General features: G+C 68.9%; 51 protein-coding genes (1 of these 51 only partly in view). 24 read left to right on the top strand and 27 right to left on the bottom strand.

Going from position 1 to position 56,256, the window contains the following annotated elements:
- Nucleotides 1-408: the beginning of a hypothetical protein gene (locus RALTA_RS16035; RefSeq protein WP_012354915.1), read on the bottom strand. 1,230 nt of this gene lie to the left of the window's left edge; only the first 408 of its 1,638 coding nucleotides appear in the window; its start codon is at nt 406-408; its stop codon lies beyond the left edge, outside the window.
- 683 nt (nt 409-1,091) lie between these two features.
- On the opposite strand from RALTA_RS16035, the gene RALTA_RS16030 reads away from it, so the two are divergent.
- The 4 genes from RALTA_RS16030 to RALTA_RS16015 all read left to right on the top strand — a co-directional run bounded on the left by RALTA_RS16030 (nt 1,092) and on the right by RALTA_RS16015 (nt 4,900).
- Entirely contained in the window at nt 1,092-1,877 is a 786-nt protein-coding gene (locus RALTA_RS16030) for a GntR family transcriptional regulator (protein ID WP_012354914.1), read from the top strand.
- A gap of 113 nt (nt 1,878-1,990) precedes the next feature.
- Complete coding sequence (locus RALTA_RS16025; protein ID WP_012354913.1) at nt 1,991-3,040, top strand: tripartite tricarboxylate transporter substrate binding protein; 1,050 nt, start codon at nt 1,991-1,993, stop codon at nt 3,038-3,040.
- Nucleotides 3,037-4,323, top strand: coding sequence for a 3-isopropylmalate dehydratase large subunit (locus RALTA_RS16020; protein WP_012354912.1), 1,287 nt, complete (start codon nt 3,037-3,039; stop codon nt 4,321-4,323). Before RALTA_RS16025 ends, RALTA_RS16020 begins: the two co-directional genes overlap by 4 nt.
- A gap of 52 nt (nt 4,324-4,375) precedes the next feature.
- Entirely contained in the window at nt 4,376-4,900 is a 525-nt protein-coding gene (locus RALTA_RS16015) for a LeuD/DmdB family oxidoreductase small subunit (protein WP_012354911.1), read from the top strand.
- Between the two features lie 17 nt (nt 4,901-4,917).
- On the opposite strand, the gene RALTA_RS16010 is transcribed toward RALTA_RS16015, so the two are convergent.
- Nucleotides 4,918-5,610: a phosphoribosyltransferase gene (locus RALTA_RS16010; RefSeq protein WP_012354910.1), complete on the bottom strand. Its 693-nt coding sequence runs from the start codon at nt 5,608-5,610 to the stop codon at nt 4,918-4,920.
- 296 nt (nt 5,611-5,906) lie between these two features.
- On the opposite strand from RALTA_RS16010, the gene RALTA_RS16005 reads away from it, so the two are divergent.
- Entirely contained in the window at nt 5,907-6,095 is a 189-nt protein-coding gene (locus RALTA_RS16005; RefSeq protein WP_012354909.1) for a hypothetical protein, read from the top strand.
- Here the strand turns inward: RALTA_RS16005 and RALTA_RS16000 are convergent.
- Nucleotides 6,074-6,973, bottom strand: a complete 900-nt coding sequence (locus tag RALTA_RS16000; protein ID WP_012354908.1) for a LysR family transcriptional regulator — start codon at nt 6,971-6,973, stop codon at nt 6,074-6,076. The genes RALTA_RS16005 and RALTA_RS16000 overlap by 22 nt on opposite strands.
- A gap of 194 nt (nt 6,974-7,167) precedes the next feature.
- Between RALTA_RS16000 and RALTA_RS15995 the strand changes: the two genes are divergently transcribed.
- Nucleotides 7,168-7,605 (top strand): nucleoside deaminase, encoded by a 438-nt coding sequence (locus tag RALTA_RS15995; protein ID WP_012354907.1) that lies wholly within the window; start codon nt 7,168-7,170, stop codon nt 7,603-7,605.
- Nucleotides 7,598-8,857: a cyanate transporter gene (locus tag RALTA_RS15990; protein WP_012354906.1), complete on the top strand. Its 1,260-nt coding sequence runs from the start codon at nt 7,598-7,600 to the stop codon at nt 8,855-8,857. Before RALTA_RS15995 ends, RALTA_RS15990 begins: the two co-directional genes overlap by 8 nt.
- Before the next feature lie 80 nt (nt 8,858-8,937).
- Here RALTA_RS15990 and RALTA_RS30650 read toward each other — a convergent pair whose 3' ends face one another.
- Nucleotides 8,938-9,075, bottom strand: a complete 138-nt coding sequence (locus RALTA_RS30650; RefSeq protein ID WP_167330461.1) for a hypothetical protein — start codon at nt 9,073-9,075, stop codon at nt 8,938-8,940.
- A gap of 377 nt (nt 9,076-9,452) precedes the next feature.
- Between RALTA_RS30650 and RALTA_RS30970 the strand changes: the two genes are divergently transcribed.
- The 8 genes from RALTA_RS30970 (at nt 9,453) to RALTA_RS15950 (ending at nt 17,085) form a co-directional block, all read left to right on the top strand.
- Nucleotides 9,453-9,578, top strand: a complete 126-nt coding sequence (locus RALTA_RS30970; RefSeq protein ID WP_012354904.1) for a hypothetical protein — start codon at nt 9,453-9,455, stop codon at nt 9,576-9,578.
- 29 nt (nt 9,579-9,607) lie between these two features.
- Nucleotides 9,608-9,925 (top strand): YXWGXW repeat-containing protein, encoded by a 318-nt coding sequence (locus RALTA_RS15980; RefSeq protein WP_012354903.1) that lies wholly within the window; start codon nt 9,608-9,610, stop codon nt 9,923-9,925.
- Between the two features lie 718 nt (nt 9,926-10,643).
- Entirely contained in the window at nt 10,644-11,624 is a 981-nt protein-coding gene (locus RALTA_RS15975) for a helix-turn-helix transcriptional regulator (RefSeq protein ID WP_012354902.1), read from the top strand.
- Nucleotides 11,625-11,697: 73 nt separating this feature from the next.
- Nucleotides 11,698-12,651 carry a glycosyltransferase family 2 protein gene (locus tag RALTA_RS15970; RefSeq protein ID WP_012354901.1) on the top strand — a complete coding sequence of 318 codons (954 nt, stop codon included), beginning with the start codon at nt 11,698-11,700 and terminating at the stop codon, nt 12,649-12,651.
- A gap of 107 nt (nt 12,652-12,758) precedes the next feature.
- Nucleotides 12,759-13,970, top strand: coding sequence for a GDP-mannose 4,6-dehydratase (gene gmd / locus RALTA_RS15965; protein WP_012354900.1), 1,212 nt, complete (start codon nt 12,759-12,761; stop codon nt 13,968-13,970).
- Between the two features lie 28 nt (nt 13,971-13,998).
- Nucleotides 13,999-14,991, top strand: coding sequence for a GDP-L-fucose synthase family protein (locus RALTA_RS15960; protein WP_012354899.1), 993 nt, complete (start codon nt 13,999-14,001; stop codon nt 14,989-14,991).
- Nucleotides 14,992-15,014: 23 nt separating this feature from the next.
- Nucleotides 15,015-16,265, top strand: a complete 1,251-nt coding sequence (locus RALTA_RS15955) for a glycosyltransferase WbuB (protein ID WP_012354898.1) — start codon at nt 15,015-15,017, stop codon at nt 16,263-16,265.
- Nucleotides 16,266-16,305: 40 nt separating this feature from the next.
- Nucleotides 16,306-17,085 carry a class I SAM-dependent methyltransferase gene (locus RALTA_RS15950; RefSeq protein ID WP_012354897.1) on the top strand — a complete coding sequence of 260 codons (780 nt, stop codon included), beginning with the start codon at nt 16,306-16,308 and terminating at the stop codon, nt 17,083-17,085.
- 61 nt (nt 17,086-17,146) lie between these two features.
- On the opposite strand, the gene RALTA_RS15945 is transcribed toward RALTA_RS15950, so the two are convergent.
- The 5 genes from RALTA_RS15945 to RALTA_RS15925 form a co-directional block, all read right to left on the bottom strand.
- Nucleotides 17,147-18,367, bottom strand: coding sequence for a glycosyltransferase (locus RALTA_RS15945; RefSeq protein WP_012354896.1), 1,221 nt, complete (start codon nt 18,365-18,367; stop codon nt 17,147-17,149).
- A 93-nt stretch (nt 18,368-18,460) separates the two neighbouring features.
- Nucleotides 18,461-19,837: a hypothetical protein gene (locus RALTA_RS15940; protein ID WP_012354895.1), complete on the bottom strand. Its 1,377-nt coding sequence runs from the start codon at nt 19,835-19,837 to the stop codon at nt 18,461-18,463.
- Nucleotides 19,831-21,021 carry a glycosyltransferase gene (locus RALTA_RS15935; RefSeq protein ID WP_012354894.1) on the bottom strand — a complete coding sequence of 397 codons (1,191 nt, stop codon included), beginning with the start codon at nt 21,019-21,021 and terminating at the stop codon, nt 19,831-19,833. The genes RALTA_RS15940 and RALTA_RS15935 overlap by 7 nt, the downstream gene beginning before the upstream one ends.
- Entirely contained in the window at nt 21,018-22,283 is a 1,266-nt protein-coding gene (locus RALTA_RS15930) for a hypothetical protein (RefSeq protein ID WP_012354893.1), read from the bottom strand. The genes RALTA_RS15935 and RALTA_RS15930 overlap by 4 nt, the downstream gene beginning before the upstream one ends.
- Nucleotides 22,280-23,512: a glycosyltransferase gene (locus RALTA_RS15925; protein WP_012354892.1), complete on the bottom strand. Its 1,233-nt coding sequence runs from the start codon at nt 23,510-23,512 to the stop codon at nt 22,280-22,282. The genes RALTA_RS15930 and RALTA_RS15925 overlap by 4 nt, the downstream gene beginning before the upstream one ends.
- A gap of 273 nt (nt 23,513-23,785) precedes the next feature.
- Between RALTA_RS15925 and RALTA_RS15920 the strand changes: the two genes are divergently transcribed.
- On the top strand, nt 23,786-24,511 hold the full coding sequence (locus tag RALTA_RS15920) for a polysaccharide deacetylase family protein (RefSeq protein WP_012354891.1): 726 nt from the start codon (nt 23,786-23,788) through the stop codon (nt 24,509-24,511).
- Here the strand turns inward: RALTA_RS15920 and RALTA_RS15915 are convergent.
- Entirely contained in the window at nt 24,508-25,632 is a 1,125-nt protein-coding gene (locus RALTA_RS15915; protein ID WP_012354890.1) for a glycosyltransferase family 4 protein, read from the bottom strand. The two genes, RALTA_RS15920 and RALTA_RS15915, sit on opposite strands and share 4 nt — an antisense overlap.
- A 245-nt stretch (nt 25,633-25,877) precedes the next feature.
- Between RALTA_RS15915 and RALTA_RS15910 the strand changes: the two genes are divergently transcribed.
- The 5 genes from RALTA_RS15910 (at nt 25,878) to RALTA_RS15890 (ending at nt 32,019) form a co-directional block, all read left to right on the top strand.
- Complete coding sequence (locus RALTA_RS15910) at nt 25,878-26,432, top strand: LbetaH domain-containing protein (protein WP_012354889.1); 555 nt, start codon at nt 25,878-25,880, stop codon at nt 26,430-26,432.
- 242 nt (nt 26,433-26,674) lie between these two features.
- Nucleotides 26,675-27,784 (top strand): polysaccharide biosynthesis/export family protein, encoded by a 1,110-nt coding sequence (locus RALTA_RS15905; protein ID WP_232347912.1) that lies wholly within the window; start codon nt 26,675-26,677, stop codon nt 27,782-27,784.
- A 3-nt stretch (nt 27,785-27,787) separates the two neighbouring features.
- Entirely contained in the window at nt 27,788-28,291 is a 504-nt protein-coding gene (locus RALTA_RS15900) for a low molecular weight protein-tyrosine-phosphatase (RefSeq protein WP_012354887.1), read from the top strand.
- Nucleotides 28,288-30,537 (top strand): polysaccharide biosynthesis tyrosine autokinase, encoded by a 2,250-nt coding sequence (locus RALTA_RS15895; RefSeq protein WP_012354886.1) that lies wholly within the window; start codon nt 28,288-28,290, stop codon nt 30,535-30,537. Before RALTA_RS15900 ends, RALTA_RS15895 begins: the two co-directional genes overlap by 4 nt.
- Before the next feature lie 456 nt (nt 30,538-30,993).
- Entirely contained in the window at nt 30,994-32,019 is a 1,026-nt protein-coding gene (locus RALTA_RS15890; RefSeq protein WP_012356612.1) for an IS110-like element ISRta3 family transposase, read from the top strand.
- Between the two features lie 1,227 nt (nt 32,020-33,246).
- Here RALTA_RS15890 and RALTA_RS15885 read toward each other — a convergent pair.
- The 4 genes from RALTA_RS15885 to RALTA_RS15870 form a co-directional block, all read right to left on the bottom strand.
- Nucleotides 33,247-34,272: an IS110-like element ISRta3 family transposase gene (locus tag RALTA_RS15885; RefSeq protein ID WP_012356612.1), complete on the bottom strand. Its 1,026-nt coding sequence runs from the start codon at nt 34,270-34,272 to the stop codon at nt 33,247-33,249.
- A gap of 261 nt (nt 34,273-34,533) precedes the next feature.
- Nucleotides 34,534-36,348, bottom strand: a complete 1,815-nt coding sequence (locus RALTA_RS15880; RefSeq protein ID WP_012354884.1) for an alpha/beta hydrolase family protein — start codon at nt 36,346-36,348, stop codon at nt 34,534-34,536.
- A 98-nt stretch (nt 36,349-36,446) separates the two neighbouring features.
- The gene (locus RALTA_RS15875; RefSeq protein WP_012354883.1) at nt 36,447-38,783 is read right to left on the bottom strand and encodes a polysaccharide biosynthesis tyrosine autokinase; all 2,337 of its coding nucleotides are present in this window, start codon (nt 38,781-38,783) and stop codon (nt 36,447-36,449) included.
- Nucleotides 38,784-38,893: 110 nt separating this feature from the next.
- The gene (locus RALTA_RS15870; RefSeq protein WP_012354882.1) at nt 38,894-40,468 is read right to left on the bottom strand and encodes a mannose-1-phosphate guanylyltransferase/mannose-6-phosphate isomerase; all 1,575 of its coding nucleotides are present in this window, start codon (nt 40,466-40,468) and stop codon (nt 38,894-38,896) included.
- A gap of 365 nt (nt 40,469-40,833) precedes the next feature.
- Here RALTA_RS15870 and RALTA_RS15865 point away from each other — a divergent pair, with 365 nt between their 5' ends.
- On the top strand, nt 40,834-41,907 hold the full coding sequence (locus RALTA_RS15865; RefSeq protein WP_012354881.1) for a DUF1839 family protein: 1,074 nt from the start codon (nt 40,834-40,836) through the stop codon (nt 41,905-41,907).
- A gap of 58 nt (nt 41,908-41,965) precedes the next feature.
- Here RALTA_RS15865 and RALTA_RS15860 read toward each other — a convergent pair whose 3' ends face one another.
- The 10 genes from RALTA_RS15860 to RALTA_RS15815 all read right to left on the bottom strand — a co-directional run bounded on the left by RALTA_RS15860 (nt 41,966) and on the right by RALTA_RS15815 (nt 50,851).
- Nucleotides 41,966-42,688 carry a Crp/Fnr family transcriptional regulator gene (locus RALTA_RS15860; protein ID WP_012354880.1) on the bottom strand — a complete coding sequence of 241 codons (723 nt, stop codon included), beginning with the start codon at nt 42,686-42,688 and terminating at the stop codon, nt 41,966-41,968.
- A gap of 621 nt (nt 42,689-43,309) precedes the next feature.
- The gene (locus RALTA_RS15855) at nt 43,310-44,290 is read right to left on the bottom strand and encodes a DUF1839 family protein (RefSeq protein WP_012354878.1); all 981 of its coding nucleotides are present in this window, start codon (nt 44,288-44,290) and stop codon (nt 43,310-43,312) included.
- Complete coding sequence (locus tag RALTA_RS15850) at nt 44,291-45,289, bottom strand: amino acid--[acyl-carrier-protein] ligase (RefSeq protein WP_012354877.1); 999 nt, start codon at nt 45,287-45,289, stop codon at nt 44,291-44,293.
- A gap of 75 nt (nt 45,290-45,364) precedes the next feature.
- Nucleotides 45,365-45,616: an acyl carrier protein gene (locus RALTA_RS15845; RefSeq protein WP_012354876.1), complete on the bottom strand. Its 252-nt coding sequence runs from the start codon at nt 45,614-45,616 to the stop codon at nt 45,365-45,367.
- Nucleotides 45,617-45,728: 112 nt separating this feature from the next.
- Nucleotides 45,729-47,132, bottom strand: a complete 1,404-nt coding sequence (locus RALTA_RS15840) for an undecaprenyl-phosphate glucose phosphotransferase (protein ID WP_012354875.1) — start codon at nt 47,130-47,132, stop codon at nt 45,729-45,731.
- 132 nt (nt 47,133-47,264) lie between these two features.
- Nucleotides 47,265-47,930, bottom strand: coding sequence for a phosphatase PAP2 family protein (locus RALTA_RS15835; protein WP_012354874.1), 666 nt, complete (start codon nt 47,928-47,930; stop codon nt 47,265-47,267).
- Nucleotides 47,931-48,413: 483 nt separating this feature from the next.
- Complete coding sequence (locus tag RALTA_RS15830; protein WP_012354872.1) at nt 48,414-48,728, bottom strand: hypothetical protein; 315 nt, start codon at nt 48,726-48,728, stop codon at nt 48,414-48,416.
- A gap of 95 nt (nt 48,729-48,823) precedes the next feature.
- A complete protein-coding gene (locus RALTA_RS15825) occupies nt 48,824-49,366 on the bottom strand; it encodes a response regulator transcription factor (RefSeq protein ID WP_012354871.1) in 543 nt (180 codons plus the stop codon).
- 265 nt (nt 49,367-49,631) lie between these two features.
- Nucleotides 49,632-50,477 carry a response regulator transcription factor gene (locus tag RALTA_RS15820; RefSeq protein ID WP_012354870.1) on the bottom strand — a complete coding sequence of 282 codons (846 nt, stop codon included), beginning with the start codon at nt 50,475-50,477 and terminating at the stop codon, nt 49,632-49,634.
- A gap of 197 nt (nt 50,478-50,674) precedes the next feature.
- Entirely contained in the window at nt 50,675-50,851 is a 177-nt protein-coding gene (locus RALTA_RS15815) for a hypothetical protein (RefSeq protein WP_157877178.1), read from the bottom strand.
- 155 nt (nt 50,852-51,006) lie between these two features.
- Between RALTA_RS15815 and RALTA_RS15810 the strand changes: the two genes are divergently transcribed.
- Complete coding sequence (locus tag RALTA_RS15810; protein ID WP_012354869.1) at nt 51,007-52,599, top strand: phage integrase family protein; 1,593 nt, start codon at nt 51,007-51,009, stop codon at nt 52,597-52,599.
- A gap of 105 nt (nt 52,600-52,704) precedes the next feature.
- Here RALTA_RS15810 and RALTA_RS15805 read toward each other — a convergent pair whose 3' ends face one another.
- Both RALTA_RS15805 and RALTA_RS15800 read right to left on the bottom strand, forming a co-directional pair.
- On the bottom strand, nt 52,705-53,721 hold the full coding sequence (locus RALTA_RS15805) for a ParB/RepB/Spo0J family partition protein (protein ID WP_012354868.1): 1,017 nt from the start codon (nt 53,719-53,721) through the stop codon (nt 52,705-52,707).
- A gap of 2 nt (nt 53,722-53,723) precedes the next feature.
- Nucleotides 53,724-54,383 (bottom strand): AAA family ATPase, encoded by a 660-nt coding sequence (locus RALTA_RS15800; protein WP_012354867.1) that lies wholly within the window; start codon nt 54,381-54,383, stop codon nt 53,724-53,726.
- 375 nt (nt 54,384-54,758) lie between these two features.
- Here RALTA_RS15800 and RALTA_RS15795 point away from each other — a divergent pair, with 375 nt between their 5' ends.
- Nucleotides 54,759-54,962 (top strand): cold-shock protein, encoded by a 204-nt coding sequence (locus RALTA_RS15795; protein ID WP_006159056.1) that lies wholly within the window; start codon nt 54,759-54,761, stop codon nt 54,960-54,962.
- A gap of 111 nt (nt 54,963-55,073) precedes the next feature.
- Here RALTA_RS15795 and RALTA_RS15790 read toward each other — a convergent pair whose 3' ends face one another.
- Nucleotides 55,074-56,168: a replication protein RepA gene (locus RALTA_RS15790; protein WP_012354866.1), complete on the bottom strand. Its 1,095-nt coding sequence runs from the start codon at nt 56,166-56,168 to the stop codon at nt 55,074-55,076.
- Nucleotides 56,169-56,256: the final 88 nt, after the last annotated feature.

The following is a 56,256-nucleotide window of genomic DNA, read 5'->3' as shown; positions in this document are numbered from 1 at the left end:
GATGCTCGAGGAGGCATTGCCAGCGTTGGCGGCGGCATTGCCCAGCCCGGCCTGGTCCAGCGTCAGGCGGGTGCGGTTGTCGGAGTTGGTCTTGGTCTTGTTGTTGGAGTTGGTGCGGTTGTTGGAGTCGTTGGTCGACTTGTCGACCGCGACCGTCGCGGTGCGGTTGTTGGAGTTGGTCTGCGACTTGTCGACGTCGATGTTGGTGGTGCGTGTGCTGGTACTGTGATCGGAGTTGTCCTGATTGGAGGTCGAGTTCTCGTTGGCCAGGGACCCGGCACCTCTTTGGTTGGAGTTGGCGGTGGCGGTCTGATGGTTCCAGCCATCCGTGTTGGTATTGGTCGGGTTACCCCACGCCGAACCAGCAAAGGCGAGGGCAATCGCCGACGCCAGCATTGTCTTGTTCATACGATGCTCCCAGGAGGATTTCACATTCACAGCGGCTCTGCTCCTGGCCTGCACTCGTCGATGAGCGCACGGCCGGAGGTTCCGGTCAGGCGTGCTGCCAAACCAGCCTGCCCTGCGCATAATCGGTGCCAGCTTCGTCACCCGCAGCCGCAAGTCCTTGTATTACAAGGGCCACCTGGCGTGCCGGCAGGGTTTTGGCCGGTGTTTTTCCGGATCGACATGGCCCCGCACGGATGTGCCGCAGAGGACATGTCACATTGCTGTGACAGAGGGGCCCCATGAGGTTGCTGCAGCCTCTCGGGGCCACCTTGGAAAGCCTTGATTTTCAAGGGCTTGCAGCCTGCCCTCGGGAATTGCCCTGATACTCCGGCCGCGTATCGGCGGTGAAACACGCACCCGGCGGTGCCCCCGACGCCGCCCGTGTGGGCCGTCCCACATTGCCGGCTTGACGCGCAGGCTGGCGCCATGGGCAAGCGTGGGCCGCTGCCCTGCCGGCACGGCGCCCGCGCCACGGGGCGGCTCCGGCACAATGGTCACCGCGCCTGCCGCGGCGCGGCGCGGCATGACATCCGCGCCGGCCCTTGTCGCGAAAACCCCTCAGCGGTTATCCTCGCTAGGCTCCATGTCTGATTTAAAGTACATTAGAGGCATTACAGACTTGTCATCTCTCCACAAGGGAAACCATGAGTGAAGCCGTCGTTCCCCTGTATCACCAGATTTACGTGGTGCTGCGCCAGCAGATCGTCGAAGGCCGCTTTGGCCAGGGCCCCTTGCCCGGGGAGATTGACCTCGCCAAGCAGTTCCACGCGTCGCGCGTGACCATGCGGCGCGTGTTCGACCGGCTGGTGCAGGAAGGACTGGTGCGCCGCCACCGCGGGCTCGGCACCTTCGTCAACCCGCATCCGGTACGCCCGGCCGCGGCCGCCGGCGAGGAGCGCGGCACCAGCCTGCTCGACAACATCATCGACATGGGCCAGAAGACCTCGGTCAAGGTCATCTCGATCGATGAAGTCCATGCCACGCCCGATGTCGCCGACTCGCTGGAGATCGAGCCGGGCGACCCGGTGGTGAAGATCGTGCGCGTGCGCCACTACCGCAACCGTCCGCTGTCCCACATCACGGTCTACCTGCCCGCGGCGCTGGGCCGGCCGATCACGCGCCAGGCGCTGGAAGAGACCCCGGTGCTGCGCTTGCTGGAAGCGGGCGGCATCAAGCTCGGACGGGCCAGCCAGGTGCTGTCGGCGCGGCTGGCCGACGTGGTGGTGGCGCCGCTGCTGGACGTGCCGGTCGGCGGCGCGCTGCTGGCGGTGCGCCGCGTGGTCAAGGACCAGTCCGGGCGCCCGGTGCAATTGCTGCTGGGCCAGTACCGGCCGGACCGCTACGAATACCGGATGGAACTGTCGCCGGCCGGCATCGACAGCGCCAACGTGTGGGTGGAAAGCGAGACCCGCCCGGGCCTGCGCGATTGACTCACAACTGACGCGCCACGGGAGTTGCTTGGGCTTGCGTTGGCGGGGGTGCGCCGGACCCCGTTCCGCGCCATACTGCGCATCCCTGATCACATCGAGCGAGGACCGCCGCCATGCCTGAATTCCGTCCGTCCAGCCTGACCCGTCTGCCTTCGATTCCGCGCCGTGCCACGATGCGGCGCCTTGCCACGCTCGGCACGCTGGCCGCGTGCGCGCTGGCCCTGCCGCTGTCGGCGGCCGCGCAGGCCCAAGGCCAGCCCCAGGCGCAGCTCGCCGGTGGCAAGCCCATCCGGATCCTGGTGGGCGCGCCGGCCGGCGGCACCACCGACACGCTGGCGCGCACCATCGCCCAGGAGATGTCGCAGGAGCTCGGCCAGGCCGTGGTGGTCGAGAACCGCCCCGGCGCCGGCGGCAATATCGCCGCGGACCTGGTCGCCAAGAGCGCGCCGGACGGCAGCACGCTGCTGATGAGCTTCACCAGCCATACCATCAACGCCACGCTGTACAAGAAGCTGCCGTTCGACCCGGTGCAGGACTTCACGCCGATCACGCTGGTCGCCACCGTGCCCAGCGTGCTGGTGGCCACGCCCAAGCTGGCGGCCAGCAACGTGCCGGAACTGATCCGCCTGGCGCGCTCCGAGCCGGGCAAGCTGAATTTCGCCATCGGCTCGGTCGGCTCGTCGCTGCACATGGCCGGCGACATGTTCAAGATGATGACCGGCACCTACATCGTCAACATTCCGTACAAGGGCACCTCGCCGGCGCTGACCGACGTGCTGGCGGGCCAGTGCGACCTGATGTTCGCCAGCACCATCAACGTGCTGCCGCACGTGCGCGCGGGCAAGCTCAAGGTGCTGGGCGTCACCAGTCCCGCACCGCTGCCGCAGTTCCCGGGCGCGGCGCCGATCGGCAACACCGTCAAGGGCTTCGAGTCGAGCGCGTGGTTCGGGCTGTTCGGGCCCGCCGGCATGCCGCAGGAGACTACGCAGGCGCTGTACCACGCCGCGCGCAAGGGGCTGGAGTCTCCCGCCGTGCGCAAGCGCCTGGAGAACGACGGCGCGCAGCCGGTGGGCATGCCGCCCGAAGCCTTCGCCGCGTTCGTCAAGCAGGACATCAAGCGCTGGGCGGGCGTGGTCAAGTATTCGGGAGCGTCGCCGGAATGAGCGCCATCCCCGCCACGCTCGCGCAAAAGCTGGTGGCACGCGCCGCCGGCCTGGCGTATGCCGAGCCGGGCTCCGTGGTGATCTGCCAGGTCGACCTGGCGATGTCGCATGACTCCAGCGGCCCGCGCCGCGTGGCGCCGCTGCTGCAGGAGCTTGGCACCGGGGTGTGGGACCCGTCGCGCTATGTGGTGGTGACCGACCATTTCGTGCCTGGCGGCGACGCCCAGGCAGAATCGATCCTGCGCTTCACGCGCGACTGGACGCGCGAAGCCGGTGCGCACTTCATCGACGCCGAAGGCATCTGCCACGTGGTGCTGCCCGAGCACGGCCACGTGCTGCCGGGCCGCCTGATCGTCGGCGGCGACAGCCACAGTCCCACCGGCGGCGCCTTTGGCGCCTATATGTTCGGCGTGGGCGCAACCGAGATGGCCGGCGTGCTCGCCACCGGAGAGATCTGGCTGCGGGTGCCGGACACCATCCGCCTGCAATGGGACGGGCAGCTCGCTTCCGGGGTGTGTGCCAAGGACGTGATGCTGTTCCTGTGCGCCACGCTCGGCATGGGCGGCGGACGCTACCAGGCGCTCGAATTCACCGGCAGCGCGGTTGCCGCGCTGCCGATGCAGGAGCGCATGACGCTGACCAACATGAGCACGGAACTCGGCGCGCAGACCGGGCTGGTGGCGCCGGACGCGGTCACGCTGGACTGGCTGGCGCAGGCCGGCGTGCCGGCGCAGACGCTGGCCGCCATCGACCTCGCGCACTGGCGCACCGATGCGGGCGCCCCGGTGCTGGCCACCCATCGCTTCGACGCCGCGGCGCTGGCGCCGCAGGTCGCCGCGCCGCATTCGCCCGCCAACAGCGCGCCGGTCGACCGCGCCGCCGGCGAACCCGTGCAGATTGCCTACCTGGGCGCCTGCACCGGCGCCAAGCTGGAAGACTTGCGCATGGCCGCACGGGTACTGCGCGGGCGCCGCGTGGCCGCCGGCGTGACGCTGCAGGTGGCGCCGGCCTCGCGCCGCGACCAGCTGCAGGCCGAGCGCGAAGGCACGCTCGGCATCCTGGCCGATGCCGGCGCCGTGCTGCTGCCCAATGCCTGCGGTGCCTGCGCGGGCTATGGCGCGGCGCGCTTCCCGGCAGGCAGCCGCGCCATCGCGTCGACCGCGCGCAATTTCGCGGGCCGCATGGGCGACGCCGGCAGCGCCGTGTGGCTCGGCTCGCCGATGACGGTGGCCGCCAGCGCCGTTACCGGCCGCATCACCGATCCGCGCACGCTGCTGGAGTAACGCCGCGGCCCCCTAACCCGTGCCCGCCGCCCTGGCGGGACAGCTTTCCCGCATGACCTCTGCCTTCGCCCCCGCCCCTGCCGGCCGCCTCTGGCGCTTCGGCGACAACATCGACACCGATGCCATGGCCCCCGCCGTGCTGATGAAAGCGCCGCTGCCGGTGCTGGCGCGGCATTGCCTGGCCGCGGTGCGGCCCGAATTCCCCGGCAGCGTCCGCCCCGGCGACGTGCTGGTGGCGGGCGCCAACTTCGGCATCGGTTCTTCGCGCGAACAGGCGCCGCAGGCGCTGCGCGAGCTGGGCGTGGGCGCGGTGGTGGCCCAGTCGTTCGGCGGGCTGTTCTATCGCAATGCCATCAACCTGGGCCTGCCGGTGCTGGTCTGCGCCGACACCAGCCGGCTGGCCGACGGCTCGCACGCGGTGCTGGACCTGGATACCGCGCAATTGCGGCTGGACGACGGCACCGTGGCGGCGTGCGAACCGATCCCGGCGTTCCTGCGCGCCATTTTGGCCGCGGGCGGGCTGGTGCCGCACCTGAAGGCGCGCCTGGCGCGCGAACGCAGCGCCCGCGGGGGCTGAAGCCGCGGCGCAGCGGCTCAGGCCGCCGGCGTGGACGCGCTGCGCAGCAGCGCCAGCGCCTCCTCGTCGCTGGTCTGGCTGAAATCGAGGTAGAACGCGCCGACCGAGCCGAAGCTGGGCGGCGTGTTCAGGCAGATCACTTCGTCAGCGGCCGCCGCCAGGCTGGCCAGCCCGTCCTGCGACCCGACCGGCGTGGCCGCGACCACGCGCGCCGCACCGGCCATGCGTACGCCTTCGAGCGCGGCACGCATGGTGGCGCCGGTGGCAACGCCATCATCGACCACGATCACGACGCGTCCGGCGCTGGCCGGCACCGGCCTGCCGCCGCGGTAGCGCTGCTGGCGCCGGGCGATCTCGTCGAGCTGGCGGCCGCGCTCGGCATCGAAGGTGCCGCTGTCGACGGCGCGCCGTGCCCAGGGATCGTCATTGACCACCGTGTGCGGTCCGCCGCCGCTGGCATCGCCCTCCACCACCGCGCCCAGCGCCAGCTCCGGGTAGCCCAGCGCGCCGATCTTGCGCACCAGCAGCACGTCCAGCTGCCCGTCCAGGGCGCGCGCCACCTCGAACGCCACCGGCACGCCGCCGCGCGGCAACGCCAGCACCAGCGGCGGCTGGCCCAGCTGCGCGGCGCCAAGGCCCAGCCCGGCCAGGTGGCGGCCGAGGTATTGGCCCGCCTCGCGGCGGTCGGCAAAGCACGGGGGCAAGGACATGGCGGTTTCCATCGGAGGGGGACGGCCGGTGCGCGCCCCCTCCGCCCAATATAGACCCTGGTTAGACCCTGGCTAGACCCTGGTGCTGCCGGCGGCGGCGGCCTACGGGCCACATCCGGCATCAAGCCAGCGCGATCGGGCGCCATTAGGCACGATGGTGCAACAGTGTGTTCAGGCTGGGGTGGCTGACCGCGCCGCAGTGCAGCATTACGATGGCTGCTGGCGCTGACAACGCCGCACTGTCTTTGCCGGGCAGGCCGCTTGCCTGCGCCCGGCCCGATCGCATGAGCCCTGACATGACCACGCCCTCCACCCACCGCGCCGCCACGGCGCAATCCCAGACCGACGCCACGGCAGACGTTTCCCCGCTGGCCGCCCCCGACATTCCGTTCGGTTCGCTCGAAGCCGCCGCGATGGCCGAGCTGCCGTACACCTTCCGCCCGGCCGGCACCTGCACCCGCTACTACAACGAGTTTTTCGGCTGAAGATCAGGCGGCGCCCCGGCCGCCATCACGGTCTCGCACAGCGCGGCCAGCCGCGCCGCCATGTCGCGCGCGGCCGCCGGCAGGTCAGGCTGGGCGTGCAGGCTCAGTTCGACATCCGGCACCGCGGCGGGCCATCCGTGCTCCAGCACGGTGTGATGCGCCGTGGCCAGCCGCCGCGGCAGCAGCGTCACGCCCAGGCCATCGGCCACCGCCGCCAGGATGCTGGCCAGGCTGGCGCTGACAAAGGCCACCCGCCAGCGCCGGCCGCCGGCGTCGAGCGCGTGCGTCATCTCGCCGCGATACAGGCCGCCCACCGGGAACGCCGCCAGCGGCACCGGGTCGCGTGCCACCGCCGGCCGGCTGCGGCTGTCGATCCAGCACAGCGGCTCGGGCCAGCTGGCCAGCCCCTGGACCTGGCCGGTGCGCTGCTTGACCAGCACCAGGTCCAGTTCCCGGTCCTGGAAGCGCTGCCACAGCTCGTGGCTCATGCCGCTGGTCACCTCCAGCCGCATGCCCGGCCAGTCATCGGCAAACCCGGCCAGCACCGGGGTCAGCGGCCGTGCGGCAAAGTCCTCGGGCACGCCCAGCCGGATCTCGCCCTGCCCGGCGCTCTGGCGCAATTGCCCCACCGCCTCGGCCATCAGCTGCTGCAACCGGCGCGCATAGCCCAGCAGGCGCTCGCCTTCCGGCGTGGTGGTGACATAGCGGCCGCCGCGGTCCAGCAGCACGCAGCCCAGCTGCTCCTCCAGCCGGCGCACCTGCTGGCTGACGGTGGACTGCGTCAGGTGCACGCGCTGCGCGGCACGGGTAAAGCTGCCGCTCTCGGCGACGGCGACAAAGCTCTGAAGCAACACGGGGTCCAGGTGGGGGTCCTGCATGGCGGGGCATCCATTGGTTTTTCCACTGCCGGCGATTTCATCATTTAATTTCCCAATTACCAAGGCCCGGCGTACAGTTGGGCACGATGCCCCGGCATGCGTGCGGGTGCCATCGACACTGACTTCAAGCGACATGCCGCGTTGCGCGCGAGCATGTACTCACTCTTCTGCCAACCATGACTCACCAGGAATTCATGCGCGAGGCGGTCCGCCTGGCGGTGGCCAACCGTGACCGCGGCGCACGGCCGTTCGGCGCCGTGCTGGTGCTCGACGGCGAAGTCGTCGCCACCGGCGTCAACGACATCGTCCACAGCCACGACCCCACCACCCATGCCGAGATGGAGGCGGTGCGCGCCGCCGCGCGCAAGCTGGGCCGTCCCGACCTGCGCGGCAGCGTGGTCTATGCCAGCGGCCATCCGTGCCCGATGTGCCTCGCGGCAATGACCATGGCCGGGGTGCAGGCGGTCTACTACGCTTTCGACAATCACGATGCCGCGCCCTACGGCATGTCGAGCGAGGCCGCCTACCAGGCGCTGCGCCTGCCGCTGGACCCGCCGCCGCTGCCGCTCACGCGGGTGCCGGTCGACCTCTCCGCCGCGCAGCTCTACGGCATGCGCGCCCGCCGTGGCTGAGAGCGCGCGCGCGGCGCCCCCGCGCTGGCTGGTGCTGGCTGCCGTGGCCGGCATCGGCCTGAACCTGCGGCCGTTCCTGACCGCGGTCGGGCCGCTGGCGCCAGCCATCCGCGGCGGCACCGGCCTGAGCTACCAGGGCATGGCGTGGCTGACGCTGCTGCCGATGCTGCTGATGGGCGTGGGCGCGTTCTTCGGCCCGGCCATCCGGGCCCGGCTGGGCGCGCGCACCGCGGTGCTGGGCGCGCTGGCCCTGCTTGGCGCCGGCTGCGCGCTGCGGCTTGGCGTGGCCGGCGGGGCCTGGCTGATCGCCTCGGCGGCACTGTGCGGACTGGGCGTGGCGGTGGTGCAGGCGGCGTGCCCGGGACTGGTCAAGCAGGAGTTCCCGGCGCGCGTGGCGCCGGTGATGGGCTTGTATTCGGCCGCCCTGATGGGCGGCGGCGCGCTGGGCGCGCAGCTGTCGCCCTACGTGAACGAGCTGGCCGGCAGCTGGCGCGACGCGCTGGCGCTGTGGGCCGTGCCCGCGCTGGCGGCGCTGGCACTGGCGTGGGTGGCGCTGCCGCGCGGCCCGGTCCGCCAGCCGGCATCGGCGCCGGCCGCGCCGTCCGGCCGCCCGCCCAGCGCCGCCGGCAAGACCCGCGCGCTGCTGCGGCGCCCGCGCACCTGGCTGCTGATGATCAGCTTTGGCGTGATGAACGGCGGCTATGCCTCGCTGGTGGCGTGGCTGGCGCCGTTCTACCAGAGCCATGGCTGGAGCGCGCCCGCCAGCGGCTCGCTGGTGGCGCTGATGGCGGTGGCGCAGGCCGCTGCCGCGCTGCTGCTGCCGGCGCTGGCGGCGCGCCGCCTGGACCGGCGTGCCTGGATGGCGCTGGCACTGGCCATGCAGGTCGCCGGCTTTGCCGGGCTGGCGCTGTGGCCGGACGCGGCCCCGCACGCCTGGGCCGTGATCGGCGGCGCGGGCCTGGGCGGCTGCTTTGCGTTGTACCTCGTCGTGGCGCTGGACCACCTGCCCGATCCCGACAGCGCCGGCGCGCTGAGCGCGGTGATGCAGGGCGGCGGCTTCCTGCTGGCGTCGCTGGCACCGTGGATTACCGCCATGCTGCAGGCCCGCACCGGCAGCTTCGCCGCGGGCTGGTGGTACCACCTGGCGTGCGCGGCCGTGGTCGGCGTGCTAACCATGCGGCTGGACCCGGCGCGCTACGGCGCGTCCTTCGCGTTGCCGGCGCCCGCCGGTTGCGCGCGGCAGCCGGGATGAGACCGGCCCGGCCGAGATGACGGCGAACGGCTGATACCAGTCCGGCCAGCAGCCGGCTCAGGACCGGCGCGCCAGCGCCCTCAGCGGGCCGGCGCGACCTCCACCACGGCGGTGGCATCCGCCGGTGCCGGCGCCTGCGGCAGTGCGAACAATGCCGCGGCGGGTGGCGACAGGCTTTGCAGCCATTGCAAGGCAAGCACGATGAGCATGACCGGCATGGCGCCTCCTTCCCGCATCCGTGGCCACTTCCCACTGGTATAGCGCATCGCGCCCGGATGGCGCCCCATGCCGGGGTCGGCCTTCGCCTTCCTGCGTACCCGTTTCTGCGTGCGCGCCGGGCTTGCCGTCTTGCGAGAACTATTTCGCATGTAACGTCACATTACCTTCCCGGTTGTGCCGGGGCGCGGTCCGCCCGCTCCGCGGCAGTGCCCGCCGGGCCTTGCCTGGCAAGGGTTGCCGGCCGCTCATGCCGGCCGGGCGGGGGCTTTCCCGTTCCGTCGCCGCTTGTGAGACAGGCTTACAAGTGCAAGCGCGCAGCGGGAGGGCCGGCCGCTACATTGAAGCCGTGTCCAACGCGATCCCGCCAGGAGCCAAGATGAAACGAGCCCTCTCGCTGGTGGTGCTGCTGTCTACTACCGCCGCACTGCTTTCCGCCTGCATCGTGGTGCCCCCGCGCGGCGGCCCGCCGCCGCGCCACTACCACCACTACGACCGCTACTGATTCGTCCCACCGCCCAAAGGAGCCCTCCCATGAAACGCCAACTCCTGCTTGCTGCTGCCGTCCTTGCCACGGGCGGCGCCTTCGGACTGACCGCCCCTGCCGAAGCCCACCCAGCGCCTGTCGCCGGCGGCTACGACCACCCGCCGCCGCCGCCGCGCTATGAGCCGCATCCGGGCGCGCGCCGCGGCCAGGTCTGGGTGCCCGGGCACTGGGAAGCGCGCGGCGGACGCTACGCCTGGCGCGGTGGCTACTGGCAGCCGCAGCGCGTCGGCTACCGCTATGTGCCCGAGCGCTGGGTGCGCGGGCCGCACGGCTGGGTGATGCGCCCGGGCCGCTGGGTACGCTGAGCCGCTGGCACCCCCTTCCGGCACCGCGCCGGCTTCCCCACCAATGGGTGGTGGCAAGCCCGGCGCGGCCGGTGCCGCCGGCGCCGCAGCGCTCATCCACGGTTGCAGCCACGCCTCATCCAGAAGCACTAGACCATGTGCGCGAGCTGCCCCCCAATCTCCCGAATTGATTTCGCAACCCACATTTCCGGGGCGCGTTTCATAATTGGAGCAGCGCCATTGAAGCCGTATTCCGGACACCCCTCAATAGGGTTATAAAACCGTCATATACGGGATTGGATAATCAAATCTGTTTCAGATTTGCAACCAATTTAATTCTCAATGTCACATCGGTGAAACCACCTGGGATGGCGTCAGCGCGGCGTTTCCGGAACCTGGCAGGTATAAATACGGCATATTTGAAAGGATTATGAAGGTCCTTTCATTCCCTCCCTCATTCCACCTCGAACCCACTCGCTTGCATTCCCCTCCCCCACCCCATAAGATGAATTCCAACTGATTTAGGAGTAAGAAGCACCCGGGTTCGGATTTCGGGGTCATCCTTCCAGCCATGGCCAGTTCCACCAGAACAACGGAGCCGCCAGGCATGGAAGCATGGGGGTCAGCCGCAGAGCCAGCCACCAGTCGCCAGCATCGTGGTGACGGCGGTCCTGTCATGTCGTCCATACGCCAAAGTGCCCCGCAGTCCGCCCCCGGGTAAAAACGGGGAGTGAAGTCCATGAATGCGTTGCTGATCGAGGAGCATCCGTTGCTCCGCCTCGGGCTGTTGCAGATGCTCGAGAACATCCAGGAATCCGCCCAGGTTGCGGCGGTCGCTCCCACGGATATGGCCAGGCTGGATGCCCGGCACCAAAACGCCGACCTGCTCGTCTTCGGCATGCCAGCCGACCCCGCGCCCGGCTGGCTGTTGCTGGAACAGGCCCGGCAACTGCTGGCGCCACAACGCATTCTGGTCCTTGCCGACACCCTGCCCTTGCACGTGCCCACCGCGGACAGCGCGCGCGGCATCTGCGGCTGCCTGCCCAAGTCGGCCTCGCTGGCGGTGATCGAAGCCGCCATCCGCATGGCCGTGTCCGGCGTCCAGGGGCTGGTCTTCACTGCCGAGACCGGCACCCTGCCCTCGGCGTCGCGCTCGGCGATGCCTGCCACGCAGTCACTCGCCTCGGCTGCGCCGCTGCCGCTCAGCGCCGCGCATCCGGCCCAAGCGCCGGGGGAGCAGTTGTCGCTGGCGTCCTGCGCCAGCACGCCCCGCGCCGCCTTGCGTACCACCGTTGCGCTGCGGGACCTGACCGAGCTGCGGCCCGGCCAGCCGCTGTCGCCGCCGGCCCCGGCGGCTGTCTCGCCAGCGCCCGCGGCCATGCCGCTGACCGAGGAAGAGCCCGGCTACGACGAGGCTGAGATGCTCAAGATCACGCCGCGCCAGTACGAGGTGCTGGTGCTGCTGGCGCGCGGCTATCCGATCAAGACCGTCAGCCGCATGCTCAACATCTCGGTGGCGACGGTGAAGAGCCACGCCTGCACGCTGTACCAGCGACTCAAGGTGCGCAACAAGGGCGAGGCCGTCTACGCCGCCCTGCAGCGCGGCGCGACGCTGGAGTGGGTCAGCGGCGACGAACGCATGACGCGCGAAACCAATGGCGCCGGGGTGGCGCCACGGCGCAACGAACCGCCGTGCCAGGCGGTCAGGCCGGTGGCCTGAGGGTTTTGCCGCGCCGTGCCCGCACAGACGGGCCGGCGCAAGGCCGGCGCTTGCCGGACGGGGAGGGGTCATCATGCAAGCCAGCACGTTCTTGCCCAGCTTTTCCGTGTGCGTCAGCACGCGCGACCATCCGGACGGCCTGCGCCGTACCCTGCAGTCGATCGCGGCATCCACCATGCCGCCGCACCAGTTGATCGTCTGCGATGACAGCAGCCACGACGCCACGCGCGCGCTGATGCGCGACGCGTACCCCGACATCCCCTGCCTGGACGGGCCGCGGCGCGGCGCCGCAGCCAGCCGCAACCGCTTGCTGCGCGCGGCCACCGGCACGCATGTGCTGTTTCTCGACGACCACGCCACGCTGGGGCCGACCTTCCTGCAGCAGATGGGCGAGCGCCTGGCCGACGACTTCATCTACCGGGTCGCCGCCGGTGGCAACGCCGACGCGCTGGTGCTGACCGGCACGGCGATATGCGCGGGCGAATGCCTGCGGCCGCAGCGCGAGGATTTCCTCGGGCAGCCGTTGCGCCAGCCGCCGCGCCGGGCCGCGCGGGCGCGGCCGTTGTGCGCAGTGGTGCTGTCCAGCACCGTGTTCCCGCGCGCGCTGCTGGAGCGGCTGCCGTTCGACGAATGGCTCGATGCCGACTATGACGTCGCCGACCTGACAGGACGCGCGGTCTATGGCTGCGGCTGCCGCATCGAGCTGATTCCCAGCGCGGTCAACCAGCTTGATGCCCAGCGGCCGCCGCCGTGCGCGGGAAGCCCGGCCGCCGATGCCGCGCGCATGGTCACGATGCTGCACCGGTACGGGCGCAGCCAGCACCGCCACGACAAGGCCGCGCTGTTCCTGATGCTGGCGCTGCCGCACAACCTGGGCCAGCACCTGCACCGCAGCGGCTGGCGCGGCGTGGCGCCGTTCTGGGCCACCACGCGCCTGCTGTGGCAGCACTTGCGGCTTGCGCGGGGCCAGGAGGGCAGCGCCGAACGCGCCCGCGCCGAGGTCGCGGCGCCGATGCCGCGCACCTGATCCGTGGCGGTGGGCCCACACCGCCAACCGCCGTTGTGTGGGGTAGCAGACGGTGCGGCGCTGCAGCGCGGCGCTACAGTCGCCCCACTTGCTAACGGATCAGAGCCATGGGCGCAAACGAGCTGGACACTCTCGGTCATATCACCGCCAGCGGGCCGGAACGGACCGCGCCACGCGGCCGCAACGGCATCCGGCGCGCGCTGATCACCGGCATCACGGGGCAGGACGGCTCATACCTGTGCGAACTGCTGCTAGGCAAGGGCTATGAGGTCCACGGCATCAAGCGGCGCAGCTCGCTGTTCAACACCGAGCGCATCGACCACCTGTACCAGGATCCGCAGGCGCAGGAGCGCCGGCTGATCCTGCACCACGGCGACATGACCGACACCGCCAGCCTGGTGCGCGTGGTGCAACAGTCGCAGCCGGACGAGATCTACAACCTCGCCGCGCAGAGCCACGTGCAGGTCTCGTTCGAAGAGCCAGAATACACCGCCAACACCGACGCCATCGGCACGCTGCGCCTGCTCGAGGCGATCCGCATCCTGGGCATGGAGAAGCTCACGCGCTTCTACCAGGCGTCCACTTCCGAACTCTACGGCCTGGTGCAGGAGATCCCGCAGAAGGAAACCACGCCGTTCTACCCGCGCAGCCCGTATGCCGCCGCCAAGCTCTATGCCTACTGGATCACGGTGAACTACCGCGAGGCCTATGGCATGTATGCCTGCAATGGCATCCTGTTCAACCATGAAAGCCCGGTGCGCGGCGAGACCTTCGTCACGCGCAAGATCACCCGTGCGATCGCGCGCATTGCGCTGGGGCTGCAGGAAACGCTGTACCTGGGCAACCTGTCGGCGCTGCGCGACTGGGGGCATGCGCGCGACTACGTTGAAATGCAGTGGCTGATGCTGCAGCAGCCCGCGGCGGAAGACTTCGTCATCGCCAGCGGCGAACAGCACAGCGTGCGCGAGTTCGTGCAGCGCGCGGCGCGCGAGCTGGGCATCACCATCACCTTCCATGGCAGCGGCGTCGACGAGGTCGGCATCGTCGAGCATGTCGATCCGCCCGCGCGCGGCGGGGCGATCGCGCCGGCGTGCAAGCCGGGCGAGATCGTGGTGCGCGTCGATCCGCGCTACTTCCGGCCGACCGAGGTGGAAACGCTGCTCGGCGATGCCAGCCGCGCGCGCGAGCGCCTGGGCTGGACCCCGCGCATCGGCTTCGCCGAACTGGTCCGGGAAATGATCGAGGCCGACTACGCCGCCGCGCGACGCGACGCGCTGGTCAGGCTGGCCGGATTCCAGGCTTTCAACCATCTTGAGTAGCCGTCCGGGCGGCCACCGCGAGGATCCCATGAACCAGGCCCTGGCAGCGCGCCCGCGCATCTTTGTCGCCGGCCACCGCGGCATGGTCGGCTCGGCCATCGAGCGCGCCCTGCGCGCGCAAGGCGGCGCCGACATCGTCACGCGCACGCACGCCGAGCTGGACCTGTGCGACCAGGCGCAGGTGCAGGCGTTCTTCGCCGGCCAGCGCATCGACGCGGTCTACCTGGCCGCGGCCCGCGTCGGCGGCATCCATGCCAACAATACCTACCCCGCCGAATTCATCCATCAGAACCTCGCCATCGCCACCAACGTGATCCATGCCGCCTGGCAGGCCGGCGTGCGGCAGCTGCTGTTTCTGGGATCGAGCTGCATTTACCCGCGACTGGCGCCGCAGCCAATCTGCGAAGCGTCGCTGCTGACCGGCGCGCTGGAGCCGACCAACGCGCCCTACGCTATCGCCAAGATCGCCGGCATCATGCTGTGCGACAGCTACAACCGCCAGTACGGTACCGATTACCGCTGCGTGATGCCGACCAATCTCTATGGGCCCGGCGACAACTACCACCCCGACAACAGCCATGTGATACCCGGACTGGTGCGCCGCTTCCACGACGCCCGCCTGGCAGGCAGCGCGCGCGTGCCGGTGTGGGGCACCGGCAAGCCCTTGCGCGAATTCCTGCACGCGGACGACCTGGCGCGTGCCTGCCTGCATGTGATGGCGCTGTCCACGCCAGCCTACCGCGAGGCTGCGCCCGCGGGCTTCCTCAACGTCGGCAGCGACGACGAGGTCTCGATCGGCGCGCTGGCGGCACTGGTGGCACAGGTCACCGGCTATCGCGGCACCATCGCCTTTGAAGCCGACAAGCCCGACGGCACGCCGCGCAAGCGGCTGGACAGCAGCGCCATCATGCGCACCGGCTGGCGCCCGCGCATTGCGCTGCACGACGGCCTGCGCGGCGTCTACGAAGAGGCCTGCCGCACCGGCACCTTGCCCGGCGGCATCGCGGCCGCGCTGGCCTGACCCCGAACGCGCGCGGAGCGGCCATGAAGATCCTGATCTACTGCCAGAACTACGCGCCCGAACTGACCGGCATCGGCAAGTACACCGGCGAGCAGGCGCAATGGCTGGCCGCGCGCGGCCACGAAGTGCGCGTGATCTGCGCGCCCCCGTACTATCCCGCGTGGCGCGTCAGCGAGGGCTACAGCGCGTGGCGCTATGTCCGCGAAGCCCACGACAGCGTGACGGTCTACCGCACGCCGGTGTGGGTGCCGCGCAAACCCTCGGGCCTGCTGCGCATCCTGCACCTGATGAGCTTTGCGCTGAGCAGCGTGCCCTGCATGGCGGCGCAGCTGCGCTGGCGCCCCGACGTGATCTTCGCGGTCGAGCCCACGCTGATGTGCAGCCCGGCGGCGCTGCTGTTGGGCAGCTGCACGCGCGCCCGCACCTGGCTGCACGTGCAGGATCTCGAGGTCGATGCCGCGTTCGCGCTGGGCGTGCTGCGCCATCCCCTGCTGCGCCGCCTGGCCACACGCATCGAGCGCGCGCTGACCACCCGCTACCACCGGGTCTCGACCATCTCGCAGGCGATGGCGGACGCGTTGCGCGCCAAGGGCGTCAGCAACGCGCGCCTGAGGCTGCTGCCGAACTGGGCCGACCTGCACGAAGCCCCGGCCGACGCGGCGCTGGCGTTCCGACAGGGCCTGGGGATTCCTGCCGGTGCGGTGATCGTGCTGTATGCCGGCAACATGGGCAACAAGCAGGGCCTGGAAGTGCTGGCCGATGCCGCGCAGGCGCTGCAGGGCCACGCGCACATCCACGTGGTGCTGTGCGGCGACGGCAGCGGCCGCGCCGCGCTGCAGGCGCGCTGCGCGGGCCTGGCACGCGTGCACTTCCTGCCGCTGCAGCCGCAGGCGCAGTTCCACGCCATGATGGCGGCGGCCGACATCCACCTGCTGCCGCAGCGCGCCGATGCCGCCGACCTGGTGATGCCTTCCAAACTCACCGGCATGCTGGCGAGCCGGCGCGCGGTCATTGCCACGGCGCAGCCCGACACAGAACTGGGCCGCCTGGTGGCGCGCGTGGGCGTGCTGGTGCCGCCCGGCGATGGCAGCGCGCTGGCGCACGCCATTGCCACGCTCGCCTGCCAGCCGCAACGGCGCGCCATGCATGCCGCCGCGGGCCGCGCCTGGGCCGAAGCCCATCTCGGCCGCGACGCGGTGCTGGCGCAACTGGAATCCGCACTGCAGGCACTGGTATCACCGCCTGCCGCGCAAGACGCCTCCGCGGTTGCTTGACCGCGGAGGCGGCAAATGCTCATCACCCAGGGGACCCGTCATGAGCCAGAACACCGCCGCCACGCAAGCCGCACTGGCGCAACGCCTGATGCAAACCATCAAACCGCTGGTGCCAGTCTGGCTGCGCACGTACTACCACGTGCGCCGCGAGCAGCAACATGACGCACGCTACGGCACCAAGCCGCCTGGCGAAGTGTTCTCCGACGTCTACCACAGCAGCCTGTGGGGCGAGGCGGACGAGCCAGGCTTCTTCAGCGGCACCGGTTCGCACGATCCGCGCATCGTCGAGCCCTACGCCGAGGCGGTCACCGCGCTGCTGCGCGAGTTGCCGCGCAAGCCGGACGTGGTCGACCTGGGCTGCGGCGACTTCCATATCGGCAGCCGCATCCGCCCGGCCTGCGGGCGCTATGTGGCCTGCGACGTGGTGGCGCCGCTGATCGCATCCAATCGCGCGCGCTACGCCCACCTCGATGTGGATTTCCGCTGCCTCGACATTGCCGGCGACGAGCTGCCCGCCGGCGACGTGGTGTTCCTGCGCCAGGTGCTGCAGCACCTGGACAACGGCAGGATCGCGCGCGTGCTGGCCAGGCTGCACCGCTACCAGGTGCTGGTGCTGACCGAACACTTGCCGCTTGCGCGGGATTTTCCGCCCAATGCCAAGAAGCGGCTGGGCGCCTCGACGCGGCTGGCGCGCATGGTCCCGAGCGGCGTGGTGCTGACCGCGCCGCCGTTCAACCTGAAGCCGGTGCACAGCCGCGTGCTGTGCGAGGTGCGCGAAGGCGCGGGCGTGATCCAGACCGTCGCCTACACCCTGCATTGAGCCAGCATTGCGGCGACGCCCGCGCCACGTCGTCGTTGCGCGGGCTTGGCACCATCTGGCCTCAGCCAGCCTCGGCCTCCGCCGTCTCGGTGGCCGAGGCAGGCGCCAGCGCGGCCAGGTAGATCGCTTCGTACTGGTCCAGCGCGCGCTCCGCCGAGAAATGCCGCGCCCAGGCCAGCGAGTCGGCCGAAAGCTGGTCGAGCCGCGCCTGCGGCCACGACAGCAGCTCCAGCAAGACCCCCACGTTGCGCCGGGCCCAGGCCTGCGCCTGGTCCGGCTCCATCGGCTCCATCAGCAGCGCGAGCCCGCCGCCGATCTCCTGCATCGGCGCGCGCGCCGTCGTCAGCACCGGGATGCCGCACGCCATCGCCTCGATCACGGGCCAGCCGAAGCCCTCCTCCAGGCTCGGGAACAGCAGCACCGCCGCGAGCGCATAGGCGGCGTGCACGGCCGAGGTGGACATGCCCTCCAGGAAACGCACCTGGCCACCCAGCCGTTCCGCGCCGGCGGCCAGTTCGCGCATGGCGGGGGTCGGCTCGGAACCGATCATCCACAGCGGACGCGGCGCGGCCGCGGCACCCCCATGGCCCGCACTGCTGGCCTCGCAATAGGCCTGGTATAGCGCCAGTACGCCTTCGCGGTTCTTGTACCACTGGTTGCCGCCGATATGCACCAGCATGCCGGGCCGGATATCGTCGATGCCCGCCGCGTGCAGCCGGCGCAGGGCGACATCGGGCGCAAGCGGACGGAATGGATAGTTGAGCCCGTTGTGCACGACCTGCACATGCGGCCTCGGCCCCGGATGCAGGCGCAGCAGGTCTTGCGCGGTCTTCTCCGACACCGCGACAAAGTTGCGGCCCAGCGCGATGCCGCGCAGGATCAGCGCCTGGTAGAGACGCCCGCTGGCCGACAGCTGGCGGCCGGGGAACTCGCCCGCGGCGGTGCGCTGCGCGATGAAGTCATGGCAGTGGATCACATGCGGGCGGCGGTGCAGCAGCCACATCCACATGCCCAGCGAATGATCGGTCAGCACCACCAGCGCGCCCGCGCCATCGCGCCGCAGCCGCCACCACGCCCACGCGGGGAAGAGCATGTACTGGTCGACATAGCCAAGCCACTTGCGCAGGCCCGGGCGCGTGGACAGCCGCACCAGCACGGCGGGCGGCGTCCATAACTGGGCCTCGTGGCCGCGCTCGCGCATGCCTTCGACGATCATGGCCGCGAAGCGGTCCATGCTGTGGCTGCCGAAAAAGGCGGGATGACCGAACAGGATGAGCCTCATATTGCTTTTCTTCGCGGATCGATGTGGATGTCCGATGTGGATGCCTGATGTCGAGGCCCGATGGGAATGCGCAATGGGGTACGTGGCCCGCCGCTAGCGCGTGTGTCGTCGCCGCGGCCGCGCGCGCTTGTTCGCGCCCGTCAGCCGCCCCTGCCGCTCCAGGCGCGTGACCGCCATGGTGAAGCCGACAAAGAGAAAGCCCAGTACGTTGGCGGTCAGCTGCCCGATCAGCGACCACGTCATCAGGCACAGCGTGCTCACCAGCCACAGCAGGATGGCAAAGCAGCTGCCGGTGCGGCGTGCCGCGCCGACGGCAAGCCACAGGCCGGCCACGCACACGGCAAACTTCAGCGCCACGTACAGGTAGCCGAGCAGGCCGGCCTCCTCGACGGTGCGCCCGGTTTCGGTCTCGGACAGCATGAAGGTGATTTCGCCGCGCTCGAGATAGCTGGCCAGGTTGCTGCCGCGTCCAAGCCCGACTCCCAGCAGGGTGGGCTTGGCATAGGCCTCGCTCTCTCCCAGGAACATGGTGCCGACACGCTCGCCGAAGTCCTCGTCTTCCGCGGCATCGTGGAAGCGCTGCACCGTGCTTTCGACCGACGCGCTGAACACGGCCATGGCCACGGCCCCGATCAGCACCGCCACGCCGACCCAGACCAGCACGCGGCGCTTGGCCACGCTGCGCCCGAACATCAGGGTGCACAACGCCGCCACCGCGAACAGTCCCGGCAGCAGCAGCACGGTGGCGCGCGAACCGCTCACCAGCACGCTGACCAGCAGGCTGCCCAGCACCACCAGCGCATACAGCCAGTGCCGCTTGCCCTCGCCGCCGAGCACGTATTGCAGCGCGATCGGCATGGTGATCGCCAGGAAGGTGGTGTACCCCAGCGTGAACGAGAAGGTGCCGGTGGTGCGCACGATGTCGCCGACCATCATGAAGACGCGGTCTTCGTCGCCGTCGACCTGCCGGTTCAGGAAGCTGCCGGGCGGCAGGAAGTGCTGCAGCACCACCAGCGGCGCCATCAGCACCATCAGTACCAGCGTGGTCTTGCAGATCGCGGCAACGTCCTCGGGCTCGAGCATCAGCGCCGCGGCCACGCCGAACCACACATAGAGCAGCCAGAAGCGCAGCCCGACCAGCATGATGGCGACGCTGGCGTCGCCGGCGATGGTCTGCACCAGCCCCCACGCCAGCACCAGCGCGCTCCATAGCAGCAGCAGCCGCATCGCCCGCCGCGCCGGCGTGAAGCCGCCATAGCGCATCGCGTAGTAGATGCCATAGACCGCCAGCAGGTCGCGCAACAGCACCAGCGGCAGGCTCAGCGAACCCGCCACCCACTTGCGCGCCGCGCCTTCCAGCACGGCCACCAGGAACACCAGCAGGAACACGGTGCCGAAGGTGGTGCGGGCCTGGCGGCGGAGGCGCGAGCGCGCCAGCGGCGCCAGGGGTGCGGCGGAGTGGCTCAGCATAGCGTCGCGATGGTTGCGACCGCGGCGCTGCGATACCTGGCCCAGGTGTACTTCTCCCCGGCCAGGCTCGCGTACGGGCGCGCCTCGTCCAGGCTGGCGCGCACCGTGGCAAGCTCCAGCATGCGGTCATACAAGGATTGCGCGCTGACCTGGACGACCCAGCCCGCGCGCGGGAATTCCCGCAGGATCTCCTTGGCCCCGACGCGCTCCGACACCAGCGCCGGCGTACCGCAGGCGAGCGCCTCGGCCACCACCATGCCGAACGAATCGAAGCGCGAAGGCAGCACCAGGCAGTCGGCGTCGGCCAGTTCCTGGTAGAGCGCCGGCTGCGGCAGGGCGCCGAGCAGCGTGACCCCGGGGGTCGACGCCAGGGCCGCGGCCAGCCCGGGCTCGGCACCGCCGCCGGCCACCGCGAGTTCCGCCTCGGGCACCTGCGCGCGCACCATGGCAAAGGCCTGCTGCAGCAGGTCGACGGCCTTGAGCGTGGTCAGGCCGCCGGCATACAGGAAGCGCGTGCCGGCGCGCGTGCGCCGGCGCTGCACGTTGACCGGCGGGGTGGCGCCGAGCAGGATCGGCCGCAGCTTGGCGCTGGGCACGCCGGCCTGCGCGTAGGTCTGCGCGGCAAACTCCGAACAGGTGATGACCAGGTCTGCCAGCTCCACCTCGCGGTCCTTGCGTGCGTCGATGCATGCCAGGTACGGGTCGGGCTGCAGGCCGAGCAGCTCCGCCGCCGTGGCGCGATGCACCGCCGGCGCATCGAGCACGCAGCGCGCGCCGATGCGGCGGGCGGCCTCGAAGGTGCGCATCGCCGAGTTCTCGTAGGCCACCACCACGTCGGGGCGCAGCGCCTCGACGCGCCGCGCCGCCCACGCATCGAACAGGTGGAACACGCGGTGCGCATAGGCCGACTGCGACATGCCCAGATAGCGGTTGAGACCGATGCGGCGATGCAGCCCCAGCTTGAGCATGGCCGGGAAGCACAGCGGATGGCGGCGCAAGGCCCTGGGGATGCCGACCTCGCGCACCTTGGCGCCGAGCGACGGCGGCAGCCACCACGGCGCCGGCTCGCCCGGCCCGCGCACCGGCACGCCCGACCAGTACTGGCACAGCAGGCCCTGCTCGTGGAGCGCCTGCGCCATCTGGTGCGAATGCTGCAAGCCGGGGTGGGTGACCAGCACTTTCATGGACGGCTCCCGTCGACACCCAGCACGGCCGGCGGCAGCAGCCGCCCGGCGCGGATCGCCCCCGCCAGCTCGCACAGCACCGCGACGCCAAGCCCCGAAGCCAGGCCGGCCTCGAACCAGAGCACACCCCGCAGCGTGGTCAGGTCGAGCAGGTGGGGCGCGGCCAGGCACCAGGCGATCACCACCGGCACCTGCATGTAGTTGAAGTGGTTCAGGCCGCGGTTGGCCAGCAGTTCCCAGGCCACGCCGGCAATACTGTAGGCGCCGGCGCCCAGGCAGGCGATCAGCAGTTCCGAGGACAGGCCGGCGTAGTTGGCGCCGACCAGGCGCAGCAGCAGGTCAGGCCACAGCCAGGCCAGCAGCACCAGCGTGCAGGCCGGCATCGAACCCAGCAACAGCCAGCCCAGGTACTGGCGCAGCACGTGCACGCGCGCCTGGGAAAAGCGGGGCACGACATACGCGCCCACCACGATGCTGACCGGCACCAGCAGCTGCCCGATGCGCGACAGCGCGCCGATCGCCGCGGTCTGGCTGACCGCGCCGTAGAACGCGACGATGCCGAAGGCAAACTGCGACTGCAGGCAGTAGAACGCGTCCATGGGAATCTGGCGGCGCGTGATGGCGCGGATCGAACGCTGGTCCTCGGCCATCGGCTCGGCCGCTTTCGCCGGCAGTTCGCGGCGCAGCCAGCGGCGCACGAACGGCACGCGCAGGCCGGCGAACAGCGTGTTGACCAGGCTCGCGGCCAGCGCGCTCTGCAGCCCCGCCAGGTAGATCCCCCACGACAGCACCAGCCGCGCGCCCGACAGGCCGGCATCCAGCACCTGCAGCGCCGGCGCGCGGTTGGCGAACAGCAGCACCTGGTCCACCACGCGCGACTGCATGTCGAAATACCACATCGTCAGCAGCGTCAGCAGCAACGCGGCGATCAACGCCAGCGATGCATGGTTGCGGTACATCAGCACGCCGGCGACGATCAGCAGCGGCGGCAGCAGGAAAACCGAGATGCGCTTGCGCTGCGCCAGCGCGGCGCGCGTGGCCTGGGCCGCGCGTTCGCGGTCGGGCCAGGTGCGCCCCAGGATGGCATTCAGGCCGAAATGGATACCGCCCTTGGTGATGATCGACATGGCGCCGACAATGGCCCCCGTGACCGTATAGATCGCGTAGTCGCCCACGCTGAGCCAATGCGCCAGCAGCAGGCCGGTGACGGCGCCCAGCCCCTGCGACAGCACCGCGAAGACAAAGATGCGCAGCGCTTTCATGGCGTGCCGCCCGGCGTGGCGCTGGTGGCGGCAGACGCGGGCGCGGGCCGCGCCGCGGCAGCGTCGGCGGGCGCAAGCGAGGGCCGCTCGCCAACGATGTCCAGCAGCCGCTGCGCGCTCTGGCGCACCTCGTAGCGCCGCTGGAAGCAGTCGCGCGCCTGCACCCGCATGCGCGCCTGCGCGGCCGGCTCGGCTTGCAGCCATTGGCGCAGGCACGCGCCGGTGCCCGCGGCGGTGTCGGCGCCGGCCAGCCCGGCGCCGTCGGCGACGATTTCGCGCCAGATGTTGACCTTGTCGGAAATCAGCACCGGCACGCCGCAGCCCAGCGCCTCGGCCACGGCCACGCCAAAGTTCTCCTGGTGCGACGGCAGGCTGAAGACCTCGGCCGCGTGATAGGCGCCCCATTTCAGGTCGCCCGACAGCATTCCTGTCCAGCTCAGCCGCTGCGCCAGCCCCAGGCGTTCGGCCTGCCGCGCCAGGCGCTCGCGCAGCGCCGCGTCGACCGGGCCCGCCAGCACCAGATGCAGGCGGGGGTCGGCGCCGGCCACGCCGGCAAAGGCCTCGACCAGCAGGTCGCATCCCTTCTTCTCGTGGATGCGGCCGAGGAACAGCACGATGCGCTTGCCGCGCAGTGCCGGGAACGCGGCGAGGAAGCCCTCGCGCAACGGCGCGGCGGCGGTGGGCGGCTGCGCGGTGCCGTATCCCGCCACCAGCTCGCGGCAGCGATAGGGCCAGAACGCATTGCGCGAGCGCCGCTGCTCTTCCTCGCAGGTGAACAACACGGCGCGCGCGCCGCGCAGCACCCAGTAGTCGCCCAACAGCCAGTACAGGCTCTTCTTCAGGTGCTTGAGCGGATAGCGCTCGCGGAACCACGGATCGAGCATGCCGTGGGTAAAGACAAAGTACGGCACCTTGCCGCCGCGCAGCGCAAGGCAGGCGGCGAGCGCATGGAACTGCCACAGGCCTTCGACCAGCACGGCGTCGTAGTCGGCCGCATGGGCGCGCAGCCACGCCAGCATCCTCCGATTGAAACCGTATTTCGTCGAGGTTGGGCCCAGCGCGACCACATTCATCTCGCTGGCCCGCACGAACGGGGCGTCGGGTGCGTCGCCACAGCAGACGTCGATCTCGGCGCCGCGTTCACGCAGCGGCTGGCGCAATTGGCGGATGCCTTCGATCGGGCCACCCCCGGCGGGGTTGATGGAGGGTATGACGTGCAGCAGTTTCATGGTGCAGGGCGATCTCCGGAATCCGCGCGTCGTGCCCGCTTGCTTTGCCTGGCACTGGTCCCCACGCTGGCGCCAATGGCAAGCGGGACCATACGTCCTCGTGCCCGCAGCATGAGCCAGCCCGTGCGCGGGCTCTGTTCGCTGCCACACACCCGCGCGGGCCAGCGCCGGCGCCGCCTGGCGAATGTGGACCAGCGCACCGAGCCCGCCCCCGCAGCGCACCAGAATGGCTTGCAACGGCGCCATCCGCATGGCGCGCACCGGGTCCCTGCCATGCCGATTCCGATCCTGATGTACCACCAGATCGACGCGCCGCCGCCACGCCGCTCGCCCGGGCGCGGGCTGTGGGTGCCGCCCGCGCGCTTTCGCCGCCAGATGCGGCTGATGCACCGGCTTGGCTATCGCGGCCTGAGCATGCGCGACCTGATGCCCTATCTGCACGGCGAGCGCAGCGGCAAGGTGTTCGGCATTACCTTCGACGACGGCTTCCGCAACGTCTTTGAGCACGCCATGCCCGCGCTGGATGCGCTGGGCTTCACTGCCACCAACTACTTTGTCTCGCGCCAGCTGTCGGGCAGCAATGTCTGGGACCGGCACCTGGGCATCCGCCCCGCGGCGCTGATGAGCGTGGCGCAGATGCGCGCATGGCACCAGGGCGGCCATGAGGTCGGCTCGCATACGCTGGACCACGTCGACCTGCGCCGCATGGCGCCGCACGAGGCGCGCCGGCAGATCGCCGCGTCCAAGGAGGAACTGGAGCAGTGGATCGGCGTGCCGGTGACGGCATTCTGCTATCCCTACGGCAGCCAGGATGCCGCCCACCGGGCGATGGTCCGCGAGGCAGGCTACGCCAACGCCACCATTACCGCGCGCGGCCTGGCCCGCGCCAGCGACGATCCGTTCGGCCTTCCGCGCGTCAGCGTGTATTGCGCCACCGGCTTGTTCGGCTTCCTGCGCAAATGCCTGACCGCGCACGAAGACCGCTGGCGCGAAGCCTAGCGGCCGGCTTCGGATCCCTGCCGCTCGGTGCTGAACGGTACGCGCCCGCGCGGCTCGCTGGGATCCTGCGTGAAGCGCGCAATGGCCTCGGCATAGCGCTGCGCCACCGCCTTGCGCTCGTGCTCGCGCAGGAACTCGCGCATGCCCGTTTCATCGCGGCGCGACGCACCGGCCAGCACGGCTGCCATGGCATCGTGCAACGGCTCGAGCGCCGGCTCGACGACCCAGCCAAAGTCGCCGACCGCTTCCGGCAAGCCGCCGCGCCGGCTGACGATGACTTCGCAGCCCGCCGCCAGGCCTTCGAGCGCGACGATGCCAAAGGACTCGTAGCCGAGCGATGGCGCCACCAGGCAGCGATGCCGGCCCAGCATCGCCGCCACGCTGGCGGCCCCCTGGCAGCCCGCAAAGTGCACCGCGTCCGCGCATCCCAGATCGGTGGCAAGCGTTGCCAGGGCCGCGCGCTCCGGCCCGTCCCCAACGATGGTCAGCCGCACGTGCGGCCGCCGCGCATGCAGGCGCGCAAAGCTGCGCACCAGCAGTTCCACGCCCTTCTCGGACACCAGTCGCCCGACGAAGATGAAGCTTCCCGCCGGGCGCGCGTCGGCCGGCGCGGGTGCCGGGAACAATTCGTCGCGATAGCCGTTGTGGATCACCAGCGGCTGGCCTGGCAGCCAGCCGGCCAGGTAGTGGCTGACGCAGATGCCGTCGTAGAAGCGCGACAGCCAGCGCTTGATCGCACCGGTCCAGGCGCCGCGCGTACGCCCGTGGACCACATACGGGCCGTGGTGCGTCAGCACGATGCGCCGGCGCAGCGCGCTGGCCAGCATCACGTCGTAGAAAGTCAGGCCGACGAACAGAACGCGCCGGTGGCGCAGCATGGCGCGCGCGAGCTGCACCATGCCGCGCACCCGGGTCACGGCAAACGGGAACGTGGTGGCATCGCCGGGCGCGGCCGGCGTGCGCGTGGCCACCTCGACCGCGTAGCCCAGTTCCGCCAGCCCGCTCGCCAGGTCCTCGGCAAACCGCTCCATGCCGCCGATCAGCGGATGGAAGGGAGCGCTGTAAATCAGGATGCCTGGCAAGGGCGCAGGGGTCTCGCGACCCAGCGGGGGATGCATCATTGCGTCGTGGCTCCGGTCGCGCAGCGTGACAGTTTGCCCGTGCCGCTGCGTTCAGTGCGCAGCATGCGCCCGCACCGGGTGTCGTTCCGTGCGCTGGCGCACCTGCCCGGCCGCGCACCGTACTGCGGCGGGGACAGCGGCAGGAATACCTGCAGATTCCGCCTGCCTCTGTGGCGCGGCGCACCGATGCGCGGCCGGCTTCGCGCGAGCATCGCCGCAATGCCCGCCGTCCCGGAACGCTCCGTATGATCATCCAGCACACCCACCGCACCTCCGGCCCGTCGTTTTCGCTGTCCAACCGCGTGCGCCGGCAGCTATGGAACTGGGTATGGCTATGGCTGTTCCGCCCCAGCCTGCGCCCGATGCATGCCTGGCGCGCCGCGCTGCTGCGGCTGTTCGGCGCCCGCCTCGGCCGCGATGCGCGGGTCTATCCCGGGGCGCGGATCTGGGCGCCGTGGAACCTGGTGATGGGCGAGCACACCGCTGTCGCCGACGGCGTGACGCTCTACAACATCAGTCCGATCACGCTGGGCGACTACGCCATCGTGTCACAAGGCTCGCATCTGTGCACGGGCTCGCACGATTACAACAGCGAGACCTTCCAGCTGATCGCGTCGCCGATCACGCTGGAGCGCCATGTCTGGGTCTGCGCCGAAGCGTTCATTTCGCCGGGCGTGACCTTGCCCGAAGGCGTGGTGATTGCGCCGCGCACGGTGGTCACCAAGCCGCTGCGCGAACCGTGGACGGTCTATGGCGGCACCCCCGCGCGCGCCATCGGCCAGCGCCGCCCGCAGCCATGAGCCAGGCGCCCGACTGCATCGCCGCGGCGCATTCGACCAGTGCGCGGCAGGCCACCCAAGGCGCCCGCGGCAGTGTGCGAGAGCGCACCGATTCACGCTACCCACCGCCCTAGGCTGGGAGCATCAGGGGCATGCCGTCCCAGTGCGGACGCGCCCCAATGTGCAGGAGGAATGTCGTGGAAACCAGTCAATGCCGCACCGCTTGCCTCACCCAACGCACCCGCCGGTCGCGCCGGCACTCGCTGCCGGGCCTGGGCGCCGTGCTCGGCGCCGCCCTGCTGCTGGGCGGCTGCGCCGCATCGCCGGGGATGCACTTCAGCCCGACCGCGAACGTCGACGCCGTCGGGCCGGACGCCAAGCCGGACATCACCCCCATCACCATGGAACTGGTGCGCGAGCTGCGCGCAAAGAGCAAGCCTACCAATGACCGTGTCGAAGAACTGTTCGCCACGCCCAAGCCCTATGTGATCGGCCCCGGCGACATCATCTCGGTGGTGGTGTGGGACCACCCGGAACTGGTGTTCCCGACGCAGACCTACAGCATCGGCGCCGGCTTCGAAGTGCCGGCGTCCACCGGCGGCTCCAACATGCCAGGCTATGTGGTCAGTCCCAATGGCGACATCCAGTTCCCGTATGCCGGCGTGATGAAGGTCGCCGGCAAGACCGCCAACCAGGTGCGCGACGAGATGGCACGCGTGCTCTCGCGGGTGGTGCGCAACCCGCAAATGACGGTGCGCGTGCTGGGCTTCCGCAGCCAGCGCGTCTATGTCGACGGCGAGGTCAGGACGCCCGGCATGCTCGCCATCGACGACGCGCCGATGACGCTGGTCGAGGCGCTGAACCGCGCCGGCGGTGTGCTCAACAACACCGGCGACAACAGCCGCGTGCGCGTTACCCGTGGCGAGCGCAGCTGGTACGTGAATATCCCCGCGATGCTGGCCAAGGGCATCGACCCGTCGCGCATCCTGCTGCGCTCGGGCGACATCGTGCGCGTCGAGCAGCGCGAGGACAGCAAGGTCTTTGTCACCGGCGAAGTGGTCCGGCCGACCTCGCTGCTGATGCGCAACGGGCGCATGACGCTGAACGAGGCGCTGGGCGACGCCGGCGGCGTGAACCCCAACTCGGCAAACGCCGAGCAGATCTACGTGATCCGCAAGACGGCCAGCGATTCGCCCAAGGTGTTCCACCTGGACGGCACCTCGCCGGTGGCACTGGCGATTGCCGAAGGCTTCGAGCTGGAGCCCAAGGACGTGGTCTACGTCGATGCCCGCGAAGTGGTGCGGTGGAGCCGCGTCATGACCCTGGTGGTGAGCCCGCTGGTGGGCGTCAACAGCCTCGCGACCCGACCTTGAGCCATGATGCAGGCGCCGCCCCTGATCTCCGATGAAGCCGCGATGATCCGCTCGATCCTGGTGGTGTGCCTGGGCAACCGTTGCCGCAGCCCGATGGCCGCGGACCTGCTGCGCCAGGCACTGCCCGACTGCAGCATCAGTTCCGCCGGGCTGGCGCCGCCGGTGGGCGCCGGCGCCGATCCGCGCGTGATCCGGCTGCTGGCCAGGGACGGCCTGGACCTGGGCGCGCACCGCGCGCGCGAACTCGACGACGACATGGTCGACGGCGCCGACCTGGTGCTGGTGATGGACAGCGAGCAGCGCGAATGGGTGGAGCAGCGCTTTCCGCGGGCGCGCGGCAAGACCTTCCGCCTGTGCGAGGCCGCGCAGGCGGATATTCCCGATCCCTATGGCGGCTCGCAGGCGATGTTCCTGATCGTGCTGGGGCTGATCCGCGAGGGCGTGCAGGCATGGACGGCACAGATTCAATCTGAAGCACAGGCAACCCGCTATGGGGAGGCAACATGAGCAACATCAAGAACCTGCGTGACTACGACGCCGGGGCCGCGGAAGGCGAGGAGCCGTCGTCGGACCTGACTTCGTATGTCGACGTGCTGATCCGCTACCGCTGGACCTTCCTCGCGGTTGCCGCGGCGGTGATGGCAGTCGGTCTGCTGTTCGCGTTGCTGTCCAAGCCGGTCTACCGCGCCGATATCCTGGTGCAGGTGGAGGACCATAACACCGGCAGCGTCAACAACAACAACAAGCCTACGGCGACGGTGTCGCCGGTCTACGACGTCAGGCCCGCCCCGTCGACCGAGATCGAGCTGCTGCGCTCGCGCATGGTGGTGGGCAAGGCGGTCGATGCGCTGCAGCTCGACATCTCCGCGTCGCCGTATTACTTCCCGGTGATCGGCGCGGCCGTGGCCGGCTTCAACCGCGAGCTGTCGCAGCCCGGGCTGTTCGGCCGGGGCGGCTATGCGTGGGGCAGCGAGGCGATCGCGGTCTCGAGCCTGGAAGTGCCGCCCGCGATGGAGCGTCGGCTGATCACCGTGACCGCGCTGGGCAACGACAAGTACCGGGTGGCCTTCGCCAGCGACGATGCCGTGGCTGAAGGCCGCGTCGGCGTGCCGCTGACGGTGGCGACCCACAGCGGCAAGGTCACGCTCGAAATCAGCCAGCTCGAAGGCCGCCCCGGCGCGGTGTTCCATGTCTCGCGCGTGCCGCGTGCGGTGGCCATTGCCGATCTGCAGAGCCAGCTGATGATCACCGAGCGCGGCAAGCAGAGCGGCGTGATCGGCGTGGCGCTGGAGGGCACCTCGGCCGAGAAGACCGCCGCCATCCTGAACGAGATCGGCAACGAGTACGTCGAGCAGAACCTGCGCCGCAAGGCCGCCGAGGCCGAGAAGTCGCTGGCCTTCCTGGAAGCGCAGCTGCCGCAGCTCAAGCAGCAGCTGGAAAGCGCCGAATCGCGCTACAACGCCATGCGCAACCAGCGCGGCACCATCGACCTGAACGAAGAATCCCGGCTGGTGCTGGCGCAGTCCGTGGCTGCCCAGACCAAGCTGGCGGACCTGCGCCAGCGGCGCCAGGAACTGATTGCGCGCTTCACGCCCAACCATCCGGCAATCGAGATCCTGGACAAGCAGATCGCCGACGTGAACGCCGAGATCGGCACCGTCGGCGGCAAGATCCAGCGCCTGCCGGATATCGAGCAGAACGTGCTGCGGCTGATGCGCGACGTCCGGGTCAGCACCGAGATGTACCAGTCGCTGCTGAATGACGTGCAGCAGCTCAGGCTGGTCAAGGCCAGCAAGATCGGCACGGCGCGGCTGGTGGACCCGGCCGAGGTGCCGATCCGTCCGGTCAAACCCAACCGCAAGCTGATCGCCGCAGCCTCGGTACTGCTGGGCCTGCTGGCCGGCACTGCGGTGGTGGTGCTGCGCCGGCTGTTCGACGGCGGCGTCGCCGATGCGGACGAGATCGAGCGCGAGACCGGCATGACGGTGTACGCCACGGTGCCCTACAGCGGGGCGCAGTCGCGCCTGCGCGGCGGGCCCGATATCGACAAGCTGCTCGCCAGGCGCATGCCGGACGACCCGGCGGTGGAAAGCCTGCGCAGCTTCCGCACCTCGCTGCAGTTCGCGCTGCTCAACAGCGACAGCAACAACGTGGTGGTGATCACCGGGCCGGCGCCGGAAGTGGGCAAGTCCTTCATCTCGGCCAACTTCGCCACGGTGCTGGCCACCGCCGGGCGCCGCGTGGTGCTGGTCGACGCCGACCTGCGGCGCGGCGGGCTCAACCACCATTTCGGCAAGCCGCGCGTGCCCGGGTTGACCGAGCTGCTCACCGGCACGCCGCTGGAGCAGGTACTGCAGCGCGACGTGGTGCCGGGACTCGACTTCATCGCCACTGGCTCCGAGCCGCCGATGGCCGCCGACCTGCTGCAGACGCGCGGCATGGACACGCTGCTGGCCACGCTCAGGAACCGTTACGACGTGGTGCTGCTCGACACCCCGCCGGTGCTGGCCACCTCCGACGCCGGCGTGCTGGCAACCAAGGCCGGTGCGGTGTTCCTGGTAGCGCGGGCCGATGTCAGCACGGCATCAGAGCTCAAGGCCACGCGGCGCGCGATCGTGCAGGCGGGGAGTGATATAAAGGGGGTGATTTTCAATGGGCTGAAGGTGGAGGGGCGGTGGTATCGGGCGCATTACCATTTCGGGAAGTATCGGTATATGAATCAGTATGGGGGGGCTAGTTCGAAGAGGGCATGAGGTGGGGTTGTTTGCAGCTCTCTTTTGAGTTGGTCGCTGTTGGTGACATGCTGTCGGCATTGGAACCGCGGGTCTTCGCCCTGCTGGGTGGGGCGCTGTTGGTGACATGCTGTCGGCTGTTGAAACGCCTGGTTCCGCCCTGCTGGGCGGGGCGTTGTTGGTGACATGCTGTCGGCTGTTGAAACGACTGGTTCCGCTCTGCTGGGCGGGGCGCTGTTGGTGACATGCTGTCGGCTGTTGAAACGCCTGGTTCCGCCCTGCTGGGCGGGTCACTTTTTGGCCGAGCGCCAAAAAGATGGAATGAACGCGCCCCGGCCCGCTCCGATTAAAGGCGCCGGCAATTCAAGTTGTGACATCTGGGGAACGTGAAGGGTAGGCGGGTCCCCCCATCACGAAACGGCATCGATGTGCCAGAGTGGGAGTGTGAGCAACCACGCGAGGATGGAGGGACCCGAGATGAATACTACGACTTACGGCCTCGACATTGCAAAGACTGTCTTCCAGCTCTATTGGGTCGAGCCTTCCGGCAAGTGTTGCAACCGCCGCTTCAACCGTACGAAGCTGATCGAGTTCCTGGCCAAGCGCGAGCCGGGACGGGTAGCGCTGGAAGCGTGCGCGAGCGCGCATTGGTGGGCGCGTCAGTTGCAGGGCTTGGGCCACAAGCCGGTGCTGCTGCACGCGCGCTATGTGCGCCCGTTCGTGCAGACCAATAAAACCGATGCGGCCGATGCGAAGGCAATCTGGACTGCAGCGCAACAGCCGGGCATGCGCGAGGTGGCGCCAAAGTCCGAAACCCAGCAGTGCGTGCTGGCGGTGCATGCCATGCGTTCGCTGCGCATCAAGATGCGAACGATGCTGGTCAACCAGTTGCGAGGCATGCTGGTTGAATTCGGCATCCACTTCCGACGCGGCCGCCAGGCCGGGCTCGACGAGATCGTGCAACGTCTGCCGGAGATCGAGTCTCGCGTACCGCCGACGCTGTTCGAGGCCGTACATCAGCAGTTGCGCAGCCTGGAGAGTCTGGACCGTGAGATTGCCGAGTACGACCGTCAGATCACTGCCTGGGGTCGTCAGGATCGCGCCTGTCAGACTATCAGCGCCATCCCTGGCATAGGGATGCTCACTGCCACGGCCTTGGTGGCGACGATCGGTGAAGCGCGCACGTTCAAGTCCGGGCGGCAGCTGGCGGCATTCCTGGGTCTAGTGCCCAAGCAGACCGGTACCGGCGGCAAGGTCCGACTGGGTGGCATCAGCAAACGCGGCAATCCCTACCTGCGCACCTTGCTCATCCACGGCGCACGGACGGTGCTGAGCCATCTGCGACGCAAGAACCAGGGTGGCTGGAGCCAGGCATTGGCCCAGAAACGCCCCACTAACGTCGTGGCGGTTGCCATGGCCAACAAGACGGTACGCACGGTCTGGGCGCTGTTGGCCCACGAGCGGACCTATGACCGAGACTACGTCTCGGTCAGGCCTGCCTGATGGCAGGCTGAGCAAGCAAGGAAGAATCCGTCCACAGGTTGCGACGGTAATGTCAGCGTGATGGCAAAACAGGTTGGACCGCGGGAGTGCAAGCCCAATTGGTTACTGGTGCGGCAAGCACGGCAAAAAGATAGGGACACTCCCGGCGAAATCCATCAGGGCCCGCAGGCGTGGCCTGCACCGCAAGGCCGGATATAAGTCTGCAGCCAATCCTGTCCCGCCTGATGTTGGCGTTATCTTGCAAACCGGGCGCGTTCATATAAGTAACCAAAAAGCGCGTCGCCTAAGCGGCTGGCTAAGGCGGCGTTGGTGGTTCTGGCGGTTGTGACTTGCGGTCGTGCTGGTGGTGGTTCGACCCTGCTGACGCTACCGGGAGGTGCCTGGCGTTCGGGGTCGGATGGACGAACCCGACTTTAGGTCGGTGGCAGCCTGCTTATCACGTTATTGGTGGGACGCCTTCGGCTGCGCTGCGCGCGCTCCCTATCTCAGGTCTTGCGCACTGGCACGGAGTGCGTCGCTGCGCTCGCACGCGTTGTCGCGCGCGAATCCAAAGGATTTAGCCTCCCGCTGGTTTTCTCCCCTCTCCCGCTTGCGGGAGAGGGGCCGGGGGAGAGGGCAGGAGCTTCCACGAAGTCGTGCCCATGCACGGCGGTGACCAAGGCAATCCCGCGATAGCGATATCGCGTCAACGCCTTTTCCTGCGCTACGCGCGAACGCCCAAACACCATCAGCGCATATTGAGCCTGCGCAGCAGCCGCAGGCGTCCCCGCGATATCGCCCGCAGCAGGCTGCCTACACCCTGTTGGGATTGTTCAAAAGCAGGTGATCGCAGGCACCACCCCTGACTCACATAGCGTTAGCAGGCTCGAACGGGCACCCACGCTAAACGGAAATCACCGCCGCCCGAACCACCAACGCCGTGGAATTGATTGCCAGCCGCACAGGCGACGCGTTTTTTGGTTACTTATATGAACGCGCCCGGTTTGCAAGATAACGCCAACATCAGGCGGGACAGGATTGGCTGCAGACTTATATCCGGCCTTGCGGTGCAGGCCACGCCTGCGGGCCCTGATGGATTTCGCCGGGAGTGTCCCTATCTTTTTGCCGTGCTTGCCGCACCAGTAACCAATTGGGCTTGCACTCCCGCGGTCCAACCTGTTTTGCCATCACGCTGACATTACCGTCGCAACCTGTGGACGGATTCTTCCTTGCTTGCTCAGCCTGCCATCAGGCAGGCCTGACCGAGACGTAGTCTCGGTCATAGGTCCGCTCGTGGGCCAACAGCGCCCAGACCGTGCGTACCGTCTTGTTGGCCATGGCAACCGCCACGACGTTAGTGGGGCGTTTCTGGGCCAATGCCTGGCTCCAGCCACCCTGGTTCTTGCGTCGCAGATGGCTCAGCACCGTCCGTGCGCCGTGGATGAGCAAGGTGCGCAGGTAGGGATTGCCGCGTTTGCTGATGCCACCCAGTCGGACCTTGCCGCCGGTACCGGTCTGCTTGGGCACTAGACCCAGGAATGCCGCCAGCTGCCGCCCGGACTTGAACGTGCGCGCTTCACCGATCGTCGCCACCAAGGCCGTGGCAGTGAGCATCCCTATGCCAGGGATGGCGCTGATAGTCTGACAGGCGCGATCCTGACGACCCCAGGCAGTGATCTGACGGTCGTACTCGGCAATCTCACGGTCCAGACTCTCCAGGCTGCGCAACTGCTGATGTACGGCCTCGAACAGCGTCGGCGGTACGCGAGACTCGATCTCCGGCAGACGTTGCACGATCTCGTCGAGCCCGGCCTGGCGGCCGCGTCGGAAGTGGATGCCGAATTCAACCAGCATGCCTCGCAACTGGTTGACCAGCATCGTTCGCATCTTGATGCGCAGCGAACGCATGGCATGCACCGCCAGCACGCACTGCTGGGTTTCGGACTTTGGCGCCACCTCGCGCATGCCCGGCTGTTGCGCTGCAGTCCAGATTGCCTTCGCATCGGCCGCATCGGTTTTATTGGTCTGCACGAACGGGCGCACATAGCGCGCGTGCAGCAGCACCGGCTTGTGGCCCAAGCCCTGCAACTGACGCGCCCACCAATGCGCGCTCGCGCACGCTTCCAGCGCTACCCGTCCCGGCTCGCGCTTGGCCAGGAACTCGATCAGCTTCGTACGGTTGAAGCGGCGGTTGCAACACTTGCCGGAAGGCTCGACCCAATAGAGCTGGAAGACAGTCTTTGCAATGTCGAGGCCGTAAGTCGTAGTATTCATCTCGGGTCCCTCCATCCTCGCGTGGTTGCTCACACTCCCACTCTGGCACATCGATGCCGTTTCGTGATGGGGGGACCCGCCTACCCTTCACGTTCCCCAGATGTCACAACTTGAATTGCCGGCGCCTTTAATCGGAGCGGGCCGGGGCGCGTTCATTCCATCTTTTTGGCGCTCGGCCAAAAAGTGACCCGCCCAGCAGGGCGGAACCAGGCGGTTCAAAAGCCGACAGCATGTCACCAACAGCACCCAACCGAATAACCCTCAACACACCTTAACAGCCCGCGACGGCAACCCCTCCCCCACCCCCTCCAACGCAGCCAACGTCCCCATCACATGCCCCACCACCTGGTCACAAAAAACCTGCCTCCCCCCCGCCAGGAACAACGCATGATCCATACACCCATGCCGATACACAGTGATATGCGACAACGCCGCGAGCGCTTCCAGATCTCTGCCGAAGCGCAGCCGGGCCTCGTCGAGCCCCATGTCCTCCGACCCGTACAGCATGTCCGTCCGCACCCCACGCTCGTTCAGGCACCGCATCGCAGCCCGCGCGTAAGCCGTGGCTGACGCCAGGTCTTCGTCACCGCGCAGCCGCGTCAGGCGGAACGCTACGCGCTCGGTGGCGTGCCGGTACGCATGGCGCGCCATGGCCGCGGCGAGCGGGCCGATCCTCACCTGGCCCTGCAACACCCGTTGCCAATTGACGCGACGGCGCGCGGCGGAAAGCCAGCCCTGCCATGATCGCGCGCCGATGACCGCGCTGCGGGCATCGGCGCGGTCCCAGCGGAATTTCACCAGGTTGGCCAGCACCAGGCCGTTCACGCCGGGGTTGGATAATGCAGCGTGCAGGCTGAGGTAGGCGCCTGAGCACACGCCGGCCAGCACGATGCAGCGGAATCCGCGCGCGCGCATCCAGTCGACCGCGGCGCTGACGTCGGCGTGCGGGCCTGGCGCGTAGATCTCCGCGATGCTCATGCTGCGCGGCGCACGCGGGCTGTCGCCCAGCGCCGCCACGTCCAGCCGCAGCGAGGCCACGCCCTGCCTTGCCAGCCGGCGCGACAGCGTGACGAACATGCGGCCATCGCCGACATGGTGGTTGCCGCCGGTATTCGGAAAGATCACCGCGACGGGCGCGGGCACGGCGTCGTGCGGCATGCACAGGACGCCGAACTGGCGCCGCGCGTCGAGCCAGCCCGACTCTTCGACCACGCCATCGACCGCCACGCGCAGGGACGTGGTGCGCACCACGCGGTGCATGGGCCGCCTTACCGTCGCCCACGCGGCCGGTGCCGGCGCCAGCCACTGCACCAGTTGTCGCCAGGCCTGCGCCGGCACCCCGGCAAACTCGGCCGATTGCATCATGTCGGCGTATTCGGGGAACGCGGCCGCATCGACCTGCACGCCGCCTGCCGCGTACTGCTGCGCCAGCGCGTCGGCCGCGGAGGCCGTGCCAGGCCAGGGGTCGAGCAGCAGCACGCGCGGCGCGGGGCAGGCCGTGACGCGGTCGAGGCGCAGCGCCTCGAGTTCGCGCACGGTGTCGGCGCTGAAGCGGAATGCCAGCACGTCGAGCGCGCCAGGCGGCGGGGGCAGGGCCTCGGCCGGCCCGGCGCTGTTGAGCCAGTTCCGATGCAGTGCCCGCAGCTCGCGCAGGTAGGCGCGGCCGTGGACCACAGGCGCGAGCAGCACCAGCCCGGCAACGCCGCCCTGCCATGCCGGGTGCGAACGCATCGCCTCGGCGGCCTGCACCGCAAGGCTTGCTCCCACGCGCAGCCCGCACAGCACGATGCGTTCCACGCCGGCCAGCGCGCGCAGCTGCGCGGCAGCGGCGACGATGCTCGAGGTGGCGCGCCCGAGAAAATGCGCGGCCTCGCAGGCGCCGGCGGAGTCGCCGGTGCAAGGATAGTCAAAGCGCAGCACCGGCATGCCGGCCGCGGCGAGATCGTCGGCGAGATGCCGCCATGCGCGGTGCGACCACATGGCCTCGTGGCCCAGCGGCGCGCACAGCACTACCCCGGTCTTTCCTTGTGCCTCGTGCAGCCAGCCGGCACAGCCTTCAAACATAAGCCGCCTCATGTCGCCTCCTGGAGCGCGCATGGTCGGCCGCTGAACCGGTGGAACACGGCCGGGGAGCGCACGCAGAAACGGGTACGCTCACCGGCCGCGGCGGCCTCTTATTCTCGTTTGTCTTCGCGATGCAGTGCCTGCCCGATCCGCCGCGACATCGGCGCGGTCGCCGGCATGCCGAGGTAAGGATTGACGCTGTCGAACTCGGCACGATTGCTGCGCTTGGCAACCACACAGTTGAGAATGCCGCCCAGCAGGCGCGCGTCGGCCCGCTGCAGGCGCTTGAGCGTTTCATCGACCTGGCCCGGCAGCGTGGCATCGGCACGCATCACCACCAGGGTCGAACCCGCCAGGTTCGCGACCAGGCTGGCATCGGCCACCGCCAGCACCGGCGGCGTGTCGACCAGCACCAGGTCGAAGCGTGCGGCGCACTGCCGCAACATCTCCGCCATGCCCGGGCGCATCAGCAGCTCGGAAGGATTCGGCGGCGGCAAACCCGCCGGCAGGATCGACAAGCCGTTGACCACCGTGGGCCGCACCGCCGCGGCGAGCGGCACATGCCCGGTCAGCAGTTCGGCCAGGCCGGATTCGGCGGGCTGGTCGAACCAGCTCGCCACGCGGCCGCGGCGCAGGTCGGCGTCGATCAGCAGCACGCGCTGGCCAGCTTCGGCAAACAGCACGGCCAGGTTCACCGACGCAAAGGTCTTGCCGGCGCCGGGCGCCGGGCTGGTCACGGCAATGACATGGTCGGGCGCGCTGCGCAGGGCAAAATGCACCGCGGCGCGGATATTGCGCAGCCCTTCCACCGCCAGCGAGTGCGGCGCGTTGCGCGCCAGCAGGAACTGGTCGTGCAGGCCAAGCCGAAGCATCCGCTCGCTGTCATCTTCCAGCGCGGACACGTCGATCACCGCGCTCGACGGCCGCGGCCGTTCCAGGCGCGCCAACGGCGGCGCGGCGTAGCCGGCGGCCACGCCCAGCAGGGCCTTGGCCGACACCATGCGCTCGAGCGCCGCCTGTTCGCGGCTGAAGGCAATGTCGCCCAGCATGGTGATGCCGAGCTTGTCCTCGGCATCATTGGCGCTGGCTACGGTGGGCCGCACGCGCTGGCGCAGCGTCAGCGCGCCTGCCGCCAGCAGCATGCCCAGCACGCCGCCGCCGGCAGCAGGCGTCCACGGTCCCATGCCGATCGGCACAGTGGGGGTCAGGGCGTTGTCGACGATGCGCACTTGCCCGGTACGGTCAAGCTGCGCCAGCGACAATTGCTCGACCTTGTTGCGCAGCGTCATGTACATGTCTTCGGCCACCTTGACGTCGCGCGTCAGCGCCACGGACTCGCGTTCGGACGCTGACAGGTTCTGCATGCGCGCGTCCATTTCCTGGCGCTCGCGCGTGAGCTGCTGGATCTGGCTGTCGACGGTGCGGACTTCATTGGCTTCGGTGGTGAAGCGCTGCAGCAGCTTGGTGCGCTCCAGGCGCAGCAGCGCGATCTGGCGCTGGTATTCCATGCTGCCGTTCAGGTAGGACTGCACGTCCTGGCTCGGCGCCAGCGAACCCGAGCGCGAGCGGTAGCGCGTCAGCGCGCCCTCGGCGCGCTCCAGCTCGGCCTTCACGCGCGGCAGCTCGCCCGACAGGAAGGCCAGCGTCGCGGCGGTGTCGTCCTGGCGCTGCTCGGCCTGGCCCTTGATATAGGAATCGGCAATGCCATTGACCAGCGCGGCCGCGGTGGCGGGGTCACGGTTCTGCCAGCTGATGCGCAGCGTGGTGGCGTCGCTCGATTCGCTGTCGACGCGCAGTTCGCGCGTCACGGCATCGACGGTCAGCGTCAGGTCGCGCCGCGTGACCAGAAAGCGCGTGCCCGGGCGCGCCTCGATGCGCCCCACCAGCATCGAGATGCCACTGGCCTCGGCCACCTGGCCGGCGCGGCCCTCGACTTGCGCATCCGGCCCGCTCAGCCGGAAGCCGTTGTCGGGCAGGATCTCCAGCGTCAGCGGCACGTTGAGCAGGCGCGCGGGGACGTTCAGGCGCTCCACCGCCACGCGCTCGCCGCCCCATGCATAGCCCAGTTCCGCCGGCCATGGCCCGCGCAGCTTGCCGGGCTCGGCGAAGTGGTTGACCAGGCTGCCCAGCAGCGGCGCGCGCAACGGCTGGACCTCGATGTCCAGGTGCAGGCGCTCGACCACCGGCCCGACCACGGCACGGCTCTTCAGCATGCCAAGGTCCAGCTGCGGCGCGGCCGCGCGCCCGGCACCGTCGCGGGTCTGCAGTTGCACCAGCGACTTGGCGCGATACACGTCGGGCGTGGACAGCCACGCCAGCCAGGCGAAGGCCGCGCCGGCCAGCCCGGCGGCAAGGATCCAGCCGGCGTGATCCAGCAATACGCGCGCGTTCGCGCCGCTGCGCGGCGACACCTGGTCGGGTACCGGAACGGCTCCGGCAAATGACATTCTGCTCACGACTTCTCTCCCGCCACACGCTGCCTCTCGCCAATCACGCAGCAAGCCGTGCGTGCCCGCGCGCCTGCCGGCGCCGCACGCATGCACTGGCCGCCGACCCCTTATTTGCGCCCGTAGTTGTCTTCGAACCTCACGATGTCGTCTTCGCCCAGATAAGCGCCCGACTGCACCTCGATGATCTCCAGCGGCGTCTTGCCCGGGTTCTCCAGCCGGTGCAAGGTGCCGATGGGGATATAGGTCGACTGGTTTTCCGAAAGAATGCTGATGTTGTCGCCGCAGGTCACGCGCGCGGTGCCGCGCACCACCACCCAGTGCTCGGCACGGTGGTAGTGCATCTGCAACGACAGGCTGGCGCCAGGCTCGACCACGATGCGCTTGACCTGGAAGCGGTCGCCATGGTCGATCGAGTCAAAGCAGCCCCAGGGCCGGCGCACCTTGCGATGGTTCACCACTTCATTGCCATGCTCGGAGCGGATGCGCTGCACGATGTTCTTCACGTCCTGCACGTGGGCCTTGTCCACCACCAGCACCGCATCGGCGGTTTCCACCACCACCACGTCCTGCACGCCGACGCACGCGATCAGCCGGCCTTCGGAATGCGCCAGGCACGAGCTGGCACCGTCGAACAGCACGCGCCCGCGCCCGGCATTGCCGCTGGCGTCCTTCGGCGCGATATCCCAGATCGCCGCCCATGAGCCCACGTCGGACCAGCCCGCATCCAGCGGCACCAGCATGCCGGCGACGTCAGGCAGGGTCTCGAGCTTCTCCATGACCGCGTAGTCGATCGAGTCGGACGGGCAGTCGTGGAACGCTTCCTTGCCCAGGCACAGCACTTCGCCAGCGCAGGCGGCGCGTTCGCTCGCCGCATAGGCGGCACGGCATTGCCGCGCCATCTCCGGCTGCAGCTCGGCCACCGCGCGCAGCCATACCGACGCCCGCACCACGAAGATGCCGCTGTTCCACCAGAACTCGCCGGACTCCACATAGTGCTTGGCCAGCTCCAGGTGCGGCTTCTCGACGAAACGGTCCAGCATGAAAGCGCCATGGTCGGCACCGCCGGCCGCGCGGATGTAGCCAAAACCCGTTTCCGGCGCCACCGGCTTCACGCCCAGCGTGACGATGGCACCGTGGTCGGCATGGTGGATCGCCGTAGCGATGGCCTCGCGGAAAGCCGCGACATCGGCCACGCTGTGGTCGGCCGGCGTGACGACCAGCACGGCATCGCCGCCCTCGCCCGCGGCGGCCAGCGCATGCAGCGCGGCCACCGTCAGCGCCGGCGCGGTATTGCGCCCGCACGGCTCGGACAGCACGCGGGCCGGCTTGCCTGCGCGCTTCATCATGTCGGTGATCATGAAGCGGTGCTCTTCACCGCAGACCACGATCTGCGCCGCTTCCATGCCATCGGGGCGGCCCGCCAGGGCGGCCACGCCGGCAAGGCGGTTGGCCGTGGCTTCCAGCAGCGTGTCTTCGGCAATCAGGTTCAGCAGCTGCTTGGGGAACTGCTCGCGCGACAGCGGCCACAGGCGCGTACCGGCGCCGCCGGCAAGGATCACGGGCTGCACCACCGGCAACGCGGCGCGATGCACCGCCGGTTCGCCCAGCTCCTGCAGGGCAGCATGGATTTCGCCGTTGACTGGCGGCGGCGTCTGGTTCTCTTCCCGGGTCCGAATTCGCATCATGCCTCCTGACGTGTCGCCTGTTCCAAGCGTCCCGCGCGTTTTGCCCGGCGTTGCCCGGCCACTGCTGGCATTGCGGCGGCCTCGCAGAAACGGGTACGCACGGCAGCGGTCCCTGACCGCCATGACGGGGATGCCAGCCAGTCTAGGCAGGCACCCTGGCGCAATCTGTTCGATTCCGCACACCCTCGTCGCGCCGCCGCGCCAGGGCGCGGGCCCCCGCGCCGCGGCGGCCTGCGATCGCGCATGCTCTGTTGGAGAACGCACCGATGGCCGTGCCCGCCGGCGGTGCAATACAGTTGGCCGTGCAGGCGCACCGCTTGCCATCGCGGCCCGGCGGCAGGCACGTACTGCGGAGGAACGACATGGAGCGCGCGGTGGCAACGACGGCAGCAACCACGGCAACCCCGGCCAGCCACCGCGGCGGCTACGCCTGCACGCGGCAGTCGCCGTGCCACCTGGCCAGGCCGGTGCAGCGCTGGCTGCACGATGACGCCGCGATCTGGCAGGAGAGCAATTGCTACATGGACCTGTGGATCGAGCTGCTGTATGGCTGGGGCCTCGACCCGCGCGCGGCGCTGGCCTTCACCGTGGCGCAGGACTACGAGGGCGACCACTTCACCTACTTCAAGTATCCGCAGGCGGACCTCGAACTGCTGTACGGCACGGTGGTGCAGGAAATGGCAATCTACGACACGCTGCAGGCTCACCTGGCCGAACAGGTCGGGCGCGGCCACACCGTGCTGGTGGAGGTCGACAGCTACTACCTGCCCGATACGCGCGCCACCGCCTATCGCCAGGCGCATGCGAAGACCACCGTCGCGATCGACCGGATCGACGCCGCGGCGCAACGGCTGTCCTACTATCACAGCCTCGGCTACCACCGCGCCGAAGACGAGGACTACCGCGGACTGTTGCGCCTGACCCCCGCGCTGCGCGACGGCAACATCCTGTTCCCCTACGCCGAATGCGCCAAGCGCGTGCGCACCCCGCTGCCCGACGCGGCCGCGGCCGACGCGGCGGCGGCGCTGATGCGCCATCACCTGGGCCGCCGCCCGGCGCTGAACCCGGTCACGCGCTGGCGCGCCGACTTCGACCAGCACGTCGCGGTGATCCTGGCGCGCGGTGATGCCTACTTCCATCACTACGGCTTCAACCTGCCGCGCCAGCTGGGGGCGAACTTCGAGATGCTGCATCACTGCCTCGCTTGGTTCGGCGAGCATGGTTACGATGTGCCCGCGCGTGTCGCACGGGCGGCCAACAGCCTGGCTTCGGAATGCAAGGTGGTGCAGTTCCGCCTGGCGCGGGCCATGGCGCGCAGCCGTCCGGACCGCTGCGCCGAGTCCCTGGATACGATGGAGTGCGCTTATGAAACGGTCATCGCCGGCCTGCTGTCGTCGTTCGGCGCCGCCGACCCCGCGCGGCCGGCATACGCCTGACGCCAACGGCAAGTGCGGCGGGCGCACGACCCCTGCTTTGCCGTGCGCCCGTGGCACGTCACGCGTGAGCCAGCGCCGGCAGCAAGCGGTCGTACTCGCGCTTGACCAGCTTGTAGCATTCGCACGAATGCTTCTCGAGCCCGCAATGGTCGAGGATGGTGATATGGCCGCGGCTGTGGTGGATCAGGCCCAGGTTTTCCAGCTTGCCGGCCGCTTCGGTGACGCCTTCGCGGCGTACGCCCAGCATGTTGGCGATGACCTGCTGGGTGATGACCAGCTCGTTGGAGTTCATCCGGTCGCGCGCCAGCAGCAGCCAGCGGCACAGTTGCTTGTTCAGCGAATGGTGGCGGTTGCAAGCCGCGGTCTGCGCGATCTGCGTCAGCACCGCCTGCACATACAGCAGCGTGACGCGCTGCAGGGTGGGCAGGTAGGACAGCTCGGCACGCAGTGCGCGCGCGGGAATGCGGTAGGCGAAGCCCGGGCTGCGCACTTCGACGCGGCTGGGCATGGTATCGCCACCGGTCACCACCGGAATGCCGACCAGGCCTTCATTGCCGACCGCGGCAAACTCGACCGTGGCGCCGTCTTCGAGCAGCGACAGCAGCGACACCACCGACGTGGTCGGGAAATACACATGCACGATGCGCTGGCTGGTATCCGTCAGCAGTTCGCCGGCACGCAGCCGGACCAGTTCAAAGTGGCGCGACAGCGTCTCCCATTCCTGCCGCGGCAGGGCATTGAGCAGATGATTGACATGCAGGTCCGACCGTTGCGTGATCATGCTGATTCTCCCCGTTGACCCGGGACCGGCACTGTGCCGCCGCTCGCGCACTGGTTGCGTGGTGCAAAGCCCGGCGTACCGCTCCACCCGTGACTGATGCTTACCGACTTGTTGACACCGCGTATGCATGGCTGATGACGGGCCGCAAGCGGCATTCCGTCCCGACGCTTCAGGCCTGCGGTGCGCTGTGTGCCTGCCTCGTCTGTTGACTGTATTAAGTGCCATGGCGCACTGAAGCGACAGTAGGCAGACGGTTGGTACTCGTTCATCCTTTGGTTGGTTGGTAGCAGGCCGCCACGGCGCCCGCGGCTGGCGGCAAATGCAAGCTCCGCTGGCGGCGGCAGGCCGGTGGCGCGCTGGCATGAAGCGCTGCCAGGCCAGGCCTGACAACGGGAGAACCGGTTGGCGGCGGCGCACTGGCGTGTCCTGTAGGCCCTATGCGCGCCATGCGGCGGAGCTGGCCGGCCGGTCGGCATTGATGGCGTAGATCTCGCCCGAAGGGATGGCGCCGGCCGCCCCATCGGGTTCGCCCTCATGCATCAGGCGGATGCGCCGCGCAGCCTCGTGGCAGTGGTCGTGTTCGGGACTGACCCTGCGGCATTGCCGCCGCGTCGCGTGCGCTCAGGCCACGCTGGCGCCGAAGTGCGAGGCCAGCGCCGGCACCGTGCCCTGGTAGGCCTGCTCGAGCTGGTCCAGGCAGTCCTGGCACGGATCGGACTTGCGGCTGATCACCGCGCGCATCAGCCGGAACTGCATCACCATGGCTTCGGAGGCCATGGTGTAGCAGGCCTCGCCGATGCAGTCGGGCAGCGAGTGCCCGTGCATCACCAGCCAGCGCAGGTAGCGGCCGAGCAGTTCGAAATTGACGCCCAGCTGGCGCAGCACGCTGGCCGCATAGACCTGGAAATTGGGCTCGCCGCGCGCCATCAGGTGCTCGAGATGGCTCGGGAACGCCATGCGGAACACGCTGATCGGGTTGTGCTGCGGACGGCGCGACAGGTGATGGCGCAGCAGCTCCAGCGAAGTCCGCATCAGCGCGGCATCGGTCAGCGCCGCAAAGCGCCGCCGCGCCACCGAGGCATGCGGAAAGGCCGCCACCTCGCCGTAGCCGACGGTCGCCGGGCGGAAGATGGCGGCATAGTCCTCGCCGCTGGCGGTGTGATAGCCGTCGCCGTGGAAATAGCCCACGGCGGCCGCCTCGGGCACCAGCACGTCAATGCCGATGCACGAGCGCATATGCTGGCGGCGATAGGTGCCGGCCGGCTGCGGCAGCTGGTAGCTGTCGACTTCCAGCAGCACCACGTTGCCGCGCGCGGTCTGGGTGGCCACATGCGCCTCGAGCCGGTCGTACATCGACAGCTCGTGCGTGACGATGCCGTACAGGCGCTCGAGGTCGTTGGCAGGGAACGCGGACAGCGTGAACTGGTCGCCTTCGAAGTCCTGGGCCACGGTGAACGGCAGCGCGGCAATGGGCTCCAGGTCCCATCCCTGCAGCAGCTCGACCCACAGGTCGATATGCTGGTTCGCATGGGACCAGACCGGATTGCCGCCGTGCCAGGTGGAGCGGCCTGCGCGAACCCTGGTCCTGCCGTCGCCGTACATTTACCCTCCCCACAGCGTGTCGCGCACGGGCTGGGGCCAGCGTGCCGGATCCAGCCCGTGGTGGCGCAGCAGCGCCAGCGCCATGCGCTCGACGCCGATGCCGACGCAGCCCGTATGCGCCACCGCGCCATCCGCGGTGCGCAGATCCCACATGTTGCCGAAGTGGTCCATGTGGTAGTTGAAGCTCATGCACGCCGAAGGCGGTGCGCCGTCGTTGATGGGGATCAGCAGCTCGAACTTGAGCCTCAGTTCGCGCTGGCTTTCGGCCACGAGCTTGCCGGCGCGTCCGAAGAACGGATCGCTGGCGACATCGATTTCCACCGGCAGCTGCAGCGCCGCGGCCAGCTCCGGCACGCGCGCGAGCCACTGCTCGCGGAACGCCGCGATCCGCTGCGGCGTCCCCAGGCAGACATACTCGCGCTGGCGGAACAGCTGCATGCGGGTCGGCTCCAGCGAGGACTCGTGGCGAAAGCAGTACGACATCACGTCGATCACCTTGCCGTCCTCCGGCAGCGGACCGCGCCGCGCGATCACGGGGTAGACCGGATAGCACGCGGCCGGCGTAAGCACCACGCCGGTCGGCTGCTGCTGGTCGGTCCAGTCACCCTTGTCTTCCAGGCGCGCCAGCAGGCGGCGGTGCCCCTTGTCATCGCCGCAGAAGCTGTGGACGGTGCCCGCCAGCTGCGGAAAGCTCTTCATGTAGCCGCTGGCCTCGAAGTCCGCCTGGCCCATGGCCGGCGGGAAGTGCAGCGTTTCCGCGCCAAGGCCGCGCCCCAGGTGCGTCATGACATTGTTCATGCCTTCGCAGATCGATTCGAAGGTGGAGCTGCGACCATACAGGCCGGGCACGCCGGTCGGGATCATCAGGCCCTCGGCCACCAGCTGCTCGAGGAACGTGGGGCCGGATGCAGGGGGCGCCGGCTTGCCGCGCGTGGCGGGGCCCGGCTCGGCCGCGGCACCACCCTGGGCGGTACCGTCGGTCAGGGGATGGAGGTCCATGCGATCTCCCTCAGGAACGATCGGCCAGCAACAGGCTGGCGGCGTTGGTCAGAACAGGGCGGCCCAGGCGGGGAATCATGCCGCCTCCTGCTGCTGCCGGATCTGCTCGACCGCGGCGGCCAGGGAATCGATGCTGCGGAACAGCTGGCGCGTCAGCATCTGGTCCGGGATCTCGATGTCGAAAGCGTTCTCGAGCGCGAGCATCACGTGCACGGTGGCCAGCGACGACAGGCCGGCGGCATACAGGTCATCGCTGTCTGCCAGATCGGCGAGCGGCACATCGAGCCGGGCAACTTCGCCCAGGATGCTGCGGATGGTTGCTTTCATGGAACACCTCCGGATTTTTTATGAGTGCGGCCTATTGCACGCTTAACAGGCTGCGGCTTCGGTACGTTTGCGCACGAATCCGTGCGCCCCCCGGGTACCGCCACAGCTGCCCTCAATACGCACTGGCGCCGGTCCAGCCGTGCAGCGCGGTGCGCAGGATGATCTGCAGGTCGAGCTGGAACGACCAGTGCTGGATGTAGTAGATGTCGAACTCGATCCGCCGGCGCATCTTCTCGACGGTATCGGTCTGCCCGCGCAGGCCGTTGATCTGCGCCCAGCCGGTGATGCCAGGCTTGACCCGGTGCCGCAGCATGTAGCGGTCGATCAGCTCCTTGTAGAGCTCGTTGTGCTCCATCGCATGGGGGCGCGGGCCCACCACCGACATCTCGCCGCGCAGCACATTGAAGAACTGGGGCAGCTCGTCCAGGCTGGTGCGGCGCAGGAAGGCGCCGACCCGTGTCACGCGCGCGTCGCCGCGTACCGCCTGCGTCACGCCCACGTCGGCGTGCTGGCGCATGGTGCGGAACTTGAAGACGTCGAACGGGCGTCCGTCCATGCCCAGCCGCCGCTGGCGGAACAGCACCGGCCCGGGCGACGAGAGCTTCACCAGCACCGCCACGACCAGCAGCACCGGCGCCAGGCCAACCAGCGCGGCCAGCGCGAAGGCGCGGTCGAAGCTGGCCTTGAGCAGACCAGTGATGCCCGACACCGGCGGGCTGTTCAGGTCGATCACGGGCAGGCCGAGGAACTCGCTGAAGCGGTGGCCCAGCAGCTCCACCGACATGACGTCGGGGACCCAGCGAATGTCGATCAGCTCATTGCGGAACTGCCGCACCACGTCGTACAGGTCGCGGCAAGCCGCCATCGGCAGCGTCAGCCAGATTTCCCTGACGGCCTGGCTGCGCACGAACAGGTTGACCTCTTCCATGGTGCGCAGCGAGACCACGCCATCGGGCACCGCGATCGGCTCTTCATGGTAGATGCCGACCACGCGGTAGCCCGCGGCGCGGATCTGGTCCACGCGCAGGTACATCTCGCGCCCCAGCGGGCCGTAGCCGAAGATCACCACGCGCTTGGCATTGATGCCCTGCTCGCGCACATTGCCCAGCATGCGGAACATGACCGCGCGCACCCCAGCCAGCGCCAGCAGGCTGGAGCCGAACCAGCCCAGCGACCAGACCCGCGACACCGCGGCGATCTGGTGCATCAGGAACGCCGTCATCAGGCCGACGATGAACACCGTGGTCCACGCGGCAAGCAGGCGCAGCACCAGCGCAGCGCGGCTGCGGCCGCGCCACGATTCATAGATGCCGAAGGCCGGGAACACCGCCAGCACCCCGATCGAGCACAGCGCGGCAAGAAAGCCGTGCACCGGCGCGGCACCGCGGATCCCTTCCGGAAAGTACAGCGCACCGATCACTACCGCGCAGGCGCCGACCAGCACCGCGTCGGCCAGCCGGTACAACAGGTGCAGCGCCGTGTGGCGCTCTGCCGCAAAGGTCGAACTGGATGCCATGGCTGCCCACCGCGAATGCAATCCCCGATGCAGCGATGGTTGCCGAGCCGCCCGGCAGTGTCTGTTGGCGGGCGCACACAGCCCGGGGCGCGGCAATCCGCCTGGCGCGGCCGCGCTCAGCAGCTCAGCAGCTCAGCAGGAGCGGCAACACACCCGTGCGTCGCGCCCCGCGTAGGCGGGCGCCTGCCAGTGCATGGCCCATTCGCCGCGCTGGAAGGTGCGGTCGCGGCCCGACAGCAGCATGGCAAGTTGCTGGATCAGCGCGTGCGAGGCGCCCACGGTGCCGGTCATCGGCATCACCAGCGCCGTGGCCAGCACCACACTGGTCAGCACCATCGCCAGCGGTCCGTGCGGCGTGGTGCGCCGCAGGATGAACGGCACGCTCACGCACAGGCCGACAGCGAGGCCGCCCGCCACCTCCGACACCGAGTGCGCGTGCAGCGCAAGCCGCGACACGCCCACCAGCAGCGCCAGGCCCACGCCCGCGCCCGCGGCGAGCCAGCCCAGCCGCCGCCACGCGGCCGGCACCGCCAGGTAGAGCAGCACCGGCAACACCGACGCCGCCATCATCGCGTGCCCGGAGAACCCGGTGAAGTTCAGCGCCGCGCTGCCGATGCCCCAACCCAGGAATGCCAGCTTGGATGCCAGCACCAGCAGCGCTGCCGCGGCGAACGCCACCACCCAGTGGCGCGCGCTTCCGGGCGCGCCGCGCCAGTACAGCCAGAGCGCCAGGAACACGGCGCAAGGCAGCAGGTACGCGGATTCGCCGAACAGGGAAACGAGATGCCAGTGGCTCATGGGCAGGCGCGGGCGCGCGTCAGGGTCTGGTGGCGCAGCGTACCACCGCGCCGCGCCCGGCGGCATCGACCGGTTGGGCGGATCGTCCAGCCCGCACGCGCGCGCATCGCGCGCCCCGGCCTGCGCCGGTCAGGGTGCAGACAGGTTGAGAGTGCATGACTGCATTGGCCTTCTGGTGGATAGAGAGTCTTTGCGCAATTCGATATGTTCAATCGGGATCGCTGCCCATGCATCACCGGGCAGCGTTTTCAAAGCCCGCATGGTCCCCCGGTCGGCGGGCTTCTTTTTTTGCCGGCCGGGCACGCGTCGCGTAGCGGTGCGGCATGGTCCGGACCACGCGGCGCACGGTGCGATCCAGGATGCGATCCGCGTCGCAAGGGGGCCCGCACAGCCAGGCCCGCACAGCAGGCTCGCACAAATGCACAGCGGCACCGGGCGCTCGCGCCGGGTGCCGCTGCACAACTGCTGCGCGTGCCTGCAGGTTCAGGTCACCAGCGACGGCGGCACGCGGTGCCGATGCTGCGCGATGATCAGCGCCTTGAGGCTCTCCACGCGCAGCAAGGCTTCGCGCTCGCCGGCCGCGCGCGCGGCATCGGCGGCGGCCAGCTCGCAATCGAACTGGCGCCCGTGCAGTTCTCCCCGGTACAGCAGCGGCTCATCGCTGCCGGCAGCGCCATCCGCGCCGCAACCTTCCTCATGATGGGCGGCAAGCCTGATCTCGAAGCAGCACGCCCACTTTCCCCGGCCCTCGCGCACCGCAAAGCCGCGCACGACGAGGAACTCCAGTCCGGACTCCATACGACCCCCTTCTCCCCGGGACGGCCAGCCTGCAAATGAGGGCCAGCTTCTGCCTCCGGGCGAATCAAGCATAGGCCATCAGGAACATTGCGCCCTCATCCGGTGGTTGTAGGACGGGTCGCACAAAGGAGGGAGGGCGCGGGCACACGCGCCTCGCCGAGCGACAGCGCCATGCGCGGAAAACACTGGCCGCCTGCCCACACCAGCGCGGTGGCCGCGCAGACCAGGTCCGCCGCCGCGGGCAAGGCCAGGCAGCCGCTGGCGCCGAGCAGCGCGGCATGCAGGATCAACGCGGGATCGAGGCGATCCGACAACACCAGCCAGCGCCGCGGCGCCAGGCGCGCGTGCAGTTGGTCCAGCCATGCGCGCGGATCGCCGTCCAGGCCGCTGCAATCGATGACGGCCATGTCCGCGGGATCCGGCGGCGACGCGGCGGCGCGCGCTGACGCGTGGCCCGAGACAGCGCGAGGGTCGTGCCTTGCGGCCTGCGCCGGCCCAGCAGACTGCGGCGCGCGCGCCGGAATCTGCAGCCATTGCGGCGTGCGCCAGGTAATCGGCCTGGGCAGGTCCAGCGCATGCAGTCGCCGTGCGAGGACCCGGCACATCATTTCATTGCTCGCGATCAGGTAGGTCGGCATTGACTCGGTCCGGCGGCAACCCGGGCAGCCATGGCAGTGGCCGCGCGGTCGGTCCGGGCGTTGTGGCCCGGCAGGGAGGCATCGCGCCAGCACCAACCCGCCGGTGTCGCTCCGTGCGGATGCCTTCTCCCAGAAGGTAGCAAGCCGCTGTCCCCCCTGCCTCATGCTTTTGGCGGAGCCCCGCGCGGCAGAAGGATGAGGTGCTGCGCCATGGTGTGGAGCGCCATGGTGTGGAGCGCTCGCACAGGTGGCCGGATCGGCCAGCTCAGGCTGCCTGGCCCACGGGCGCCGGCACACGCGCCGGCGGCGCAGCCGGGTCCGGACCCGCCCAGTTGAGCGTGGCGCCCTTTTGCAGGGCCACGTAGACCGCTTCACCCTTGTTGCGCACGTGCAGACGCTGATACAGCGTGCAGGCATGCGTCTTCGCGGTGGCGATCGAGATATTCAGCATGCGGCTGACGGTCTTGATCGGATAGCCCCGCGCCAGCAATGCCAGCACCTCGTACTGGCGCTCGGTGATGTTCAGCAGGTGTGCGCCGGCCGATGGCGTTTCATACGCGGTGGCGTGTGCAGCGAACTGGCGTTGCACCACCGGCGCCGCGCTGTCGTGGCTGGCATCGTCCACGGGGCGCAGCGCCACCACCCGGGCATCGCCCGCCGGCGCGGGCGCCAGCGCACGCGCCGGTGCCGCATCCGTGCCGGCCAGCCGGCCCGGCACCGGCTGGTTCCACGCCGGGAAGCACTCGCCGCCGGCCAGCACCAGCCGCACCGCCGCATCCAACGCATCCGCGCTGCAGTGCTTCGGCACGCAGCCACGCACCGGCTCGGGCAGTCCGCCCTCCGGCAGCGCCGGCATCGCCTGCTCGCTGAGGACCAGCACCCGCTGTGGTCGCAGCCGCTGACACACCTGCTCGAGCATGGACCAGCCGCTGGCCGGGTCGGCCGGCAGTCCGAAGACCATCAGGTCTGCATCGTTGAGCCAGAGGTCGGCGTCGATGGGCGCCAGGGGATCGATGTCTAGCAGGTCGCCCTCGAGGTTTGCCTGGGCCAGCAGGTGGCGCAGTCCCAAGCGCAGGAGGGGATGAGGCTCAATCAAGAGGATGGTGGCCATGGCCGCTCTCTTATTATTGCGGCAAGCATGGACCCCGCGAAAATCCGTGCTTGCTTGTCGGACGTGCCCCGCTATCCTGCGGTTGCACCTCCATACGATCCGCCAGTGCTCCGGGGCCGCCCTACAGCCTACCCGTCTGGCCGCAGGTCGTCCTTGCCCTGGAGATACCGGATCGCCCCGGTGTGCGTGTGAAACGCTTATGTTGCAAGAGCCTTAGATTCGGCTGAAGTCTGATCTAAGTATTTATAACTCCTGAGCTGCAGCATATGAAACGCGCCCGGCGAATGCAAGGTGATGGTGCGCTGCAGCGGGTAATCCCCAACCGGCGCCTTGCGGTCCGGTTTGATCCGGCGCATGCCGGCTGATTGCAGCATACGGGTCGTTGCGTACGGGAGGCACTGTGCATCCGGCGCCATCGCGCATAGAATTATCGGCATTGCATTTTGCTATGCATTTGGGGCCGGACCATTTCCGTCTCGGTCCGAGTGCCTTATAAATCAATAAGTTAGCCATACTGCGCAAGCTGCCGATGATTCCTGCCGCGCCCTCTGTCAGCCTGACCCGAAGCGAGTTCGCCGCCGTGCGTGCCTATGTCCAGGGCATGCCCGCCGCCATGGTGGTCCCCCGCTACCTTGCGGACGACACGGACGACGACGACGCCGGGGCGGAGTCGGCGCTGCGCATCCTGCTGGCGTTGCGCGACCGCATGGTCCAGCTGGCGCACCTGCACGGGCGCGCCGACCTGGCCGACCTGTTGCTGGCCGGCCCGGGACGATCCAACCGGGGCATGGACCGCCGGGTCGATGCGCTCGGCGAACTGGAACGGCTTGGCACGGCGGCACCCCAGCACCAGCACAGTGTGGAATTATGGTTTGCGCCCGCCCTGGCGCGACGCCTGCGCAATGCGGGTATTGTGACGCTTAAGTCTCTATTGGATCTGGCGAACCAGCGCGGTACCGCCTGGTGGCGCACGGTGCCGCGCATCGGTGCGCTCGCCGGCACGGCCATCAACCGCTGGCTCGGCGAGCATCGCACGGTCTTCAAGGGCGCGGACGGCGCGCCGCTGCTGCAAGCGCACGTCGGCAACCGCGCGCCGCTGCAACCGGCTGCGCTCAGTCCGGGCCTGCGCCAGCCGTTGCCGCTCGAGTGGCTGACCGAGGCGCCGTCCGCCGGTACAGGCGGCGCCTGCCCGTACAGCCTTGGCGTGACGGTGGTCAGGGCGTGGCTGCGCGATGCGGCCGCCGGCCGGGGCAGCACCTTCGCCGCGTATCGCAAGGAGGCGGAGCGTTTGCTGCTGTGGGCGGCGCTCGAGCGCAACAAAGGGCTGTTGCAACTGGATCTGGACGACCGCCAGGCCTATCTGGCATTCCTGGCCAGCCCCGAACCCGCCAGCCGCTGGTGCGGGCCGCGCGCGCCGCGGCACCAGGCCGCGTGGCGGCCGCTGACCGGCGCGCTGAGCCCGGCCAGCCAGCGGCACAGCCTGCGCGTGCTGGCTGCCTTGTTCCGCTGGATGCACGATAACGGCTATCCGTGCGCGGCGCGCTGGCCGGCGCCGACAGGCGCGGAACGGGCCATGACGCCGGCAACGGCTGCACTGCCCGTTCGCGCGCCGCTGCCTGACGACAGCCTCGCCGCCTTCCTGTCATGGCTGGCGGCACAGGCCGAAGCCAGCGACGGTCAGCGCTACCGCGCCGCGCACGCCGCCATCCTGCTGTTGCGCGAGCGAGGACTCCGCCTGGACCAGCTGTCATCGGCGACGTTGCGATCGCTGGCATCAACTGGCGCCGTCGATGGCAGCACCATCGAATCCGCTACGCCCCAGCGTGGCGTGGTCGGGACCCGCCCCGGGGACACCCTCGCGCCCGCGACGCAGTCCGCACTGGCGCGCCACTGGCAAGACCGCCAGCTGCAATGGGACGGGCCCGGCATGGAAGACGCCTGCCTGATCGGCCCGGCGACGGCGCCGCCCACCGGGCGCGCCCGCCGCAAGCGCGCGGCACAGCCTCTCGCCGGCTATTCGGTGCGCGGCCTGCACGCCTTGCTTGCCGCCACGCTGGAGCGCTACCGCAAGCGCTGTGATCCGGCATTTGCGGCACGTTCGCCGCGTGACCTGATGGCCTGAATAAATAAAATGGGGGGCAGTGTCACCACTGCCCCCCCACATACATGTCCCGCCCGGCGGGACAGCACCCGTGTCAGCGCTGCGGCGAACCCGCCGCCGCCCGTTTCAGAGCAGGGTCTTGTCAAGTCCGAAGCGAGACTTCAAGGCTTCAACCAGTGCCTCGCGCGCACTGCGGTCGCTCAGTTGCACGTCAAGCATCACCCGCCCCGAATCCCATTCCTTGATCGTGCCCAGCAACTGGCCGCTGTCGGTACGGATCTTGTACTGGCGGCTGATCTCCTTGACCTTGCGGGCCTTGCCCTCCTGCGCCTGCTTGCGGATCGCCTCGACTTCCCGGCTGGACAGCCCGTCGTGGATGATCCGTCCGGCCAGCTCGCGGGTCCGCTCTTCACCTGCCAGCTTGAAGTACAGCGTCAGTTCGTAGCCCGCGGCAATGCCGATGGCGCTCGGGCATTCGCGCATCACGGCCAGCACCGACTCCGGCAGTCGCAGCAACGCGAGCGTCTTGTTCACCGTACCCGCCGAAATGCCGGTCAGTTCGCAGATCTCCTCTTCCTTCTGGACCTTGCCTTCGTCCAGCAGCTGGCGCCAGGCAATTGCATTGTCGAGCGCGGACTGGTCCGAGCGCTGCTCGTTCAGCATGAACGACAGCCGGTAGAAGTCCAGGTCGCTCAGGTCGTTCTCGACGAAGCATTCCATGTCGAGCTTGCCGGCGGAGGCCAGGGCTCGCTTGCGGTAATGACCGTCGATCAGGATGTAGTGGCCAGGGCGTTGCGGGTCCGGTGCGGCCAGGCCCGGCGTCTTCTGCCCGTGCGTGGCGATCGACGCGGCGCGCTCCTGCACCACGGCAGGATCGTAGATGCGGCGCGCATTCAGCGGGTTGTCATGCAGCTGCGCCAGCGGGATTCGGATCAATTGCCGGCCCGCGGCGCTGTCGTCGTGACTTTCAGCGCTGAAACTGAGCGGCGCTTCGACAGCCCCCCTGCCCTGCAGCAAGCCGTTGGGATGCCGGGAAATGGCCGCCTCCGCCCGCGCGAAGCGATCCATCGTATCGTTCCGGCTCTTTTCGGCCGCCATGCCGGCGAGCATGCCGGCTTTCAGGCTTTTTAGTTTGGTAACCATGCCTATTGCTCAATCAAAGACAACACTTCATCGACCATCATGTCGACCTCTTGCACCGCCTCGCGCGCCCCGGCCACGCCGTGGACGGTGCAGCCGATTGCCTGGCATTCGCGGAATGCCGAGCGCGACCCGATCATCGAGTTCAGCAGCGGAACGTCGCCATCGTCGCCAAGAATTTCAATTGCCTGGCGCGCGATCGACACCCGGCGCTGGACCATATTGGCCATCACCCGGATCAGCAGCGATTCGTTCTGTACCTGCGCGTGCTGGGCCAGCGTTTTCGCGGCTACCGCGGCCCACAGGTCCGGCGGCGACGGAACGACGGGAATGATGGCGAGATCGGAAATCAGCAACGCGCTGGACGGCGCCGCCGAATGGACTGCCGGCGGGCAGTCCACGACGATGTAGTCATAATCCTGGACAAACTTGCGGACCTCCCGGTGCATGGCGCCACCAGACGGCGCCAGCCCGATCACCGAGGCCGGAAATGGCCGCTCGTCGCTGGCCTGGGCCGCCCAGCGGGTGGCGGTGCCTTGTTCGTCCATGTCGACCAGCATCGAACGGGCTCCGCGCAATCCCAGCGTGCCGGCAAGATGCATGCTGACCGTCGTCTTGCCGCAACCGCCTTTCTGATTAAAGACCGTGATGATTTTGGCTGGCACGCGACCTCTCTTTCAGCGCTGAAAGCGCAGTTGATTCTTAAGGCGCAACTGTAGCCAAAACGAGGTGACGCATCAACCGTTTTCCAATTTAACAAAATTTGTGTTTCCAGACGCTGAGGGCATGAAGGGCCCTCGAGCCGCGGAAAACCGTCAAGTCGGTAAAATTGCTTGAAAATCGGACCGGAATGTGCCTAAAGTATCTGTAGTGCGCATTACGCCGCACATGACACCGTAATCCAAAGTGGTTATGATGCCGCTACAGTCGAGTCAAGTCGTGTCACCTCGTCGGCTTCCGTTCGGTATCTACGAGAACTCAACGTGCTTGAACGGTTGTTTGCGTTGTGTACAAGAACTTGCTTCGAAAAGGAAATTCCTATGGCAACCGGTACGGTCAAGTGGTTCAACGAGACCAAGGGCTTTGGCTTTATTACCCCGGACGACGGTGGTGCAGACCTGTTCGCGCACTTCTCGGAAATCCAGGGCTCGGGCTTCAAGACCCTGAAGGACGGGCAACGCGTGACGTTTGAAGTCAAGCAAGGCCCGAAGGGCCTGCAGGCTTCGGCCATCAAGCCGGCCTGATCCAGCCTCGGCTGATCCCCCGCCCGCCGCGATGCATTGGCGGGCAACAAAAAAGGCAAGCGTTCCACGCTTGCCTTTTTTGCGTCCAGGGCGCTGCGATGGCGGCGTGGTTCAGCCCAGCTTGCGCACGCTGGTGCGCGACGGCTGCAGGATCAGCGCCTTGGACGAATCCGCGTCCACCTTGGCGCCGGGGTAGACCACCAGCACGTCCTTCAAGGCCTTGCGGAACAGCGCGCGGAACTTGCGTTCGCTTTCGGTTTCCGTGCCGAACTGCATCTGCAGCGCTTCCCACGGAATCTCGGTGCGGCGCTGGATCGTAAAGAACCGGTAAGTCAGCCACGAATACACGTCGAGCGCGAACGGCGACTGCTTGAGCGCCTTCAGCGCGCGCATGTCCACCGGCACCGGCCGATTGACCAGCTCGTTGAAGAACGGCTCGGACAACACCACGAAGCTCTCGAACATCGAGCCCTGCCCCGGCTGCATCGGATCCCACCAGGTCGACAGCTGGTCGGCCAGCAGGTAGCCGACACGGTCGATCGACAGCGGCTCGTGGTTCGGATTCTGGTTCTGGCTCGGCGTCGACTTGTTCTGCACGATGGCGATCGTCGCCGAGAACAGGCGGATCATCTGCTGGCGTACCAGCGTCATGGTGCCGCGCTTGCCCCCTGTGGCCATCGGGATGCCGAGGTTGTACATGAACTCCGACAGCGAGTTGCCAAGCGAGATGCGCCGGTCTTCCACCGTTCCGGTGAATTCCCCGCGCTTTTTCTTGGCCATGATCTCCTTGCCGATCCAGGCCAGCATCAGCCGCGGATAGGAGCCGTACGGGTACCCCAGCGACACCGTCTCTGACACCAGCTTCTGGCGCCCGTTGGCGGCGCGCTCGGAACGCTGCTGCGTGAAGTAGCCCGGCTGGATCATCAGCGAAATATTGCCGCTGGTGCGGGTCCAGACCGGCGGCGCGCCCTTGGGCGCGCGATACGGCAGCGTGACCTGGACGCTGGCCCGGCTGAGGAAGCCGACCTCGCCGCTTTGCCAGGCGTCTTCGCGCTCCATGGCCTGTGCCTCGTCGAACAGGCGCTGGAATTTCTCGGACGGAACCAGGTTGTTCTCGTTGCCGGGAACAATGATGCGGGAGGGCTCGGCGTCCAGGTCGAGGACGCTCCGATCCCCCGTGGCGGCCGGGGAGCGTTTGATGGGCATAGTGGCTTGCTTCGGATTACCCGCCTTTGTACTCGAAGCCGCAAAGCTTGTCACGCAGAAACAGGTACACAAGCGACGGCATTGCTTG

This window comes from Cupriavidus taiwanensis LMG 19424, from assembly GCF_000069785.1.
Taxonomy (GTDB): Bacteria; Pseudomonadota; Gammaproteobacteria; order Burkholderiales; family Burkholderiaceae; genus Cupriavidus; species Cupriavidus taiwanensis.
This window is presented reverse-complemented; position numbering and strand designations above follow the sequence as displayed.

Bases quoted from the DNA above. Each gene is read 5' to 3' on its own strand.
- RALTA_RS16030 (WP_012354914.1), top strand. From the start codon at position 1,092: ATGAGTGAAGCCGTCGTTCCCCTGTATCACCAGATTTACGTGGTGCTG.
- RALTA_RS16025 (WP_012354913.1), top strand. From the start codon at position 1,991: ATGCCTGAATTCCGTCCGTCCAGCCTGACCCGTCTGCCTTCGATTCCG.
- RALTA_RS16020 (WP_012354912.1), top strand. From the start codon at position 3,037: ATGAGCGCCATCCCCGCCACGCTCGCGCAAAAGCTGGTGGCACGCGCC.
- RALTA_RS16015 (WP_012354911.1), top strand. From the start codon at position 4,376: ATGACCTCTGCCTTCGCCCCCGCCCCTGCCGGCCGCCTCTGGCGCTTC.
- RALTA_RS16010 (WP_012354910.1), bottom strand. From the start codon at position 5,610: ATGTCCTTGCCCCCGTGCTTTGCCGACCGCCGCGAGGCGGGCCAATAC.
- RALTA_RS16005 (WP_012354909.1), top strand. From the start codon at position 5,907: ATGACCACGCCCTCCACCCACCGCGCCGCCACGGCGCAATCCCAGACC.
- RALTA_RS16000 (WP_012354908.1), bottom strand. From the start codon at position 6,973: ATGCAGGACCCCCACCTGGACCCCGTGTTGCTTCAGAGCTTTGTCGCC.
- RALTA_RS15995 (WP_012354907.1), top strand. From the start codon at position 7,168: ATGCGCGAGGCGGTCCGCCTGGCGGTGGCCAACCGTGACCGCGGCGCA.
- RALTA_RS30650 (WP_167330461.1), bottom strand. From the start codon at position 9,075: ATGCCGGTCATGCTCATCGTGCTTGCCTTGCAATGGCTGCAAAGCCTG.
- RALTA_RS30970 (WP_012354904.1), top strand. From the start codon at position 9,453: ATGAAACGAGCCCTCTCGCTGGTGGTGCTGCTGTCTACTACCGCCGCA.
- RALTA_RS15980 (WP_012354903.1), top strand. From the start codon at position 9,608: ATGAAACGCCAACTCCTGCTTGCTGCTGCCGTCCTTGCCACGGGCGGC.
- RALTA_RS15975 (WP_012354902.1), top strand. From the start codon at position 10,644: ATGAATGCGTTGCTGATCGAGGAGCATCCGTTGCTCCGCCTCGGGCTG.
- RALTA_RS15970 (WP_012354901.1), top strand. From the start codon at position 11,698: ATGCAAGCCAGCACGTTCTTGCCCAGCTTTTCCGTGTGCGTCAGCACG.
- gmd (WP_012354900.1), top strand. From the start codon at position 12,759: ATGGGCGCAAACGAGCTGGACACTCTCGGTCATATCACCGCCAGCGGG.
- RALTA_RS15960 (WP_012354899.1), top strand. From the start codon at position 13,999: ATGAACCAGGCCCTGGCAGCGCGCCCGCGCATCTTTGTCGCCGGCCAC.
- RALTA_RS15955 (WP_012354898.1), top strand. From the start codon at position 15,015: ATGAAGATCCTGATCTACTGCCAGAACTACGCGCCCGAACTGACCGGC.
- RALTA_RS15950 (WP_012354897.1), top strand. From the start codon at position 16,306: ATGAGCCAGAACACCGCCGCCACGCAAGCCGCACTGGCGCAACGCCTG.
- RALTA_RS15945 (WP_012354896.1), bottom strand. From the start codon at position 18,367: ATGAGGCTCATCCTGTTCGGTCATCCCGCCTTTTTCGGCAGCCACAGC.
- RALTA_RS15940 (WP_012354895.1), bottom strand. From the start codon at position 19,837: ATGCTGAGCCACTCCGCCGCACCCCTGGCGCCGCTGGCGCGCTCGCGC.
- RALTA_RS15935 (WP_012354894.1), bottom strand. From the start codon at position 21,021: ATGAAAGTGCTGGTCACCCACCCCGGCTTGCAGCATTCGCACCAGATG.
- RALTA_RS15930 (WP_012354893.1), bottom strand. From the start codon at position 22,283: ATGAAAGCGCTGCGCATCTTTGTCTTCGCGGTGCTGTCGCAGGGGCTG.
- RALTA_RS15925 (WP_012354892.1), bottom strand. From the start codon at position 23,512: ATGAAACTGCTGCACGTCATACCCTCCATCAACCCCGCCGGGGGTGGC.
- RALTA_RS15920 (WP_012354891.1), top strand. From the start codon at position 23,786: ATGCCGATTCCGATCCTGATGTACCACCAGATCGACGCGCCGCCGCCA.
- RALTA_RS15915 (WP_012354890.1), bottom strand. From the start codon at position 25,632: ATGATGCATCCCCCGCTGGGTCGCGAGACCCCTGCGCCCTTGCCAGGC.
- RALTA_RS15910 (WP_012354889.1), top strand. From the start codon at position 25,878: ATGATCATCCAGCACACCCACCGCACCTCCGGCCCGTCGTTTTCGCTG.
- RALTA_RS15900 (WP_012354887.1), top strand. From the start codon at position 27,788: ATGATGCAGGCGCCGCCCCTGATCTCCGATGAAGCCGCGATGATCCGC.
- RALTA_RS15895 (WP_012354886.1), top strand. From the start codon at position 28,288: ATGAGCAACATCAAGAACCTGCGTGACTACGACGCCGGGGCCGCGGAA.
- RALTA_RS15890 (WP_012356612.1), top strand. From the start codon at position 30,994: ATGAATACTACGACTTACGGCCTCGACATTGCAAAGACTGTCTTCCAG.
- RALTA_RS15885 (WP_012356612.1), bottom strand. From the start codon at position 34,272: ATGAATACTACGACTTACGGCCTCGACATTGCAAAGACTGTCTTCCAG.
- RALTA_RS15880 (WP_012354884.1), bottom strand. From the start codon at position 36,348: ATGAGGCGGCTTATGTTTGAAGGCTGTGCCGGCTGGCTGCACGAGGCA.
- RALTA_RS15875 (WP_012354883.1), bottom strand. From the start codon at position 38,783: ATGTCATTTGCCGGAGCCGTTCCGGTACCCGACCAGGTGTCGCCGCGC.
- RALTA_RS15870 (WP_012354882.1), bottom strand. From the start codon at position 40,468: ATGCGAATTCGGACCCGGGAAGAGAACCAGACGCCGCCGCCAGTCAAC.
- RALTA_RS15865 (WP_012354881.1), top strand. From the start codon at position 40,834: ATGGAGCGCGCGGTGGCAACGACGGCAGCAACCACGGCAACCCCGGCC.
- RALTA_RS15860 (WP_012354880.1), bottom strand. From the start codon at position 42,688: ATGATCACGCAACGGTCGGACCTGCATGTCAATCATCTGCTCAATGCC.
- RALTA_RS15855 (WP_012354878.1), bottom strand. From the start codon at position 44,290: ATGTACGGCGACGGCAGGACCAGGGTTCGCGCAGGCCGCTCCACCTGG.
- RALTA_RS15850 (WP_012354877.1), bottom strand. From the start codon at position 45,289: ATGGACCTCCATCCCCTGACCGACGGTACCGCCCAGGGTGGTGCCGCG.
- RALTA_RS15845 (WP_012354876.1), bottom strand. From the start codon at position 45,616: ATGAAAGCAACCATCCGCAGCATCCTGGGCGAAGTTGCCCGGCTCGAT.
- RALTA_RS15840 (WP_012354875.1), bottom strand. From the start codon at position 47,132: ATGGCATCCAGTTCGACCTTTGCGGCAGAGCGCCACACGGCGCTGCAC.
- RALTA_RS15835 (WP_012354874.1), bottom strand. From the start codon at position 47,930: ATGAGCCACTGGCATCTCGTTTCCCTGTTCGGCGAATCCGCGTACCTG.
- RALTA_RS15830 (WP_012354872.1), bottom strand. From the start codon at position 48,728: ATGGAGTCCGGACTGGAGTTCCTCGTCGTGCGCGGCTTTGCGGTGCGC.
- RALTA_RS15825 (WP_012354871.1), bottom strand. From the start codon at position 49,366: ATGCCGACCTACCTGATCGCGAGCAATGAAATGATGTGCCGGGTCCTC.
- RALTA_RS15820 (WP_012354870.1), bottom strand. From the start codon at position 50,477: ATGGCCACCATCCTCTTGATTGAGCCTCATCCCCTCCTGCGCTTGGGA.
- RALTA_RS15815 (WP_157877178.1), bottom strand. From the start codon at position 50,851: ATGCTGCAATCAGCCGGCATGCGCCGGATCAAACCGGACCGCAAGGCG.
- RALTA_RS15810 (WP_012354869.1), top strand. From the start codon at position 51,007: ATGATTCCTGCCGCGCCCTCTGTCAGCCTGACCCGAAGCGAGTTCGCC.
- RALTA_RS15805 (WP_012354868.1), bottom strand. From the start codon at position 53,721: ATGGTTACCAAACTAAAAAGCCTGAAAGCCGGCATGCTCGCCGGCATG.
- RALTA_RS15795 (WP_006159056.1), top strand. From the start codon at position 54,759: ATGGCAACCGGTACGGTCAAGTGGTTCAACGAGACCAAGGGCTTTGGC.
- RALTA_RS15790 (WP_012354866.1), bottom strand. From the start codon at position 56,168: ATGCCCATCAAACGCTCCCCGGCCGCCACGGGGGATCGGAGCGTCCTC.